This is a genomic window from Caldisericia bacterium (assembly GCA_026414995.1).
Lineage (GTDB): Bacteria > Caldisericota > Caldisericia > B22-G15 > B22-G15 > JAAYUH01.
In genome coordinates this window covers 123,049-167,094 of record JAOAHY010000002.1, presented here as the reverse complement: position 1 = coordinate 167,094, position 44,046 = coordinate 123,049, and the positions used below count along the sequence as shown (strand labels likewise).

At 26.7% G+C, this 44,046-nt stretch carries 35 protein-coding genes and 1 tRNA gene (1 of these 36 only partly in view); 29 read left to right on the top strand and 7 right to left on the bottom strand.

The window, feature by feature from the left end:
* On the bottom strand, nucleotides 1-2,734 hold a 2,734-nt coding region (locus N3D74_01730), incomplete at its 3' end, for a hypothetical protein (protein ID MCX8094900.1).
* Nucleotides 2,735-2,877: 143 nt separating this feature from the next.
* On the opposite strand from N3D74_01730, the gene recA reads away from it, so the two are divergent.
* The 14 genes from recA (at nucleotide 2,878) to N3D74_01660 (ending at nucleotide 15,944) form a co-directional block, all read left to right on the top strand.
* Complete coding sequence (gene recA / locus N3D74_01725) at nucleotides 2,878-3,897, top strand: recombinase RecA (GenBank protein MCX8094899.1); 1,020 nt, start codon at nucleotides 2,878-2,880, stop codon at nucleotides 3,895-3,897.
* Nucleotides 3,898-3,971: 74 nt separating this feature from the next.
* A complete protein-coding gene (locus N3D74_01720) occupies nucleotides 3,972-4,322 on the top strand; it encodes a RecX family transcriptional regulator (protein ID MCX8094898.1) in 351 nt (116 codons plus the stop codon).
* Between the two features lie 2 nt (nucleotides 4,323-4,324).
* The gene (gene rny, locus N3D74_01715) at nucleotides 4,325-5,872 is read left to right on the top strand and encodes a ribonuclease Y (protein MCX8094897.1); all 1,548 of its coding nucleotides are present in this window, start codon (nucleotides 4,325-4,327) and stop codon (nucleotides 5,870-5,872) included.
* On the top strand, nucleotides 5,869-6,687 hold the full coding sequence (locus N3D74_01710; GenBank protein ID MCX8094896.1) for a TIGR00282 family metallophosphoesterase: 819 nt from the start codon (nucleotides 5,869-5,871) through the stop codon (nucleotides 6,685-6,687). The genes rny and N3D74_01710 overlap by 4 nt, the downstream gene beginning before the upstream one ends.
* Nucleotides 6,662-7,978 carry a hypothetical protein gene (locus N3D74_01705; protein MCX8094895.1) on the top strand — a complete coding sequence of 439 codons (1,317 nt, stop codon included), beginning with the start codon at nucleotides 6,662-6,664 and terminating at the stop codon, nucleotides 7,976-7,978. The genes N3D74_01710 and N3D74_01705 overlap by 26 nt, the downstream gene beginning before the upstream one ends.
* Nucleotides 7,975-9,210, top strand: coding sequence for a tRNA (N6-isopentenyl adenosine(37)-C2)-methylthiotransferase MiaB (gene miaB, locus N3D74_01700; protein ID MCX8094894.1), 1,236 nt, complete (start codon nucleotides 7,975-7,977; stop codon nucleotides 9,208-9,210). Before N3D74_01705 ends, miaB begins: the two co-directional genes overlap by 4 nt.
* The gene (locus tag N3D74_01695) at nucleotides 9,211-10,059 is read left to right on the top strand and encodes an MBL fold metallo-hydrolase (protein ID MCX8094893.1); all 849 of its coding nucleotides are present in this window, start codon (nucleotides 9,211-9,213) and stop codon (nucleotides 10,057-10,059) included.
* Nucleotides 10,022-11,038 (top strand): DNA-processing protein DprA, encoded by a 1,017-nt coding sequence (gene dprA, locus N3D74_01690; protein ID MCX8094892.1) that lies wholly within the window; start codon nucleotides 10,022-10,024, stop codon nucleotides 11,036-11,038. Before N3D74_01695 ends, dprA begins: the two co-directional genes overlap by 38 nt.
* The gene (gene recG, locus N3D74_01685; protein ID MCX8094891.1) at nucleotides 11,035-13,314 is read left to right on the top strand and encodes an ATP-dependent DNA helicase RecG; all 2,280 of its coding nucleotides are present in this window, start codon (nucleotides 11,035-11,037) and stop codon (nucleotides 13,312-13,314) included. The genes dprA and recG overlap by 4 nt, the downstream gene beginning before the upstream one ends.
* Complete coding sequence (gene rsmD / locus N3D74_01680; GenBank protein MCX8094890.1) at nucleotides 13,311-13,871, top strand: 16S rRNA (guanine(966)-N(2))-methyltransferase RsmD; 561 nt, start codon at nucleotides 13,311-13,313, stop codon at nucleotides 13,869-13,871. Before recG ends, rsmD begins: the two co-directional genes overlap by 4 nt.
* On the top strand, nucleotides 13,864-14,358 hold the full coding sequence (coaD, locus tag N3D74_01675) for a pantetheine-phosphate adenylyltransferase (protein ID MCX8094889.1): 495 nt from the start codon (nucleotides 13,864-13,866) through the stop codon (nucleotides 14,356-14,358). Before rsmD ends, coaD begins: the two co-directional genes overlap by 8 nt.
* Complete coding sequence (locus N3D74_01670; GenBank protein MCX8094888.1) at nucleotides 14,355-14,801, top strand: hypothetical protein; 447 nt, start codon at nucleotides 14,355-14,357, stop codon at nucleotides 14,799-14,801. The genes coaD and N3D74_01670 overlap by 4 nt, the downstream gene beginning before the upstream one ends.
* Entirely contained in the window at nucleotides 14,801-15,367 is a 567-nt protein-coding gene (locus N3D74_01665) for a DUF177 domain-containing protein (protein ID MCX8094887.1), read from the top strand. Before N3D74_01670 ends, N3D74_01665 begins: the two co-directional genes overlap by 1 nt.
* Nucleotides 15,318-15,944: a stage II sporulation protein M gene (locus N3D74_01660; protein ID MCX8094886.1), complete on the top strand. Its 627-nt coding sequence runs from the start codon at nucleotides 15,318-15,320 to the stop codon at nucleotides 15,942-15,944. Before N3D74_01665 ends, N3D74_01660 begins: the two co-directional genes overlap by 50 nt.
* Nucleotides 15,945-15,967: 23 nt before the next feature.
* On the opposite strand, the gene N3D74_01655 is transcribed toward N3D74_01660, so the two are convergent.
* Nucleotides 15,968-18,409, bottom strand: a complete 2,442-nt coding sequence (locus tag N3D74_01655; protein MCX8094885.1) for an ATP-binding protein — start codon at nucleotides 18,407-18,409, stop codon at nucleotides 15,968-15,970.
* Between the two features lie 100 nt (nucleotides 18,410-18,509).
* Between N3D74_01655 and N3D74_01650 the strand changes: the two genes are divergently transcribed.
* From N3D74_01650 to N3D74_01640, 3 genes are read left to right on the top strand one after another with little or no spacing between them, the layout of a single operon-like run.
* On the top strand, nucleotides 18,510-19,469 hold the full coding sequence (locus N3D74_01650; GenBank protein MCX8094884.1) for an L-threonine 3-dehydrogenase: 960 nt from the start codon (nucleotides 18,510-18,512) through the stop codon (nucleotides 19,467-19,469).
* Entirely contained in the window at nucleotides 19,469-20,695 is a 1,227-nt protein-coding gene (locus tag N3D74_01645) for an aminotransferase class I/II-fold pyridoxal phosphate-dependent enzyme (protein ID MCX8094883.1), read from the top strand. Before N3D74_01650 ends, N3D74_01645 begins: the two co-directional genes overlap by 1 nt.
* A gap of 27 nt (nucleotides 20,696-20,722) precedes the next feature.
* Nucleotides 20,723-21,454, top strand: a complete 732-nt coding sequence (locus N3D74_01640) for a ZIP family metal transporter (GenBank protein ID MCX8094882.1) — start codon at nucleotides 20,723-20,725, stop codon at nucleotides 21,452-21,454.
* Here N3D74_01640 and N3D74_01635 read toward each other — a convergent pair.
* Nucleotides 21,431-24,010 carry a cation-translocating P-type ATPase gene (locus N3D74_01635; protein ID MCX8094881.1) on the bottom strand — a complete coding sequence of 860 codons (2,580 nt, stop codon included), beginning with the start codon at nucleotides 24,008-24,010 and terminating at the stop codon, nucleotides 21,431-21,433. The genes N3D74_01640 and N3D74_01635 overlap by 24 nt on opposite strands.
* A gap of 139 nt (nucleotides 24,011-24,149) precedes the next feature.
* Here N3D74_01635 and arsB point away from each other — a divergent pair, with 139 nt between their 5' ends.
* From arsB to N3D74_01580, 11 genes are all read left to right on the top strand, one after another.
* Nucleotides 24,150-25,292, top strand: a complete 1,143-nt coding sequence (arsB, locus tag N3D74_01630) for an ACR3 family arsenite efflux transporter (GenBank protein ID MCX8094880.1) — start codon at nucleotides 24,150-24,152, stop codon at nucleotides 25,290-25,292.
* Between the two features lie 41 nt (nucleotides 25,293-25,333).
* A complete protein-coding gene (locus N3D74_01625; protein ID MCX8094879.1) occupies nucleotides 25,334-26,554 on the top strand; it encodes an L-threonylcarbamoyladenylate synthase in 1,221 nt (406 codons plus the stop codon).
* A gap of 3 nt (nucleotides 26,555-26,557) precedes the next feature.
* Entirely contained in the window at nucleotides 26,558-27,016 is a 459-nt protein-coding gene (gene rpiB / locus N3D74_01620; protein ID MCX8094878.1) for a ribose 5-phosphate isomerase B, read from the top strand.
* The gene (locus tag N3D74_01615) at nucleotides 27,013-29,601 is read left to right on the top strand and encodes an AAA family ATPase (GenBank protein ID MCX8094877.1); all 2,589 of its coding nucleotides are present in this window, start codon (nucleotides 27,013-27,015) and stop codon (nucleotides 29,599-29,601) included. Before rpiB ends, N3D74_01615 begins: the two co-directional genes overlap by 4 nt.
* Nucleotides 29,602-29,603: 2 nt before the next feature.
* Nucleotides 29,604-29,825 carry a preprotein translocase subunit SecG gene (secG, locus tag N3D74_01610; protein ID MCX8094876.1) on the top strand — a complete coding sequence of 74 codons (222 nt, stop codon included), beginning with the start codon at nucleotides 29,604-29,606 and terminating at the stop codon, nucleotides 29,823-29,825.
* A gap of 13 nt (nucleotides 29,826-29,838) precedes the next feature.
* A tRNA-Leu gene (locus N3D74_01605) sits at nucleotides 29,839-29,923 on the top strand.
* A 28-nt stretch (nucleotides 29,924-29,951) separates the two neighbouring features.
* Nucleotides 29,952-31,193, top strand: coding sequence for a GGDEF domain-containing protein (locus N3D74_01600; GenBank protein MCX8094875.1), 1,242 nt, complete (start codon nucleotides 29,952-29,954; stop codon nucleotides 31,191-31,193).
* Nucleotides 31,194-31,215: 22 nt separating this feature from the next.
* Complete coding sequence (locus N3D74_01595; GenBank protein ID MCX8094874.1) at nucleotides 31,216-34,170, top strand: PAS domain S-box protein; 2,955 nt, start codon at nucleotides 31,216-31,218, stop codon at nucleotides 34,168-34,170.
* 4 nt (nucleotides 34,171-34,174) lie between these two features.
* A complete protein-coding gene (locus N3D74_01590; protein ID MCX8094873.1) occupies nucleotides 34,175-35,275 on the top strand; it encodes a threonine synthase in 1,101 nt (366 codons plus the stop codon).
* A gap of 132 nt (nucleotides 35,276-35,407) precedes the next feature.
* A complete protein-coding gene (locus N3D74_01585; protein MCX8094872.1) occupies nucleotides 35,408-35,638 on the top strand; it encodes a hypothetical protein in 231 nt (76 codons plus the stop codon).
* A gap of 40 nt (nucleotides 35,639-35,678) precedes the next feature.
* Nucleotides 35,679-37,481 (top strand): DUF2207 domain-containing protein, encoded by a 1,803-nt coding sequence (locus tag N3D74_01580; GenBank protein MCX8094871.1) that lies wholly within the window; start codon nucleotides 35,679-35,681, stop codon nucleotides 37,479-37,481.
* A gap of 1 nt (nucleotide 37,482) precedes the next feature.
* On the opposite strand, the gene N3D74_01575 is transcribed toward N3D74_01580, so the two are convergent.
* From N3D74_01575 to N3D74_01565, 3 genes are read right to left on the bottom strand one after another with little or no spacing between them, the layout of a single operon-like run.
* Entirely contained in the window at nucleotides 37,483-39,990 is a 2,508-nt protein-coding gene (locus tag N3D74_01575; GenBank protein ID MCX8094870.1) for a M14 family zinc carboxypeptidase, read from the bottom strand.
* Between the two features lie 3 nt (nucleotides 39,991-39,993).
* A complete protein-coding gene (locus tag N3D74_01570) occupies nucleotides 39,994-40,461 on the bottom strand; it encodes a redoxin domain-containing protein (GenBank protein ID MCX8094869.1) in 468 nt (155 codons plus the stop codon).
* A gap of 34 nt (nucleotides 40,462-40,495) precedes the next feature.
* Nucleotides 40,496-43,669, bottom strand: a complete 3,174-nt coding sequence (locus N3D74_01565; protein ID MCX8094868.1) for a PAS domain S-box protein — start codon at nucleotides 43,667-43,669, stop codon at nucleotides 40,496-40,498.
* Between the two features lie 48 nt (nucleotides 43,670-43,717).
* Here N3D74_01565 and N3D74_01560 point away from each other — a divergent pair, with 48 nt between their 5' ends.
* Nucleotides 43,718-43,975, top strand: a complete 258-nt coding sequence (locus tag N3D74_01560) for a phosphopantetheine-binding protein (GenBank protein MCX8094867.1) — start codon at nucleotides 43,718-43,720, stop codon at nucleotides 43,973-43,975.
* A gap of 40 nt (nucleotides 43,976-44,015) precedes the next feature.
* On the opposite strand, the gene N3D74_01555 is transcribed toward N3D74_01560, so the two are convergent.
* On the bottom strand, nucleotides 44,016-44,046 hold the 3' end of the coding sequence (locus tag N3D74_01555; protein ID MCX8094866.1) for an Hsp20/alpha crystallin family protein. The gene runs 419 nt beyond the window's last position; the window shows 31 of its 450 coding nt (coding positions 420-450); its start codon lies beyond the right edge, outside the window — the gene reads right to left on this strand; the stop codon is at nucleotides 44,016-44,018.

Here is a 44,046-nt window from a genome sequence, read left to right as displayed (position 1 = left end):
CACCACTACTGTTAAATGAAAGATCACTTCCTAGTTCTGTTATTATAGTTATTTCTCTTGCAACTCCATCTCCACCATTTGATACAAAAACTTTCCAGTCAACAATATTTGTATAAGCAAAATTAAGTTGTGGTGTAATTTTTGTATAAAGTTTTGCAGATTTAATTAAAATAGATGATGAAGAAGTTGAGGTGGTGTGAATTTTTCCACAATTGTCAAGATAATTTGAACTTACAAAAACTGATGCATTATTTGAACAATCTTTTTTAATTTGAATAGTGATTGAGCCATTTGAATAAATTTCATTAATCTGTTGCCAACTCCAAGTTAATGTATTACCATTAATTGTTGGCTCTCCTTTTGTTCCAGAACACCATGAACCTCCATTACTAAATGTTGTTGAGTTTGGAATATATGTGAAACCATTTAAAGATAAAGTTAAATCTGTATGATCAACATTTGCATTTTCTCTTGTAAAATTAATAGTTAAATTGTAAATATTACACTTTTCTACAATTGATGGTAAATTTGTTGATAAAGTTAAATTTGCTCTAAAATCTCTTACTCTAACTCCTTCATAATATTTTGGGTCAGTTGCACACCCTCTTGGGAAACCTGGAATTTCAAGAGTTGACCAATCTATATAGTCTTCAAAAACTAATGTATTATTTGAATCGTTAGTTTGAGTTGCTCTTGCGGTGAACAAAATTCTTAATTTTGCACCAGTGTTAGGAGAGCATGCATTTAGACCACTTAAATTTATTTCAAGTGGAATATATGAATTAACACTCCAACCAGAAACTAATTGATACCCAGAGCCACAATCCACATAAACTTCAATATTTGCAATTTGAGAATTTGTATATTGATTGTTATTAAGTTGATCTCTAAAAATAATACCATTCCATGTTGATGGTGCATTCGTTCCAGTATTAAAATCAAATTCAACAGTATATCTTCTATCATTATGAGAGTCAGGATTTTGAGATGGGTTTGTGTATTGTCCAGTATCAGTAGAACAATCAATTTCTATTGATGATGGATTAACATATTTCCTTGAATCAACTATAGCAAGTGCAGGATTGTTGATATATGTAGAAAAAGAAGCACTAACATTTTGTATTGTACATCCACAACAATCTTGGAGAGTTTCTCCATTGGGACCAGTTAGTTGAACTGTATTTGCATATTCGTTACCTGCAAAACATGGGTCATTTGAAACATTAAATGTTATAATTAAATTTTTAGTAACACCATTTTGCAAGGTTATATTATCCCATTTCACTTGTTGTCCATTTATTTGGCCTCCATCTGATGCACTTTGTGGAACAAATGGAGATGATAAAGTATCAATTATATCTATTACAACTGAATCGTTGGTGCAATTTCCTTTATTGTAAGTTACTGATATTGTATATGTTTTATTAATATCACCTGTATCTACTGGATCTGGACCTGTTTTATTTATAGTAAAATAAGCACCAGTTCCAGAAACTGAAATTGAACCAAGTTGAGATGGATTTATGAAAAGATTGTCACATGGATCAAGGTACTCTGAGAAAAATTTTAAAGTTGTTGATGGAAGAGAACATGCTCCATATGGCATAGACACTGTAAAAGTAAGATTAACCGTTTGGTTTGGATTAATTGTTCCAGGTGGGTTTCCTCCAGAGTAAACAAACTCTTTAGTTTGTGAGTTATAACTCCAACCAGTTCCTAAATTTGAAATTTGATAACCAGAAGGTATAGTTTCAACTTTTAATTTGAAGCTTTTTGCAACTCCATCTCCATTATTTGTTATTGGTATTGAAACATTTGTTGAACCACAATATGGTACTACAATGTTAGGTGGTGTATATTGAATATTAGGCACTGTTGGAATTATTTTAACAGATTGAAGAGCATGTTGTGTTTGACATTTATTATTTGAATTTAAACCCCACCATACATCAATTTCATTATGTGCATTAGAGCAACCAGATATAACTGTTGTAAAAGAAACAGTATATTCAGCTCCTGCTGGAATTTCATTATATACCCAATTTGGAAAAGATCCAGATGAAGGATTTGGATTGAAGTTAAAATTTCCTGGATTTGATATTCCAGAACCAATTGTATCAACTACATTAACATTTCCTATTGGGTCTTGTCCTATATTTTTAATTTTTATTGTCCATGTAATTGTGTCACCAACTTTACCCTCTTTTGGATTTGCCTCTTTAGATATTACTAAATTTCCACCATTAATTGAGGTTACAGAAAGAATTGAATCTATATAATTTGTTGAAGGATTTTCACAATTAGAAGTTGTTCCTTGAACTCTAATAGTAAAATTTTGTGTTACATTGTTACAAATTGCACTTGAAGGTTTAATTAAAACATAAAAATCTTTGATAACTCCACTGTTAACTGTTCCTGTATCTGGTATTCCATCACTGTTAGTATCAATAAGTGGGCTTGTTCCGTTTTGATCATTGTAGAAACCTACGCTCCATCCTTGTGGTAGACTGCTTTGAAGAAATACATTATAAATATTACTATTTTGACAATTGTTTGTTATTCTAAATCTAAAAATTGCATTTGTGTTAACTCTTGCAGTTAATGAGACTGAAGGTGATATTGAAATTCCAAAATCAGAAGCAAAAACTGGTTTATAATTTAAAATTATTGGGGAACCAAAAATTATGATTTGAATTAAAATTACTAAAATAAGTAATTTTATTTTTTTTCTCATTAAAAACCTCCAAAATAAATTTCTATTTTAAGTTTTTATCATTATAACAAAATTTAATTTTTTTTAAAATCCTCTATCTTTTTATTTTTTTAAAATCTGGTAAAATGAAAAGAAAATGAGAAAAGAATTATAGGAGGTTTTATATAATGGCTGATGAAAAAGAGAAGATGCTAAATATAACAATTTCTGATATAGAAAAAAGATTTGGCAAGGGCTCCATAATGAAACTCGGAGAAAAAAGGGAGCTCCTTGATACTGAAGTTATATCTTCAGGAATATTAACACTTGATATTGCACTTGGCGCTGGAGGATATCCAAGAGGAAGAATTATTGAAATTTTTGGACAAGAAGGAAGTGGTAAATCTACTGTTGCGCTTGAGGCAGTTGCTGAAGTTCAAAGGCAAGGTGGTTATGCAGTTTATATTGATGCAGAACACGCTCTTGACCCCTCTTATGCTGAGGCAATTGGTGTTGATTTAGCAAAATTATATATTTCTCAACCTGATTATGCTGAACAAGCTTTAGAGATTGCTGAAACATTAGCAAGAAGTGGCGCAATAGATATTCTTGTTATTGATTCAGTTGCAGCTCTTGTTCCAAAAACTGAACTTGAAGGAGAGATTGGTGACCAATTTATGGCACTTCAAGCAAGACTTATGTCACAAACTTTAAGAAGATTAAACACTGCAATATCAAAATCAAAAACTGTTGCAATATTTGTAAACCAAGTTAGAGAAAAACTTGGAGTTATGTTTGGTAATCCTGAAGTAACTCCAGGTGGAAGAGCACTAAAATTTTATTCAACTATAAGAATTGAAATAAGAAAAGGAGACTCTATAAAAGAAGGTGAGACTATAATCGGAACTTCAGTTAAAGCAAAAGTTGTTAAAAATAAAATTGCTCCACCTTATAAAGAGGCATTTTTTGATATAATATATGGAAAAGGAGTTTTGAAATCTGGATGTATTTTTGACGCTGCAGTTGAACTTGGAATAATTGAAAAGAGTGGAACTTGGTATTCATATAAAGGAGAAAGAATATCTCAGGGAAGAAAGAATGTTTTAGAATTTTTTGAAAAAAATCCAGACCTATTAAAAGAGATAGAAAAAGAGGTAAGAAAAAAAGTTTTTCCTGAGAAAGAAGAAGTTAAAGAAAATAAATAAAATTGAATATAGATTTATTAAACTATTCCCTTAAACTTTTAGGGAATAGAGATTATTTTAAAATAGAGTTAAAGATGAAATTAATTAAGAATGGATATAAAAAAGAAGAAATTGATGAGGTAATTGAATATCTTATTCAAAAAAATATCATAGATGATTTTTCTCTTATTGAGAGAAAAATTAATTATTTACAGAGAAGAGGTTGGGGAGAATTAAAAATATATAAATATTTAATAGAGTTGGGTTTAGATAAAAATTTTGTAAAAGATGGAATAAAAAAATATTTAGATCATAAACTCGAAAAAGAAAACATTAAAAAATTTTCAAAAAGAAAGGCCGAGTTTGAAAAAAAGGTCAGATACCTAATAAACAAAGGTTTCAAAGAATCTTTAATTTTAGAAGTTCTTAAAGAAAAGGAGGATTAGATATGAATTTATCATTGATAGCATATGAAATTTTAATAATAGTTGTTTTTCTCTTAGGAGGGTTAGTTGGTTTTTATATAAGAAGATTTGTTGCAGAAAGTAAAATTGGTGGTGCAGAAAAAGAGGCGCAAAGAATTAAAGAGATGGCTGTTCAAGAAGCAGAATCAAGATCAAAAGAGATAATATCAAAGGCAAGAGAAGAAGCAGTAAGAATAAGAAATGAGACAGAAAAGGATCTTAAATTAAGAAAACAAGAGATTCAGAAACTTGAAGCAAAACTTATACAAAGAGAGGAAATGCTTGAAAAGAAACTTGAATCAATTGATAGAAGAGAAAAAACAATTGTCCAAAAAGAGGAAGAGATAAGAAAAATGAGAGAAGCACTTGCGAGACAATATGAAAAACATAAACAAGAACTTCTTCGTATTGCAAATTTAACTGAAGAAGAAGCAAAAAAAGAGCTTATGGAAAAATTGGAAAAAGAGTTAAGTTTAGATTTAAGTAAGAAAATAAAAGAATATGAAGATAAATTAAAAGAAATTGAAAAAATGAAAGCACAAGAGATAATTTCAACAGCAATTCAGAGAACTGCAGTTGATTTTGTTGCAGAATCTACAATAACTGTTGTACCACTTCCAAATGATGAAATAAAAGGAAGGATTATAGGAAGAGAAGGAAGAAATATAAGGACATTTGAGTCATTAACTGAAACAGAACTTATTATTGATGATACACCAGAGGCGGTTGTAATATCTTCTTTTGACCCAATTAGAAGAGAAATAGCAAGGTTAACCTTAGAAAAATTAATACTTGATGGAAGAATTCACCCTTCAAGAATTGAAGAGTTGTATGAGAAAGCAAGACAAGAGATGGAAGAGAAAATTATGGAAGAGGGAGAAAAAGCACTTTTAGAATTAAACATAGTTGATATGAATAAAGATCTTGTAAAACTTATAGGAAAATTAAAATTTAGAACAAGTTTTGGTCAAAATGTTTTAAAACACTCTCTTGAAGTTGCTTATCTTGCAGGGATTATAGCTGGTGAACTTCAGATGGATATTCAAAAAGCAAAAAGAGCAGGTCTTTTACATGATATAGGTAAAGCGCTTGATAAAGAGGTTGAAGGACCTCATGCTCAAATTGGAGCAGAACTTTTAAGAAAGTATGGTGAAGATGAAGAGATAATTCATGCAATTCAAGCACATCACTATGATGTTCCACTTGAAAAGCCACTTGATTTTATAATTCAGGCAGCAGATGCAATTTCAGCATCTCGTCCAGGTGTAAGAAATGAATCAATTGAACAATACATAAAAAGAATTGAAGAATTAGAAAGAATAGCAACTTCATTTGAAGGAGTTGAAAAAGCATATGCACTTCAAGCAGGAAGAGAAGTTAGAGTTTTTGTAAAACCAGATTCTATTGATGATTCTCTTTTGCCAAAACTTGCATATGATATTGCAAAAAAAATTGAAAATGAAGTTGTTTATCCAGGACAGATTAAAGTTTTAGTTGTAAGAGAAAGTAAAGCACTCGGATATGCAAAATGAGAATACTTTTTATAGGTGATATAGTTGGTGAATCAGGAAGGAGGGTCTTAAGAGAGACCCTCCAAAAAATTATAATAGAAGAAAAAATAGATTTAACTATTGCAAATGTTGAAAATCTTTCAGGTGGTTTTGGTATAACTTTAGAAAAGTTTGAAGAGATTTTGAGTTTTGGAGTAAATGTTGCAACAAGTGGAAATCATATATGGGATAATAAAGAATATAAAAAGGTTTTTGAAAAATATCCTAATCTTATTTTAAGACCTCTTAATTATCCAGATGGCACACCAGGAAAAGGAAGTACAATTTTAGATGTTAATGGAAATAAAGTTTTAATAATAAACATTCAAGGAAGAACATTTATGGAGCCTATTGATTGTCCTTTTAGAAAAATTGATGATGAATTAAAAAAATATAGTGATATAATAATTAAAATAGTAGATTTTCATGCAGAGGCTACAAGTGAAAAAAGAGCAATGCTTCATTTTCTTTCTGGTAAAATTTCTACACTAATTGGTACACATACACATGTTCAAACCTCCGATGAAGAGATATTACCTACTGGAACCTCTTACATAACAGATGTTGGTATGACTGGAAGTTTTGATTCTGTTATTGGAATAAAGAAAGAATTAGCAATTCAACATTTTATAACTAAACTTCCAACAAGATTTGAGGTTGCAAAAGATGACCTTAGATTAAATTCTGTATTACTTGAAATTAATGAAAAAAATGGTAAAACTTTAATGATAAAAAGATATAACTTAAACCTTAGAAAAGAGGGGGTAACACATGGAGAAAAAACTTCAGGAACTTAAAAAAAGGATCAAAGAGGATGAACTTCTTAGATCCGTAAATTTATTTTTTTCTTTAAACAATACAACTGTTTATCTTGTTGGAGGCTACATTAGAGATTTACTGCTCGGTAAAGAGAGCAGTGATATAGATATAATTGTAGATGCTCCAACAAGTACAGTAAAGGCTCTTGCACATTTTTTAAATGCAAGTGTGTTTTATTTGAGAAAAAGAGAAATATATGCAAGAGTTATGATAATGAGGGAAGGGAGAAGGATAGATGTTTCTTTTATAAATGAGGAAAATTTTAAAGAGGAGTTAGAGAGAAGAGATTTTACAATAAACTCAATGGCAGTAAACCTTACAAAAATATTTAAAGATGAAGAAGATTTCTTTATAGACTACTTTAATGGTTTAAAAGATCTTGAAAGTAAAATAATAAGACAGACACATCAGGGAATTTTTGAAGAAGATCCAATAAGAGTTTTAAGAGCGTTTAGATTTAAACATACTTTAGGTTTTGAAATTGAAAAAGATACATTAAAAAACCTTCAGTTAAATAAATCTCTATTAGATAAAGTTTCTCCTGAAAGAATGAGAGAAGAGTTCTTTAGAATTTTAATGATGGATAATCAAATTCTTTATGATCTTAATGAAAGTGGTGTTCTGAAAGAGATATTTCCAAATATAAATTTTGAATTTGTTGATATGGCTTTAACAAATCTTGATGATTCAATTAAAAATCCTGATAAATATTTCAAGCAAGAAGAAGTAAGAGAAGTTTATGTAAATTTCTGGAATGAACCTGTTGGAAAAGAAGTTTTTCATATTCAAACATTTAAACTAGCTCTTCTTTGTTTTGGAGAAGAAACCCCCGCTCTTTTTGTTAGAAAAAAATTCAATGCTTCTTTAAGAACTTGCACAAAAGTTCAAAATGTAATTTTTGCTTTTAAATATCTGAAAAATAGTTTTGATGAAGGACAAGATATTTTATCAGTTGATTTTATTGGAACATTCTTCAGGACATACAAAAAAGAAACAATTGAAGCGTATATGCTTTTGACTTTTTATTATAAGGGCTCGAAGAAATTCCCAAGAAAAGAGGTTCTTGATTTTGTTGGTCTGTTTGTAAAAAATAGATTTAAATCTCTTGTAATTTCTGGTAATGAGATTGTAAAAGAGTATGGACTAACTCCATCTCCTTTTGTTGGAGATCTTTTAATGTATCTTAAGGCTCATCAAATTCTTGAAAAAATAAAAACAAAAGAGGATGCAAAAGCCCTTATAGACAAATATCTTAAAAGAGAAGAGTGATAAAATTTCACATAAAAACTTTTGGTTGTCAGATGAATGAGTATACATCACTCTATTTATCTTCCCTTTTGTCATCAAAAGGATTAGAGAGTGATGTTAAAAATGCTGATTATATTATTGTTAATACATGTGCAGTTAGGGAAAAGGTAAAACATAAAATCTATTCATATATTGGAAAAGTTAATAAAATTAAGAAAAAAGAAGCAAAACTTATTGTTATAGGTTGTCTTGGTGAAATTAATAAAGATGAAATAGAAAAGAAATTTAAACCATATATTGTAGGTCTTTATGATAAAGAAGAAGAACTTTTCACATTAGCAAAAGAAATTGAAGGAGAAGTTATTAAAAAAGGAGTGCCTCTTATTTCAAGATATCTTCCTATAATTTTTGGTTGCAATCACTTTTGTTCATACTGTATTGTTCCTTTTGCAAGAGGTTTTGAGAAAAGCAAACCCTTTGATTTAATTTTAAGAGAAGCAGAAGAAATTTATAAAGAAGGTGCAAGAGAAATAGTTTTAATTGGTCAAAATGTAAATGATTATGGAAAAGATCTTGGTTTAGAAGATGGATTTTTAAAAATTTTAAAAGAAGTTTCAAAGATTCCCTTTGAAAGAATCAGTTTTTTAACTTCTCACCCAAAAAATTTTAAATTAGAGTGGATTGATGAATTAAAAGATATTAAAAATTTACTTCAACTTTTTCACCTACCTCTACAAAGTGGTTCAAATAAAGTTTTAAAACTCATGAGAAGAGGATATACAATTGAAGAATATTTAAGAATTATAGAAAAAATAAGAGATGTCTTTAAAGATGCATCAATTACCACAGATTTGCTTGTTGGGTTTCCTGGAGAGGATGAAGAAGATTTTTTACAAACAATTGATGCTGTTAAAAAAATTGAGTTTGATAGAGCATTCATGTTTAGTTATTCAAAGAGACCAAAAACATATTCTGAAAAACTTGAATGTGAAATTCCAGAAAGTGAAAAATTGAGAAGGTTAAATTATCTTATAAAAATTCAAGACGAAATTACTCTTAAAAAATATAAAGAATTTATTGGAAAAGAGGTTGAAGTTTTAATAGAAAATATAAAAGATGGCAAGGGAATTGGAAAAGAAAAGGGGGGAAGAGTTGTTATAGTTGATGGGATAAAAGAGGAAGATTTTGGAAAAATTATAAAAACAAAAATAGATAAAGTAAACATAAGAGAGCTTTTTGGGAAGAAAATATAGATGAAAATATATCCATTAGCAGGCGAAACTCTTGGTGTAAGAAGTACATCTATTTTTGTTGAAACTCTTGATTTAAAAATTTTAATTGACCCAGGTTTTTCTATTCCAAAATTAAAAAATTCTTACCCACCAACTCCTTATGAGTTTAGAGTAGGAGATAATATTAAAAAAATTATAAAAGAAAAAATAGATATATCTGATTTAATAATAATAACTCATTATCATTTAGATCACTTTTCTTTTTATGAAGATTATTATAAAGATAAAATTGTTTTTATTAAAGATCCAGTAAATTTTATAAGTGATAATCAAAAAGAAAGAGCAAAAAAACTTTTAGATATATTAGAAAAAAATTCAAAATATTATAGAATTGCTAATGGTGAAATAATTTTTAATAAAACAAAAATTAAATTTTCAGAAATATTTCCGCATGGATTAGATGAAAATATGGGTGGTGTTATATCAATTTTAATTGATGATGGAGAGAAATTTTTATATACCTCAGATATTTCTGGATTTTCAAGTGAAAATTCAGAATATTTTGTAATAAAAGAATTTCCTGATATTTTAATTTTTGATGGCCCAGTTTTAGAAGTTCTTGATAAAGCAATTTATAATACTGAAAAGATCCTTAATGAAACAAATATTAAAATATTTATTATGGAACATCATCCATATAGAGAATTAGATTATAAAGAAAAATTAAAAGATTATTTTTTAATATTCAAAAAAAATGGAAAACCTATTTTAAATTACGCTTCTTTTTTAAATAAAGAAGAGAATCTTCTTGAAGCAGAGAGAAAAATTTTTTATGAAGAACCTTTTAGATTTAATAAACCTTTATGGTGATAAAGAGGTTATTTTAAAAATTTTAAAAATTCCTATTTCAAGAAAGAAAAAATGGGAATTAATTAAAAATGATTTAATTCATAGAGAAATTTCTCATTTAAATTTTGATGAAGAGAGAAAAGAGTTAGAAATATATAAAAACAATGGAATTAATTTTATAACATTTCTTGATGAGAATTATCCTGAAATTTTAAAAGAGATTTTTGATCCACCAATTGCTCTATTTTATAAAGGAAAATTAAAAAAAGATTTTTTAGGAGTAAGTATTGTCGGTACAAGAAGATGCAGTGAATATGGAAAGTATGTAAGCGAAGATCTCTCATCATTTCTTGTAAAATATGGAATTGTTATAATAAGTGGTCTTGCTTATGGAATAGATACTTATGCTCATATAGGAGCAATTAAAGGGGGCGGAGAAACTTATGCAATTTTAGGTGGTGGTTTAAACAATATTTATCCATCAAAAAATTTAACACTTGCTAAAAAGATAGAAGAGAATGGAGCATTAATTTCAGAATATTTTCCAGATGAAAAACCAAAAGATTTTCATTTTCCAGAAAGAAATAGAATTATTTCAGGATTATCTAAGGTTCTTGTTCTTGTTGAATCACCATTAAAAAGCGGTGCATTAATAACAGTTGATTTTGCTATTGATTTTGGAAGAGAAGTTTTTGCTGTTCCAGGTCAAATCAACAGTGAAAAATCTGAAGGATGTCATAAAATAATAAAAGAAGGTGCAAATATATTATGTAAATATTCAGACATTCTTGAATTTTTAAATATTAAACATTTTGAGAGAGAACTTCCTATTTTAGATGAGGATGAGAAGAGAATTTTAGAATTAGTTCCTTATACAATAACATATATTGATGATATAACTAACTCACCAAAAGATTTACCTATACTTGTTTCTCTTGAAAGTAAAGGGCTTATCCAAAGTTTTCCAGGTAATTTTTATATGAGGAAAAAGATAAGATGATTGAGAGATTAATTGATATTTTAATCTTAGAGAGAAAAAGAAAATTTGACAATAAATCTGTAATTGGTGGGTTAACAACTTTTTTAAATAATAATTTATCTAATTTAGAATTATATGGAATAGATATAAAAAAATTAAAAAAATTAATAAAAGAGTATGAAGAAGAAAATATTGAGAAAAGAAAAAAGATTTTTTGGGAGATATTTAATGAGATTTTGGATGGATTATTCAAAAGGAGAGAATTTGATCTTGAAAAAATTCCTGGTATTGGAGAAAAAAGAAAAGAGATTTTATTAAAAATTGGAGTTAAAAATTCATATGACCTAATTTATTATTTTCCTAGAAAATATATTGATTTTGGTAAATTAACTAAAATTATAAATGTTAAAAATGGAGAATATGCACAGATTCAGGGAGAGGTTTTATCTGTTGAAAAGAAAAACATAAGACATAACCTATCAATTTTAAAAGTTAAATTTTTTGATGGAACTTCAAGTTTATTTGGTATCTGGTTTAATCAACCATATCTTGAAAAGTTCTTTAGAAAAGGTAAAAGATTTTTAATTATGGGTGAAGTATCATATAATTTTGGCGAATGGCAAATGGAAAATCCAGATTTTGAAGAGATAGAAAGTTTTAAAGATGAATTAAAAGAAAAAATTGTTCCTATCTACTCACAAACAAAAGGTATAACTTCAAAAATAATATCAAATCATATAAATGAAGCATTAAAATTAACTGAGAAATTTATCTTTGATCCACTACCAAGAGAGATAATAAAAAAAAGAGATCTTGTGCCACTTAATTTTGCATTAAAAAATATACATTTTCCTGAGTCAAAAGAAAATTTAAAAAAAAGTGAATTTAGATTAAAATATGAAGAGCTCTTTCTATTTCAACTATTTCTTCAAATAAGAAAAATGAAAATTAAAGAGAAAATGGGGTTAAAATATGATATTAAAGATGAATATAGAGAAAGATTTATTAAAACTCTTCCATTTACACTAACAAATGGTCAACTTAAAGTTATGAATGAGATTGAGGAAGATTTAAAAAGTGGAAAAATTATGAATCGCTTATTACATGGAGAAGTTGGTAGTGGAAAAACAGTTGTTGCAGCATATGCTCTTTATCTATCAACTTTAAATAAAACTCAAGGAACAATGATGTCTCCAACAGAAATTCTTGCAATTCAAACTTATAACAATGTTAAAAAATTTCTTTCACCTTTTGGTATAAAAGTTGAAATTTTGACAGGTAGTACAAAAAATAAAAATGAAATAAAGAGCCGCCTCAAAGAGGGAGAAATTGATATAATAATTGGAACACATGCTTTAATTGAAGAAGACACAGAATTTAAAAATTTATCTCTTGTTATAGTTGATGAACAGCATAGATTTGGAGTATTACAAAGAGGAGCTCTTGTTAAAAAGGGAAATTATCCACACACTCTTGTTTTATCTGCAACCCCTATTCCAAGAACACTTGCATTATCAATTTATGGTGATCTTGATATTTCAACAATAGATGAACTTCCACCAGGTAGAAGACCTGTTAAAACAATTGTTTTTCCAAGAGAAGAAAAAGAAAAAGCATATGAATTTGTAAGAGAGAGATTAAGGGATGGTGAAAAAATTTATGTTGTTTGCCCTCTAATTGAAGAGAGTGAAAAGATGGAAATTGCATCAGTTAAGGAAAAATATGAAGATTTTAAAGAAATTTTTAAAGGAGTTAAAATAGATATTTTACATGGAAGAATGAAAGGTGATGAAAAAGAAGAAAAAATTAAAAATTTCAGAGAAGGAGACACACAAATTTTAATATCAACAAGTGTTATAGAAGTTGGGATAGATGTGCCTGAAGCAAATGTTATTCTTGTTGAAGATGCACAAAGATTTGGTCTTTTAACTTTGCATCAATTAAGAGGGAGGGTTGGAAGAGGAGATAAAGAATCTTATTGTCTTTTAATACTTTCAAATTATGATAAGGATTCTTTAAGAAGGGTAAGAGTTCTTGAAAAAACAAATTCAGGACTTGAAATTTCAGAGTGGGATTTAAAATTTAGAGGGACAGGAGAGTTGGGTGGTGAAAGACAACACGGAGTTTCAGATTTTAAAATTGTTAATCTTTTAAGTGAAGATGATTTTGAAATATTAAAAGTTGCAAGAGAAGATGCTGAATATTTTATTAAAAATAACTCTATTCTTGACTATCCATATCTTATAAAAGAACTTTCTTTAAGATTCAAAGATTTTAAACTTCTTGATATATCATGAGAATAACATCAGGATTTCTAAAAGGAAGAAAAATTCAAGAAGTCAATGATGAAAGAGTTAGGGAGACACTTGATATTGTAAGAGAATCTCTTTTTAATTCTTTGAGAGGTTCAATTGAAGGTAAAAATTTTTATGACCTATTTGCTGGTTCTGGCTCAGTAGGAATTGAGGCTATATCCTCTGGTGCAAGTTTTGTTGTTTTTGTTGATATTAGTTTTAAGTCAATTAAGACAATAATTGAAAACCTTAAAAATTTAGGAGTTTTTGATAAAGCAAAGGTAATTAAAAAAGATGTATTAAGATTTTTAAAAAGCAGAGATTTTGATTTACCAAAAGCTGATTTTATTTTTCTTGACCCCCCTTATCAATTTAAACTCGGAGAAAAAGCACTTGAAATAATTTCAAGTAGTAATATTATTAAAGATGAAACAATAATAATTTATGAACACTCTAAAAGGGAGATTTATAAAACAAATTTTGAAATAGTGAAAAGTTTAAAAATTGGTGAAACAATTTTAGATTTTTTAGTTTTTAAGAGAGGAAAAGAGAATGAATAAAGAAAAATTAAAAATTGCAGTTTATCCTGGAAGTTTTGATCCACCAACACTAGGGCACTTTGATTTAATAAAAAGAGCATCAAAAATTTTTGATAAATTAATTGTTTTAGTATCAGATAGTAAAAATAAAAATTATATGTTTTCAAAAGAGGAAAGATTTTTAATGGTTAAAGAAATGGTAAATGATTTTAATAATGTTGAAGTTCAAATGCTTAATGGTCTTCTGATAGATTATTTAAAAGAAAATAAATTAAATATTGTAATTAGAGGTTTGAGAATAACCTCTGATTTTGATTATGAGTTTCAAATGTCATCATTTAATAAAGTTCTTTATCCTGAAATTGAGACAATTTATATAATGAGCGATATAAAATACACTCTTTTATCATCAAGTTTGGTTAGAGAATTAATTTCAAATAAAGGTGATATAAGTAAATTTGTTCCAGAATCTGTTGAAAAATTTATAAAAAGTAGAGGGGTGAAATGAACATATTAGGTTTATTAAGTAATTTAAAGTCATTGATTGAAAAAGGTAAGCCAGTTCCTTTTTCAAATATGGTTATGGTTGATGAGAAAAAACTTATTTCAATAATAGAGGAGATTGAGAAAAATTTTCCTCAAGAGTTTGAAAAAGCAAAAGAGATATTAAGAAATAAAGAAAACATTATAACTGAAGCAAGAGAAAGAGCTAAAAAAATAATAGAAAATGCTGAGGATGATAAGAAAAAATTGATATATAATTCAGAGATTGTTATTGAAGCAAAAGAAGAAGCAGAAAAAATTCTTAAAGAAGCGAGAGAAGAGGCAGAGAGAATTAAAAATGAGGGAAAAGAGTTTGTAAAAGAACTTCTTTCTAAAGTTGATAACTATTTACTTAAAGCAAGAAATATAATTTCAGATGGAATAAATGCATTATCGGAGGAAGAATAGTGATTAGTGTAAGGGATTTAAAGAGAGAGACAGGTCTTAAAAAGAAAGTTTCTCTTGAACTAGATTTTAATGAGATAGAAGGTAATAAAATTTTGTCACCTGTTATTGTTGATATTGAGATAGAAAATATTGGAATGGGTTTTACTGTTAAAGGAAGTTTTGAAGTTACAGTAGAAATTCAATGTAGAAGATGTTTAAAATTTTTTCCATATAAACTTGTAGCAGAAATTGATGAAATTTATACTACAAAAAGAGGTGAAATTAGCCCTAAAAAGCTTTTAAATCGTGATGAACTATCTACATTTTTATTTAATGGTGAAGAGATAAATATAAAAGAATCAATAAGACAAAATATAATTGTTTCAATTCCACCATACCCACTTTGTAATGAAAATTGCAAAGGTCTTTGTCCAATTTGTGGAAAAAACCTAAATGAAGAGATTTGTGAACATATTGAAATGCTTGAGAAAGAGGATATTGAAGAAAATCCATTTTATAAACTTTATTTGAAACTTTATGAAGATAATAAAAAGCGTTCTAGAAGAAATAAAAAAGAGAAGAAATGAACTTTTAAAATTTTTTATAAGATTTTTTATTTCATTTTTTATTGGAGCAATTTTAGTATATCTATTTATATTTTTTATTGAAAATAGTATTTCATTAAACAAAGATTTAGAAGTTTTTAAAAATTTATTAAATGAGGTAAAAAAGCATCTTGAAAATTATTTTTTACCTTACACTGAAAAAGGAACTTTGGGAAGAATTTTGTTTATATTTCTAAACAATTTTAGAGTTGTTGTTATTGCTGGAATATTGAGTTTTATAACATTTGGGATATTTTCGGAAATCGTCGCATACATCAATGGATTTGTTGTTGGTTTAGTTATTTTTGCTCTACCAAAAATTTTTGAGAAATTAAACCCATTTTCTTTATTTTTATTTGGCATAGTTCCTCATGGAATTTTTGAAATTTTTGCATTTCTTTTATCATTAACTTTTGCACATTCTCTCTCTCCAACAAAAGAAGGAATTAAATATATTGATACATATTTAAAATCTTATATATTAGTTATTCCTCTTTTATTTATCGCTTCAATAATTGAAGTTACATTAACTCCTATTATTATGTCAATATTATTATAAATTTTAAATTTAAATTTTTATTTTCAAAATGCAGGGGTTAGCGTATCTCCACTTTTAAAAAATGGAAGCCAAACAAGAGAGAAAAACCTAATATTTATTTCTGTTTTAGAAGGCTTTAAAATTATTCTTTCTATAATCTCTTTTGTTGGATCAGACTTTTCTTCAAATTTTTTAATTTCTTCTTGAAACTCTCTTTCTAGTTCTTTAAGTTCACTTTCATATTTTTGAACTGTCTCTTCTGCTCTTTTTATATCTTCTTGTTCTTTCATTATTCTACCAGCGTCTCTTGCTGCAGTAGTTGCTCTTCCAACATTTCCAACACCTGTTACTTTTCTTCCAAGAATTGCTCCTAAAATTGTTGCTCCAACAGAAATAGTTGTTTGAAGTTTTCTTTGTTGAAGTTGATCTTTTTCTCTATCTAACATTTGTAAAGCTTTTCTATATTTTTCTTCCATAGCACTCAATTTTGTCTCATATTTTTTAATTATCTTTTCTTTTTCTTCATCTCTTTTTTCTCTTGATAACTCAATCAATTTAATTTTAAATTCTTCCTCACTTTCATTAGGTTTTGAGAAAACTTTATAGGTTGGACTTCTAAAAATTTCAAGAGTTATATTATTTTTAATGTGATTTATTAATTCTCTTTTCCATGAATCATAATTTTTAGGAATTAAGGCTTGTTGAGGAAGTTTATCAAAAATAGAATCAATTTCAGGTTTTTGAGATAGATTATTTAGATCTATTTTTATTTCAAATGATTCGCTCCAATCAACAGGAATTGGTTTATCTTTTATTTCAGCTGCGATTATTTTTTCAACAGTATAATCAATTCCTTTTTTAGAATCGCTGAAATTTACCATTGAACTTCCAATAACAAATGGTTTATAAAAAATAACTGAATCTTGTGGCTTCGCTTCTCTAACTTTTGCAAAAAATTGTGATATTGATGGTGGAATAATTGGAGTCTCTTTTTTGGTTTCTTCTGTTGGATAAACTAATTTTTCTTGAAATATTGGCGCTTTCTCTTCAACCTGTTTTTTGATTATAAAATCTTTTTTATTCTCCATTAAAATTTTAATATGGTCTTTTGTTAATGGACCTCTTAAATATGAAAGCACATGTCTTGTTTCAAAAATAACAGGCTCATTTTCATGAATATTATTCATAATAAAAACTCTTTTTCCCAATGAAGATATTGCTTTATCAAAAAATTTTCTATCAAATTTTAAATTAATATTTTGTGAAACTGTATCTAAACCCTCAAGAACTTTTTCTTTATCTCTTTCTGTTTGAAGTCTTCCAATAAACCATGTTCCAGTATTTGACAGACCTTTATAATCAAGATCAACAGGATTTTGTGTTGAAAGAAGAATTCCAACTCCAAATGCTCTTGCTTGTTTTAAAAGAGTAAGAAGCGGTTTTTTAGAAGGAGGATTTGCAATTGGTGGAAAATATCCAAATATTTCATCCATATAAACAATTGCTCTTAAAGATTGAGTTCCAGATAAGGTTCTAACCCAAGACAAAATTTCATTAAATAGTAGAGAAACAAAAAACATTCTCTCTTTTTCGTTAAGATGGGCAATATAAAAGATAGAAACTCTTGGTTTTCCCTCTTTCGAATATAGTAATTTTCCTACATCAAGAGGCACTCCTTCAAACCAGAGATTGAATTGAGGTGAAGCAATTAAATTATTAATAGCAATAGATAATGCGTGTCTTTCATTAGATGGATAAAATGTTTCTATGCTCATTACACCTATTTTTTCAATTGAAGGCTTTTGAATTTCTTGAATTAATGTCTCAAGATTAATATTTTTACCTTGCCTCCAGTATAATTCAATTATTTTTGATACCAAAATGTGTTCTTTTGATCTTAATGGGTCTCCTTCAATTCCAATTAATCCAAGTAAACTAGTTGTTGTTGAAATAATTTTATCACTTAAAAGTTCCTCATCTTCTAATATTTCTTTTGGAGGAGAAGAAAATGATTTTAATATTGAAATTGGGACTCCAGCATTACTTCCAGGTGTGTATATTATGAAATCAACATTTTCTTTTAACTTTTTGATTCTCTCTTTTGTTTGACCCCATTCATTTATTCCTTCTTCCCATTTTTTTGAAATCTCTTTTGCATATTCTTCCTTAGTTAAACCTTTTTTTGTTGCCTCTTCCTCATTTATCCATGGTAAAAATTCCTCAGGTGTAAGATTTTCGAAAAGGAGAGCAATATTAGTAAGGTCACCTTTAGGATCAATCGCAATTGATGGAATATTATCTATTGCAGCCTCTTCTAAAATTCCAATGCAAAGCCCTGTTTTCCCACTTCCAGTCATTCCAATACATACTCCATGAGTTAAAAGATCTTTTGAATCATATAGAATAAGTTCATCAATAGGTTTATTATTTTCTAAATCATACTTTCTTCCTAAATAAAAGAAACCCAATTTTTCATATTCAATCATAGTTATTTACCTCCTAAGAAAATTATACAAAATATTGAAAAATAATTTTAATTTAATATAATTTTTATGGTCAAATTTTAAACAAGAAAAGGAGGGATTTATGAGTAAAATCCTTGTAACAGGAGCAACAGGTCAGATAGGTTCAGAACTCACATTATATTTAAGAGAAATCTTCGGAAGTGAAAATGTAATTGCAGCAGGTCATAAAAGAGAGCCAAGTAAAGAGTTAAAAGAGTCTGGTCCTTTTATTTTTTTAGATACACAAAATTATGAAGAAATTGAGAAAGTTGTAAAAAATCATAATATTGATATAATTTACCATCTTTCTGCAATACTATCTGCAAAAGGTGAAGAATCGCCATTATCATGCTGGAATATAAATATGAATTCACTTTTAAATATTCTTGAAATTTCAAGAATTTATAATTGTAAAGTTTTTTATCCATCATCTATTGCAGTTTTTGGTCCAACATCTCCAAAAGATAATACACCACAAGAAACAATTATAAGACCAACAACAATGTATGGAATTACAAAATTAACTGGAGAACTTTTATGTGAATATTATTACAATAAATATGGTGTTGATACAAGAGGAGTAAGATATCCAGGACTAATTTCGTATGTAACACCACCAGGTGGAGGTACAACAGATTATGCAGTTGAAATTTTTTATGAAGCAATAAAAAATAAAAAATATAAATGCTTTTTAAGAGAAGATACCTATCTTCCTATGATGTATATGCCAGATGCTATTAAAGCAGCAGTTGATTTAATGGAAGCAGATTCAAAAAAATTGATTCATAGGGCATCATACAATATTCAAAGTATGAGTTTTTGTCCAAGAGATCTTTATTTTGAAATAAAGAAATATATCCCTGAATTTGAGATTGAATATGAAATTAATCCTGTTAAACAATGTATTGCTGATTCATGGCCAAAAAGTATTGATTCTAATTGTGCAAAAGAGGAGTGGGGTTTTAACCCAGAGTACTCTTTCCAAGATATGGTTAAAGACATGATTGAAAAATTAACTAAAAAACTTTTAGGAGGTGAATAATGCCTTTAGAAAAATTGAAAAAATCTCTTCAGGAAAAAATAAATGAGATTGATGAGAAAGGAATAGTCAAAAGAAAAGAAAGCATAATTGTTAATATTAAAAAATGTGATGGAATAAAAGGAAATAGATATATATTAAAGGGTGAAGAAGATAAAGAATATATTAGAATGAATTCAAATTCATATCTTGCACTTCATTTAAATGAGAGGGTAAAAGAGAAAGAAGAGGAAGCAATAAAAAAATTTGGAGTAGGACCTGGTGCAGTAAGATTTATAAGTGGAACATATGAAACTCACAAAGAACTTGAAAAGAGGATCTCTAAATTTCACTCAAGAGAAGATGCAATAATTTTCAGTTCAGCATATGGTTGTGTTCTTGGAACTCTTTTTTCATTGATTGATGAAGAAACATTTGTAATAAGTGATGAATTAAATCATAATTGTATAATAAATGGAATTAGATTATCAAGACCAAAAGAAAAAGATATATATAAGCATCTAAATGTTGATGAATGTGATGAGAAAATAAAAAATTACATAGGAAAGGCAAAAAAAGTTTTGATAATTACAGATGGAGTTTTTAGTATGAGAGGAGATTATGCACCTCTTGATAGATTACAGGAAATTGCTGATAAATATGATAAAGATTTTGAAGAAGGAGTTATTTTGATTGTTGATGATTCTCATGGAGTTGGAATTTTTGGAGAAAGCGGAAGAGGAACAGAAGAAGTTTTAAAAACAAAGGTTGATATTTTGATAGGAACATTTGGTAAAGCATTTGGAGTAAATGGGGGGTATCTTGTTTCTGATAAGATAATAGTTGACTATTTAAGAGAAAAAGCGCCCCTTTATATTTATACAAATCCAATAACACCAGGAGAAGCAAATGCAATAATTGAATCAATAAATATAATTGATAGTGATGAAGGAAAAGGAATGATAGACTATGTTAGAGAACTTGCAAAGAAATTTAGAGAGGGAATTATTTCTCTTGGGCTTGAAACAACAAAGAGTGAACACCCAATTGTACCTCTTATAATTAGAGATACAGAAAAAACAAAACAACTTGTAAAATTTTTAAGAGATAATGGAATTTTATCAACTGGTTTAAACTATCCAATTGTTCCAAAAGGAGAGGAACTTATTAGATTTCAGATAACTTATGAACATACTGATTATGATATTAATTATGTTTTAGGGGTTATTAAAATTTTTTTTAAATCATAAATTTAAAAATTTATTATAATTTTAATTGTGATATTTATTTATGTAATAATTTCAACTTTTATAATTAGTTTAATATCTTTGATTGGAATATTTTTTATAAATAAAAATTTTAAAAATTTAGAAAAAATTAGTTTTTATCTTGTAAGTTTTTCAACAGGTGCTTTAATTACAGGAGGAGTTCTTCATCTCATACCTGAAGCTCTTGAAGAGAATTTTAATTCTATCTATTCAATTATTTTTGGAATTTTTCTTTTTTTTATTCTTGAAACTTTTTTAAAATGGAGACATTGCCACGAGTTTGGATGTGAAGAGCATACTTTTGTTCCAATAAACCTTCTTGGTGATTCTCTTCATAATTTTATTGATGGAGTTTTAATTGCATCGAGTTTTTTAGTGAATCTTAATATCGGTTTAATAACTACTCTTAATGTAATTTTTCATGAAGTTCCTCAAGAGTTAGGAGATTATGGAGTATTAATTTATGGTGGTCTTACTCCGAAAAATGCACTTAAATTAAATTTTTTTATATCTTTAACTTCAATTTTTGGTGGTGTTTTTGGGTTCTTCTTACTTGAAAAATTTAAATTTTTAATTCCATATATTATTGGTATAACTGCAGGTAACTTTTTATACCTCTCATTAACAGACTTAATTCCTGAACTTCACAAAAAGGTCTCAATCAAAAATAATATCGAAAAATCAATATTTATTTTAATTGGGATATCATTGATGATTTTATTTAAAATTTTCTTTGAATAGTTTTTTTGATTGAAAATATTTAACAATTTCATATGTTATTCCAGGAAGAAAAGCAAGGGGAAAATATTCAAAGAAAATTGGTTTTAAAGGAGAAAGAGAGAAAATTTTATCAAAGAATGGTATATATATTATTATTAATGATAAAGCAATTGAGATAAAAATTGAATAATTTAAAAATTTGTTATTTAAAAGATTTTTCAATTTAACAGGTTTAAATTCTGTTTTATTTGCATATGCTCTTATTAATTCAGCAATTATTAATGTAATCAGTGCTGTAGTTTGAGCCTCAGATAAAGTTCCACCGCTTCTTAAAATGTTTAAGAATGCAAAAATAGTTATAACTGCTTCAACAAAAGCACTAACTAAAATGCCAATCATATTATTTTTATTTAGAATTTTCTCATTGGGTTTTCTTGGTGGCAAATCCATTATTCCTTCTTCTTCTGGTTCAACACCAAGAGCAAGTGCAGGAAATGCATCTGAAATTAAATTTAGATAAAGAAGGTGAATAGGTTTAAAAGGAATTGGAAGATTAAAAAGAGTCGCAAATAATATTATTAAAACTTCTCCTATATTACAACTCAATAAAAATATCACAACTTTTTTAATGTTTGAATATATTCTTCTTCCTTCTCTTATAGCTTCAACTATTGTTGCAAAATTATCATCTGTTAAAACAATATCAGATGCTTCTTTCGAAACATCGGTTCCAGTTATGCCCATTGCTATACCTACATCTGCTTTTTTAAGAGCAAGTGCATCATTTATTCCATCACCTGTAACAGCAACCTTCTCTCCTAAGTTTTTTAATTCCTCAACAATTTTTAATTTTGTGTGTGGAGAAACCCTTGCAAAAACATTTTTCTTATTTATAATTTCTATTAAATTTTCATTTTCATTAAGTTCTTTTTCATCAATTGCTTCTAACTCATCATCTATTATTTTTAATCTTTTTCCAATGCTAAGCGCAGTAATTTTATGGTCTCCAGTAACCATTTTAACTTTAATTCCTGCTCTTTTTGATTCTTCAATTGCTTTATAAACTTCTTCTCTTGGAGAATCCTCCATAGCAATAAGTCCTAAAAAGATAAGGTTCTTTTCATAATTTTCCTTTTTTTCATCTTGAATTCTTTTGTAAGCAACTCCTAAAACTCTTAAACCCTCTTTTCCCATTTTTTCATTTTCAATCAAAATTTCATCTAAAATTTCTTCAATTGGTTTTATTTCAATTCCATCATGGTAATAAGAGCATCTTGATAATAAAATTTCAGGAGCTCCTTTTGTAAAAACAAACTTATTTTCTCCATCTGTGTTAATTGTTGTCATAAGTTTTCTATTAGAATCAAAAGGAATTTCATCAATTCTAAGAAATTTCTTTTCTAACTCCTCTTTTTTATATCCTTTTTTTAATGAATGCTTAAGAAGTGCAACTTCTGTTGGATCTCCGAAATCTCTTTCGCCTTCTTGAATTTTTGCATCATTACATAAAGTTATTGCAAGATAAAAGAAGTCTTTAGGTCCAAAGATCACTTCTTTAACAACATTTAACTCATTTTTTGTAAGAGTTCCTGTTTTATCTGAAAGAATTGTTGTAACAGAGCCAAGTGTTTCTACAGATGATAAATTTCTAACAATTGCTCTTTTTGTTGCCATCGTTTTAACTCCAAGTGCAAGAACAATTGTTACAACAGCTGGAAGCCCTTCTGGTACTGCTGCAACAGCCAATGCGACAGAGGTCATAAATGAAAGCATAAAAGGAAGACCTCTTAAAGTTGATAAAACAAAAACTCCAAGACATGCTAAAAGAAATATTTGACCTAAAGTTTTTCCGAGTTGATCTAATTTAATTTCAAGTGGAGTTTTTTCTTCTTCCATCTCTTCAAGAGTTTTCCCTATTTTTCCAATTTCTGTATTTACTCCTGTTGCAAAAACAACACCTTTTCCTCTTCCATAAACAACAGTAGAACCTGAAAAGACTATATTTTTTCTATCGTGAACTGGTAAATTATCTATATCTATTTCAAATTCATGCTTTTCAACAGGAAATGATTCTCCAGTTAAAAATGCCTCTTCTACTTTTAAATTTTTCTGCTCAATTATTCTTAAATCTGCTCCAACCTTGTCTCCTGTTTCTAAAATAACTATATCACCTGGAACAAGCTCTCTTGTTTTAATTTGAATTATTTTTCCTTCTCTTATAACTTTTGTTGTTGGTGACGATAATTTTTTTAACGCTTTTAAACTTTTTTCAGCATTAATTTCTTGATAAATACCAATAAAAGCATTTATTATCACTATTGCAATTATTGCTATTCCATCTATTAATTCTCCTAAGAAAACAGATATTATTGATGAAAAAATTAAAATTAATACAAGAAAATTTTTAATCTGATCATATATTCTTACAAATATTGATTTTGGTCTTTTTTCAGGGAGTTCGTTATATCCATAAATTTTTAATCTTTCTTTTGCCTCTTCTTGAGATAAACCAAATTCAAAATTTGTCTTTAATAAAGTTTCAATATCTTCTTTTTTAATCTTCCAAATTCTTTCCAAAAATAACCTCCAACTTTTATTATTTTATCAAAATTTTTTTATGGTATGTTATAATTTAAAAGGTTTGTTTTTTAAAAGAGAGCATAAGTGATTTTTAAATAAAACAACAAGTTTATCAAATTTTAATTAGGAGGTACCTATGGAGAGCAAGTCTCAACCTTTATCTTTTTTTGAAAAGTATCTTACTATATGGGTAATTTTATGTATAATCCTTGGTATTTTAATTGGTAGATTTTTCCCATCATTTGCTTATAAACTTGATTCTCTATCTATATACCAAGTTTCAATTCCTATTGCTATATGTCTTTTCTTTATGATGTATCCAATTATGGTTAAAATTGATTTTGGAGAGGTAGTTAAAGCAGGAAAATCTCTTAAACCTGTTCTTTTAACACTTTTTATAAATTGGGCAATAAAACCATTTACTATGTATCTAATTGCCTCTTTTTTTATAGGAGTTTTATTTAAAAACTTTTTACCTGGAGTTGAAATTGTAAAAACAGGTGATCAAGTTTATTTGTATAGGAGTTATATTTCTGGTACTATACTTCTTGGAATTGCTCCATGTACAGCGATGGTTCTTGTTTGGAGTTATCTTGCCAATGGAAATGATGGTCTAACACTTGTAATGGTTGCAATAAACTCTCTTACAATGCTTTTTTTATATGCTCCTCTTGGAAGTTTTTTACTTAAAGTTAATAAAATGCCAATCCCTTGGGAAACAATTTTACTTTCTGTTTTAATTTATGTTGCTTTACCTCTTGTTGCTGGTTATTTTTCAAGAAAATATATAATTAAGAAAAAGGGAATAGATTGGTTTAAAAAAAATTTTATAAAATATTTAACACCAATTAGCATTGTCGCACTTTTATTAACTTTAATACTTTTATTTTCACTTAAAGGTGAAATTATTATTAAAAACCCCTTAACTATTCTTTGGATTGCAATTCCACTTTTCATTCAAACATTATTAATTTTTTCATTAGGTTATTTCTTTTTATCAAGAGTTTTTAATTTATCTTATAGAGATGCTGCACCAGTTAGTCTAATTGGTGCATCAAACCACTTTGAAGTTGCAATTGCAACTTCAACAACATTATATGGACTTTCATCTGGTTCATCTTTAGCAACAGTTGTTGGTGTGTTAATTGAAGTACCAACTATGCTTTTTCTTGTTTCAATTTGTAAAAAAACAGTTTATTTATTTAGAGAAAAAGAAGTGTTTGTTCCAAAAATTTTACTAAAGAAAAATTTAATTAAAGGTAAAGATGATTTAAGTTAAATTTCTTCTAAAAATAAAAATTTCTGATATTATTAAATTTGATGAATATCATATTTAAGATTTTAATTTTAATATTATTTTATATTTATGGCTCGATTCCTTTTGGTCTTATTTTTGTAAAAAAGACAAAAGGAGTTGATATTAGAAAAATTGGAAGTGGAAATATTGGAGCAACAAATGTTTTAAGAGTTGCAGGAGTTTCTGTGGCTCTTATTTCAGGACTTTTTGATCTTTCAAAAGGTCTTTTGCCAGTTTTATTAGGAAAATATCTTTTCAAATTTGACCCTATTTTTCTCTTTTTATCTGGTTTTGCTGGAGTTTTAGGTCATGATTTTTCAATATTTTTAAAATTTAAGGGAGGAAAGGGAATCGCATCTACCTTGGGATTAATTGTTGGTTTAAATCCAATTGTTGCTGTTATTGAAATTTTAATTTTTATCATAACTTTAATAATTAAAAGAATTGTTTCAATTTCATCAATAATTTCTCTTATTTTTCTTCCATTTATATTTGTTATCTTTAAAAATTTTGAATATTCTTATTTATCAATTATTCTCTCAATTTTAGGAATTTATAAACATAGAGATAATATTGAGAGAATTTTTTATGGAATAGAATCAAAATTTGGTGAAAAAGAAAAAATTAGAGAAACAAAAATTTTTGAGAAAAGTATTAAAAATATAAATGAAATCAAAAAAATTCTTGAAAATGGAGGAGTTGGAATTATTCCAACTGATACAGTTTATGGTTTATGTGTAAATGCTCTAAATAAAGAAGCAATTAAAAGAATTTATAAAATAAAAAAAAGAGACTTAAATAAACCTTTAGTCCTTTTTGTAAAAAATAGAGATGAGATTAAAAATTATGGAATTGTTAATGATAAATGCATAAAAATAATTGAAAAATATATCCCAGGTATGATAACAATTGTTCTTAAAAAGAAGAATCCATCTTTTTCAATATCACTAAAAAAATTTGAAACAATTGGAATAAGAATTCCAGATGATCAATTTATAATAAGTCTTCTTAATTCTTTAGATTTTCCACTTGCAACTACAAGTGCAAATATTTCTGGAGAGAAAACTCCAAAAGACATAGATGGCTTGAAAAGAATTTTTATGGGTGTTGTTGATTTTATAGTGGATGGAGGAGAATTAGGCGAGATTCCATCAACTGTTATAGAAATTATTGATTATGAAATAAAAATATTAAGAGAAGGAAAAATAAAAAAGGATGAAATTTTATCATTATTTAAGGAGTGAATTATGAGAATTGCAATTGGTTCAGATCATGCAGGATTTGAACTTAAGGAGGAATTAAAGAAGTTTCTTTGTGTTGAGTATGACACAATTGATGTTGGAACAAACTCAACTGAATCTGTTGATTACCCTGATTTTGCTAAAAAAGTTTGTGAATTAATATTAAAAAAAGAAGTTGATTTTGGAATTCTTATATGTGGCACTGGAATAGGGATGAGTATCACTGCAAATAAATTTAAAGGAGTCTATGCATCATTGTGTTATGACAAAATAACAGCAAGTTTAGCAAGAAGACATAATAATGCAAATGTTTTATGTATTGGTGGAAGAACAACAAAATTAGATGATGCGATAGAGATAGTTAAAACTTTTTTAGAGGAAAATTTTGAGGGCGAAAGACATGAAAGGAGATTAAATAAAATAAAAGATATTGAGAATAAAAATTTTTGTGGAGGTAAAACATGATTTGTGATATATGCCATAGAAGAGAAGCAGATTTTACAATAACTAGGATAGTTGATGGTGAAAAAAGAGTTATTCATATATGTGAAGAGTGTGCAAGAGAACATGGATATGTTAAAGACGAAATTTCTTTTTTCTCTCCTTTTGATTCTTTTTTCGAAGATGAATTTTCAAAGTTCTTCTCAGTTCCAAAAGAGAGTGCAGTAACTTATGAATTTACTGGTGAAGCAGAAGAAGTAATACTTGAATCACAAAATATAGCAACTGAACTTGGGGAAGAAGAGATTAAAACTGAACATCTTCTACTTGCTCTTTTAAGAAAAAGTGATTATATAAAAAACCTTCTTTTTGATTTAAACATTGACCTCAAAGAACTTGAAACAGAAGTTCTTTCTACTATGAAAAAGAAAGATAAAAAAACTAAAGAGATATCATTGTCACCAAGAGTTAAAAGAGTAATCGATCTTGCACAAAAAGAGGCGAGTGGTTTAGGAAGTGATTATATTGGACCAGAACACCTTCTTCTTGGTCTAATTGAAGAAGGCGAAGGAATTGCTGGAAGAATTTTAAAAGATAAAGGTTTATCTCGTGATAGAATTTTATCTTATCTTGAAAAAAGAGATAGAAAATTTAAAGAGAGAAGATATTCTAAAACTACTACTTTAGATCAATTTTCAAGAGATCTTACAAAACTTGCAAAAGAGGGGAAATTAGATCCTGTTATTGGAAGAGAAAAAGAAATAACAAGAACTTTAAGAATTCTTTCTAGAAGAACTAAAAATAATCCTGTACTAATTGGTGAACCAGGTGTAGGAAAAACAGCAATAGTTGAGGGAATCGCTCAAAGAATTGTTCAAGGAAAGGTCCCAGATATTTTAAAAGATAAAAGAGTTGTCGCGCTTGATATTCCAGCAATAATTGCTGGAACAAAATATAGAGGAGAATTTGAAGAGAGATTAAAGAAAATACTTGATGAAATAAGAGAATCACAAGGAGAAATTATAGTTTTTATTGATGAACTTCATACAGTTGTTGGTGCTGGAGGTGCAGAAGGTGCAGTTGATGCTTCAAATATATTAAAACCAGCACTTGCAAGAGGGGAGATGCAATGTATAGGTGCTACAACAATAAATGAATATAGAAAGTATATTGAAAAGGATCCTGCGCTTGAAAGAAGATTTCAACCAGTATTAGTATCTGAACCTACAGTTGAAGAAACAATCGAAATATTAAAAGGTTTAAGAGATAAATATGAAGCATATCATGGAGTCAAAATTACAGATGAAGCAATTGTTCAAGCAGCAACTTTATCAGACAAATATATAACAGATAGATTTTTACCAGATAAAGCGATTGACTTAATTGATGAAGCAGCATCTAAAGTGAAGTTTGATGAAAAAAAAGAGCCAGATGATTTGAAAAAAATAGAAGATGAACTTAAAAAAGTGGTAAGGGAAAAAGAAGCAAAAATAAAGGCTGAAGATTATGAGAAGGCAGCTAAATTAAAGAAATTAGAAGATGAACTTAAAAAGAAACTAGAAGAGTTAAAGAAAAATTGGAATAAAGAAAAAGGTTCTAAAGTACCAGTTGTAACTGGAGAAGATATTGCACAGGTTGTTTCTGAATGGACAAATATTCCTGTAACAAAATTAGTTGAGGAAGAGATTAGTAAGTTAAAAAGAATGGAAGAACATCTTCATAAAAGAATTATAGGTCAAGAAGAAGCCATAAGAGCGGTATCAGAAGCGATAAGAAGGGCAAGAGCAGGTCTTAAGGATCCGAATAAACCGATTGGCTCATTTTTATTTTTAGGACCAACTGGTGTAGGAAAAACTGAACTTGCAAAAACTCTTGCAGAGTTTCTTTTTGGTGATGAAAATGCAATGATAAGATTAGATATGAGTGAATTTATGGAAAAACATACTGTTTCAAAACTTATAGGAGCACCACCAGGTTATGTAGGTTATGAAGAAGGAGGTCAACTTACAGAATTAGTTAGAAGAAGACCATATTCAGTTATACTTTTGGATGAAATTGAAAAGGCACATCCTGATGTTTTCAATATTCTACTTCAAATTCTAGATGATGGAAGATTAACAGATTCAAAAGGAAGAACTGTTGATTTTAAAAATACAATAATAATAATGACATCTAACCTTGGAAGTGATATTCTTTTAAAAGTTGATCCAAATGATAAAGAAAATTTTGAAAAAGCAAAGAATGAAGTTTTAAATTTACTAAAATATAAATTTAGACCTGAATTTTTAAATAGAATTGATGAAATAATAGTTTTTCATAAGTTAACAAAAGAACAGATTAAGGAAATTGTTAATCTTTTAATTGAAAGAGTAAGAAGAACAATTAAGGCACAAGGATTAGACCTTAAAATTACAGATAGAGCAATTGAAAAAATTGCTGAAATTGGATTTGATCCAATTTTTGGTGCAAGACCTTTAAGAAGAACAATTCAAAGAGAAATTGAGAATGAGATAGCCAAAAAATTACTTGAAAAAGAATTTGAAAAAGGTGATACAATAATAGTTGATTTTGAGAATGATAAGTTTGTATTTAAAAAGGAGGTAAACTAAGAGTGAGAGAACTTTTGCTATTTATTCAACTTGTTGTTTGTGTTGTTACAATTCTTTCGATAGTTTTCCAAACCCCTAAAGGAGCAGGTTTAGGAGCAATTTCAGGTGGAGCACACCTTTTTCACCTTCAAAAAAAGAAAGATGCAATTTTAAGTAAAATTGCATTAATTGGTGCAATAGCCTTTGGAATTCTCTCCTTGACTTTAACCATTTTAGGGGTATAATTTTTATTCTGATGCCGGGATGGCGGAATTGGCAGACGCGTACGTTTGAGGTGCGTATGGGGAGACCCGTCCGGGTTCAAGTCCCGGTCCCGGCACCAAAAATTTAAAATTTTAAAAATAAAAGTGATGAATAAAAATAATAAAATATATTATCAATATTTAATACCAATAATCTTTTTAATTATCTTTTGGTTTATTGCAAGAATAAATTATTTATTGTTTCACTCTATAATAGAACTTTTTGCAATTTTAACAGCATTTTGTATCGCTTTTCTTTCTTATTCAACCTATAGATATTTAAAGAATGATTTTATTTTAAATTTAGGAATTCTTTATGGATTTGTAATAATAGTTGATATATTACACACTTTAGCGTATAAAGGTATGGGTGTTTTTAAAACCTACAATGCCAATCTTCCAACACAATTATGGATTTTGGGAAGAACAATTGAGGCTCTTGGTTTGTCTTCCATAGTTATATTTAATAAAAAGTTAAAAGCTTTTTATAATTTTATATTTTTATCTATTTTTACAGCAACCTCTTTAATATTAATATTTTTAAGAAAATTTCCAGTATGTTTTATAGAAGGTTCAGGTTTAACACCTTTTAAAATTTCAATGGAATATATAATTGTTATCCTTTTAACTGTTGTATTGATTTATATAGTTTTAAAAAGAAATATACCTGAAAATTTTATTAAAGCATATATTTATACAATAATTTTTACAATACTTGGGGAGTTGAGTTTTACATTATACACAGATGTTTATGGTTTTTTTAATATGCTTGGACATCTATTTAGATTTATTTCTTATCTTATTATTCTTGTTGGAATTAATTCAAAATTTTTAATTTTTACAATAGAAAATTTAACTAAAGAGTTAAATTTAGAAAAAGAAAAATATAGAAACCTTGCTCATTATGATCAATTAACGGGTGTTTTGTCAAGAAATTACTTTAATGAACTTATTGAACAGAAAATAAAAAATAAAATAATAAATAACAAAAAGGACTTAGTTATAATGATTGATATAGATAATTTTAAAAATATAAATGATCAATATGGACATTTACATGGTGATGAGGTTTTAAGGTTTTTTGGTAAAAAATTAAAAGAGACATTTAGAGCCAATGATATTATTGTGAGATATGGGGGAGATGAATTTTTAATAATTTTAAATAATTGTTCCTTTGAAAATGGTGAATTAGCAGTTGAAAGATTAAAACAAAACATTTCAATTAATAATTTTAATCATCCATTATCCTTTTCTTATAGTATTAATTATTTAGATTATGAAAATTTAATAGAATCTTTAAAATATGTTGATAAGAAATTAATAGACATAAAATTAAAAAAATTAAAATAAAGAATTTGTTATAATTAAATAGATGAACAAAATCAACGAATCTATAATAACTATTTTTAATAATTTAAAAGACCATATCTCCATATTATTAGATAATGGAAAGATATTGTTAATAAGTAAAAATATAAAAGAATTACTTGGATATACTGAAGATGAAATCATTGGAAAAGAAATAAAAGAGTTATTTTATGATGATAAAGAGTATCCTAATTTTGTAGAATTTTTAAAAAATAAAGATAGAGAATCCTTATCAATTAAATTAAAAACAAAAAAAGGTAATTATAAATTTTTTAAAATTATTATAGTTGAATTAGAAGAACAAAAAAATTTATTAATTTTAAAGGATATAACTGATGAAAAAAGAAAAGATATTTTAACAAAAATTCTTTATAAAATTTCATTTTTTGGTTTTAGAACAACTAATCTTAAAGAATTTTTTGAGGAGATTCATAAATTAATAAAAGAGTACTTATATGCAGAAAACTTTTACATCTCTTTAATAGATGAAAGTGGTGAATACATTTATTTCCCATATTTTGTTGATTTAAAAGATGAAAAACCTGAACCAAGAAAAAGAAGAGGTGGAATTACTGAATATATTTTAAAAAATGAAAAACCATTTCTTTTAAAAAGAGAAGAGATAGAAAAACTAAGAGATAAAGGAGAAATAATTTTTTATGGAACTTGTCCAGAGTTTTACATTGGTGCTCCTTTAAAAGTATTTGATAAATTTATTGGAGTAATAGCTTTACAAATTTATGAAAAAGAAGTTTATTATACAGATGAAGATTTAAATTTGATCTCTTTTATTGCTGATAATATATCTGTTGTAATTCAAAGACTAAAAGAGAACGAGAATAGAAGGGCATTGTTAAACAACATTAAAGGGTTTATTTTTACTGCAACTCTTGAATCAAACAATTTAAAAGTTATTGAAATTGAAGGAAATTTTGAAAACATAACTGGATTTAATAAAAATGAGTTTATTAATAAAAATATAAATTTAGAAAACTATATTTATAAAGATGATTTTGAAAAAATTCAAAATTTAATTTCAAATGTTAATAAAAATGAAAATCAAGCATACACAGAGATATTTAGATTTATAAATAAAAATGGTGAAATAAAATGGGCTAGCATTAATATATCTATTTTAAGAGCTGAGATACCACGAGTTAAAATAATTCAAGGTATTGTTACAGATATAACAGAAAGTGTTAAAACAAAAGAAGAATTATTTGAAACTGAGAAAAAATTTAAAGTTCTTTTTGAGAATTCACCAGTTGGAATTACTTTAACAGATAAAAATGGTGAAATTATTTACTGCAACCCAAAGTGGGAAGAGATAATGGGTTATAAACTTCATGAATTAAAAAATATTAAATGGATGGATTTAACTTATCCAGAAGACCTTCAAGAAGATTTAGAAAAATTTAATAAATTAGTTAAAGGAGAACTTTATTCTTATTCTCTTGAGAAAAGAGGAATTAGGAAAAATGGTGAAATATTTTGGATGAATTTAAAAGTTGTTAGAGTTGATGATGAAAAAGGAAACTTTCTTTATGAAATAGCAATGACTGAGGATATAACCATAAGAAAAGAGATGGAAATTAAATTAAAAGAAAGCGAGAAAAGATTTAGAACACTATTTGAAAAATCTCCTATCGGAATTACTATGTCTGATAGAGATGGTAAACTTTTGGCCTCAAATGATGCATTTTTAAAGATGGTAGGTTATAGTTTAGATGAATTATCAAAGATTTCTTGGAAAGAATATACTTATCCTGATGATATTGATAAAGATTGGGAAAACTTCCAAAAATTGATAAATAAAGAGATAGATTTTTATACAATTGAAAAGAGATTTGTAAGAAAAGATGGTGAAATAATCTTTGCAAGATTAAACTGCGCAGCACTTTTTGATGAAAAAGGAGAATTTCAATTTGAATTTGCGATGATTGAAGATATAACGGAAAGTAAAATTTTAGAAAATGCTCTTTATGAAAGTGAGAAAAAATTTAGACTATTTTTTGAAAAAAATCCTCTTGGTGTTGCAATAGTTGATGAAAACGACAATTATATAGCATATAATAATGTTTATTTAAATTTATTAGGTTATTCTGAAGAAGAATTAAAGAAACTAACATGGAAAGATATTACTTTTCCTGAAGATTATAAAAGACAATATGAGTTATTTAAAAAACTTATTAATAAAGAAATAGATTATTTTAATATTGAAAAAAGATATATAAGAAAAGATGGTAATATATTTTGGGGACAACTATTTGCATCAGCAGTTTATGATGAAAATGGAAAATTTTTGTATTCTTTTGGTATTTTAAGAGATATAACTGAAGAAAAAAGATTAAAAGAAGAATTAGAAGAAAGTAGAAAGAAACTTGCAAAATCACTTGATAATGTTTTAAATTTAGTAACTAAAATAACAGAGATGAAAGACCCTTACACATTGGGTCATCAAGGAAGAGTCGCATATCTTGCAGAAAAAATTGCAAAGAAATTAAATTTACCAGAAGATGTTGTTGAAAAAATAAGATTAGCATCATTTATGCATGATATAGGCAAATTAACAATACCAACTGAGGTTTTAAATAAGGGTGGCAAACTATCTGAAAATGAATTTTCTCTTGTAAAAGAGCATTCACACAATGGTTATGAAATTATAAAAAGAGTTGAATATTTAAGTCCAATTGCAGATATTGTTTTGCAGCACCATGAGAGATTCGATGGTTCAGGATATCCATTAGGCTTAAAAGATGATGATATTCTTCTTGAAGCAAGAATTATTGCTGTTTGCGATGTTTATGAAGCAATGACATCACATAGACCTTATAGACCAGCTTTTAGTTGTGAAGAAGCATTAAAAGAATTAAAAGAAAAAAAGGGAATTTTGTATGATCCAATTATAGTTGATATATTTGAGGAATTAATTATTAACAAAGAAATAAATTCAGAATAAATAAATGGTGAAACCAAATCTTAAATGTTCAGAATGTGGAAGAGTTTATAGAGAAGAGGATAAAAAGGTTATATGTGATTGTGGTGGTTCTTTAGATTTAGAATTTAATCCTAAGTTCAAAATAGAAACCATTGATAAAAATAAATATGGTCTTTGGAGATATAGAAAATTTTTACCAATCAGGGATGAGAAAAATTTAGTTTCTTTTAATGAAGGTTTTACACCAATAATTAAATTAAATATTGAAGATAATGAAATTTATTTTAAACTTGATTTTTTATTTCCAACTGGATCTTTTAAAGATAGAGGGTCTACTGTTTTAATAAGTAAGGTTAAAGAACTTGGAGTAAAAAGAGTTGTGGAAGATTCATCTGGAAATGCTGGTGCATCTATTGCTTCATATTGTGCTTTAGGAGGTATTGAATGTGATATATTTGTTCCTAATAGTGCATCTAAAAATAAGATTAAACAAATAGAAATATTTGGTGCTAATTTACATATTTTACCTTTTTCAAGAGAAGAGGTTCATATTAAAGCAAAAGAGTATGCCAAAAATTTTTATTATGCAAGTCATTTTTTAAACCCATATTTTATTCAGGGAACAAAAACAATTATTTATGAAATTTTTGAACAATTAGAATTTTCTTTGCCCGATTCTTTAATAATACCAGTTGGAAATGGTTCGCTTCTTTTAGGTATTTATAGAGGTTTTAAAGATTTAAAAGAAAGCGGTTTAATAAATAAATATCCAAAAATAATTTGTGTTCAATCTGAAAATTGCGCACCTATTTATGAAGCTTATAAAAAGAAAAGTATTAAAATAGATAAATTTAATAAAAAGTATACAATTGCAGAAGGAATTGCTATAGCAGAACCTTTAAGAGGGAAAGAGATTTTAAAAGTAATCTATGAAACACAAGGAGAAGTGTTGATTGCAAAAGAAGAAGAGATTATATTAGCTCAAACTGAACTTTCAAAAAGGGGAATTTTCGTTGAACCAACATCAGCAGTTCAATATTTAGGATTAAAAAAATATATAAAAAGATTAAAGAAAAAAGAGAATATAGTGTGTATTTTAACAGGGAGTGGTTTAAAATCTTTATAAATTATTTTAAAATTATCATATGGAAAATGGATATTGTTTAATTAGTTGTTTATTTAGAATAATTGTTTTCATTGTTTTATTAATAATTTTGATATTTTTAATTAAAAGTTGTATTAAAATCGCATTTTAATTATGCTTACCCTTAGATGTTCTAAATGTAAAAAGAAATTATGTAAATATGAAAAAATTGGAGAAGGTAGACTCCTTCATCTATGGAAAAATAGAATAAAAGAAGTTTATCATATTGTTAAAATTAATGATAAATATTTTTGTGAATGTGGTAATTTAATTGGAGTTGATACTAAAATTTATATAAGATTAAAAAAGGGGAGTTTCACATTTAGTGGAGAAATAGTTAAATAAATGATAAAATTGAATAAATTTATTTAAAGGAGAATTTTATATGAAAAAAAAGATTCTTATTATATTTTTTTTATTTTCTTTAATATTTATATTAAAATTTAATATCTCTTATGCAAAAGATTATTCAATACCTCAAGTAAAAATTGATGTAACAATTAATAAAGATGGTAGTGCAAATTTCGTTGAAGAAAGAACTTATTCATTTCAGGGTAGTTTTTCTTATGGGTTTTATGATTTGCCAAAAGCTGGCTATGAAAATCTTGAATTATTTGAAATTTATGAAGGAAATAAAATTTATAAAAAGGACACATCAAATACACCTTATTCCTATTATATAGAGGATAGAGGAAGTTATTATAGAATTAATTTTTATTATACTGCTATAGATGAAACAAAAACATTTAGATTTATTTATAAGTTAAGTGGATTAATAAAAGTTTATGAAGATTTTGGAGAATTTTATTGGAAACTACAAGGAGAAGGATGGGATAAGAAAATTGGAAAATTTGAATCAACAATAAATTTAGTAACTCCTGTTCCTGTTAGTGAATATCTTATTTGGGCTCATGGACCACTTTGGGGTGAAATTAAAAAGATAGATGATAAAAAAATATTTCTTTATGTTGAAGATGTTCCTCCAAATACTTTTGTTGAAGCAAGAATTCTTATCCCTTCTAACTATTTTATAACTCAGAACAAAATAAAAGGGTTTATAAAAGAAAAAGTAATAGCCGAAGAGAAAAAATGGGCAAATGAAGCTAATAGAAAAAGAGTTTTAGCAAAAGTGAATGTCTGGCTCCCCTTTTTAGGTTTAATTCTTTTTGTTATTCTTCTTTTAAGACAATATTTAAAATATGGAAAAGAATATAATATAACAAAAAATTTTGAATATTTTAGGGAACCACCAAGTGATATAAAACCTGCTATTTTAGGACATCTTATGACTTTTGGAAATTTCCAAGACTCTTTTTTAAAAGCAACAGTTATGGATTTAATTCATAAAGGAATTATTGATTTAGAAGAAATTCCTACTTCAAGAAAAGATATTACTTTTATACTTGATAGAGAAAATTATCAAAAAAAAGAACAAGAACTTTCAGAATTTGAAAAAGTCTTAATAGATAAAATTTTATTTGATAAAGGTGATTCATTTACAATAAAAGATTTGAATAAAAAAATCAAGAAAAATAGAGAAAAATATTATTATAGTTTTGAAAAATTTAAAGAGGAGATTAAAAATGAATCTTCAAAATATGACTTTTTTGATAAAGTTAGCGAGAAGAAAAGTTCAATTATTGTTGGATTAGGATGTTTAATTCCAATAGTTGCATTTATCTTAACAATATTATTTAAAAATTTTCTTTATCTTATATGGTTAATTTTAACTCCAATTTATATTATAATTGGTGCTGCTGCAATGAGAAGAAGGTCATTTAAAGGAAAAGAAGATTTTGATAAATGGAATGCATTTAAGAGATTTTTAAGTGATTTTTCAAATCTTAAAGATTATGGTCCAAAGTCAATAGTTTTATGGGAAAAATATTTAATTTATGGAACAGTTTTAGGTGTTGCAAAAACTGTTCTAAAGGCATTAAAAATTATTTTCCCTCAAATTGAAGATATTGAAAATGGAAAATTAATAGCATTTGCAACAGCATCTCATTTTTCAAATATAAATTACGGTCTTAACTCTTTAAATTCTGCAATATCTCAAATTGCAACTGCAACTGCATCTGCATATAAAACATCAAGTAGTTCTTGGAGTTCAGGAGGTGGTGGCGGTGGTGGATTTTCAGGTGGAGGGGGAGGAGGCGGAGGTGGTTCTGGTGGAGGTATGGGTTAAATTAAATCTCAGGATAAGAAATTATTACTTTTCTTTCTTTATCATTCCAAATTATGTTTGCACCAATTGCTTCAGCAATAAATCTTAAGGGAACCATAACTCTTCCAGGTTTAACAATTATTGGAGGAGAGTCCATAATGAATTCCTTAAAATTAACAAAATAATTTTTCTTATCAACAAACATTAAAACAGATTTATCATGAAGTATGAATAATATGCTCTTATCTTTATCATTATAATTTATATTTCCACCAAATGCTTCAACAATAAATCTTATTGGAACATAGGTTCTTCCGTTTAAAATAAATGGAGATATATCTATTTCTTTTTCAACTCCATTTAAAATAAACTTTTTATTTGAAATAAAAAGCTCAACTATCTTTTTTTCTAATTTAAAAATTGTTTTAATGAATTTTGTTTTATTTTTTGCTAAATCTTCTATTTCAATATTTAAAATATTTAACTCTTTATCTAAAATGTATTCAATTTTAAAACCACCTTTTTCAAAAATTCCAAAGTGAATATTATTTATGTAAATATTTGATTTTTCATTAATGATACCATTTAATAAAATTTTATCTGAGGTCGTTTTAAAAACATCTGGGACAAAAAAGGTGACCTCAGGAGGAGTTTTGTCATAAATTATGTTTAAATAATAATCTTTTGAATTTCCATATATATCAAAAGCAGTAAATTTTAATTCATTTATTCCTTCAACAAGATTTATCTCTAAATTAAATCCCCCTTTTTCATTAAGAGGAATTTCTCTATCAAAATAAAAAACTTTTGCATCATTTTCTGTAATACCTGATATTGTTATTGTACCTTTATTTGTTATATATCCATTTTCTATATTTAAAATTATTTCAGGTGGAGTTATATCTTTAATAAAGCGGAACTTTATTTTTATCTCTTTTGTTTCTGATTTTCCGATTAGTTTAACAAAAAATTCATAGTCTTTGTCTAATTCAAGATCCTTTGTATCAATAAATCCCTCTATTTTTTCTTTTCCTGAAAATTCATACTTATTTAAAAAAACCTTTTCATTAGTTTCAATTTTGCCTTCACCTTCTACTTCAAAATTAAACTCTAACTTTTCTTTGTATTCAATTGTTCCAAAATCAATTAAATTGTTATTAATTTTTATTTCACCCAAATTTATAAAGTATTCTGATACTTCTCCATTTTTAATATAAACTATATATTTTTTACCTTTTATAGAAATTGTATATTCACCATTTTGCAAAACATAATTAAAAATACCTTTCTTTTGAGTTTTTTTCTTTAGCCCCTTTTCTAAAATTGTGATCTCTCCTTCATAAGGATTTCCTTGTTCATCAACTATTTTTAACTTTAAAAGTCCAATCTTGTCAACATAATACATTGCTACAAAAAATATCCCTTTTGTCTGTTCCCATGTTGGTTCAATAAGTTCTGATGGGGGGTCAAAAAATTCTTGAACTGAATTTAATTCTATCGTATATGCAAATGTACCTAAATCTCCATATAAAAAATCTGTTAAATCACCACTTGTGGGATAAAGAAAACTTGATTGCATAGGATAATAATCATAAGGTCCTGGATAATCATTATCATTAGGAGATCCAGTTGTTTTTGCCATTTCAACTGCTATTTTTTCAAGAAATTCTTTATCTTGAGGCGGTTCAGATGTATAACCCCATGGATATAAAATTAGTTCAGAAAAAGAGTGATATGATAAAGTAATTGATGGAGGATTTTCATAAACAAATTCTCTTATGGCTATGTTTTCAAGTTCAGAAAATGGAGCTTTTCCTCTATATGTTTCAGATGAAGGAATTCCAGATGAGCCATCAGAAAGTCCCCACATATAACCATAATTTCTATTATTATCAACTCCTCTTGAATTATCCAAATTAATTACTCTATTTTTTCTCCACATTCTATTGCTATTAATAGAGTAATCAAAACCATCTGGGTTTAAAACTGGAATGATCCAAATTTCATAATTTTTAATCCAATTTTTTACCTCTTCATTATTTTCAAAATTTAAAAGTAAATACTCGATTATTTTTATTGGAATTTCAACACTCATCCACTCTCTTGCATGATGGCATCCTACAATTAGAATTTTTGGTTTATCTTTAATATCTTTAGTTGAAATTTTTAATGCATAAATTTCTCTATTTTCAAAAGTTTTTCCAATTAATTTTAATTCAGTAATTTCTTTATACCTTTCAGAGTAAAAATTTAATTTCTCAATTACATCACTTAATTTATGATAGCCAGTTGAATCTTCTCTTATTTCTCTTACTATTTTGTATGGAACATTTATCTTTTGAGTTCCGTTATATAAATATAAAAAACCATTTTTAGTTTCTTTTATAAATTCAAGAGAAATTGGCTCTTTTGTAAGTTTTTGATCTAAAAGAATAAGAAAATAAGGAGTTTTTGCTCTAACAAGAGAAGTTAATGGAACAAATGAGAAAATTAATAAAAAGAGAATTAGCCCTTTAATTAATTTTTTCATAAATTAAAGTGATCTTAAAGTATCAAAAATCTCATTAAGGTCTGGTAATTTACTTAATTCATAAATTTTTATAAAAATTATTTTTCCATTTTCATCAATTAATATATTTGCTCTTTCAGAAAATCCCTCTTTATCTCTAAAAATTCCATAAAGTTTTGATACATCTCCATGTGGCCAAAAATCTGATAGAATTTTTAAATTTTTAAGACCAAGATAATCTGCCCATGCTTTTTTTGTTGGAACTGGATCAACACTAATTCCAATTGGAATAGTATTATATTTTAAAAATTCTTCATAATTTTTTTCAAGATCCTTCATTTGCTCAGCACATATAGAGGTCCATGCAAGTGGATGAAATGATAAAAGAATTTTTTTACCAGAAAAAGATGAAATAGTTATTTTATTTCCCTCTTGGTCTTTTAATGTAAAATCTATAAATTTATCACCTAATTTTATAGTTTTTGTCTCCATAGTTATTCCTCCTTATATTATAATTAATTCAATTTTATAATAATTTATTTTCATTGTAAAGTTCTAAAATAGCATCAACAACTTTTGGTTCATATAAAATTCCTTTATTTAAAGTTAATTCTTTTATGATCTCATCAATTGAGTGTTTAGGTCTATAAGGTCTATGAGAGTTCATTGCATCAAAAACATCTGCAACTGCAATTATTTTTGCTTCAAAAAGAATTTCATCTCCTTTTAAACCTTTCGGATAACCTGAACCATTTATTCTTTCATGATGCTCTAGAATAATTTCTCCAATTGGATATGGAATTTCAACTTCTTTTAATAATTCATATCCAAATTTTGGGTGTTCTTTTATAAGTTCATATTCTTTTGGTGTTAATTTAAATGGTTTTGTTAAAATTTCAAGAGGTAAAATAATTTTTCCTAAATCGTGAACTAAAGATGCTGTTCTTATTATTTCTATTTTTTCTAAATCAAGACCGAGTTTTTCTGCTATTTTAACTGAAATTTCACTAACATTTTTCTGATGCCCTGCTGTATATGGATCTTTTAATTCTGTAATTTTAGTTACTAAGTTAAAAATCTGATTTAAAAAATTTTTAAGTTTTTCTAAATTTTTAATATTTTCTATTGCGAGTCCAAGAGAACCAGCAAGGATAGTTAACCTATCAGCATCTCTTGTTGAAAAAGTGTTTTCTTTATCTGAGTCTAATCTTATGACCCCTATTAATTTATCTTTTACAAGAATAGGAACTATTAAGTGAGATTTTATAAATCTTGTCTTTTCTAAAATTTTCCATTGACCATCTTTTTCTGTGTCATATATTATGTATGGCTTCTTGTTTTCTACAACAAATCTTTCAATTGTAAATTCATTTATATTTAATTTGAAATTTTTAACATAATCTTCAATTCCATATTTTTCATAACCTCTTATCGCTACATTAATAAGAAAATCTCCTTCTAAGAAAGCAATATTTGAAGATGTTGATGGTTTTATCTTTTCTATTTCTATGAGAATTTGATTAAGAAGAGATTTTAAATTTTCTTGTGAATGTAATATAAAAGAGATATTTCTTAAATTTTCTTGAAATTTTAATTCTTCTCTTAGAGATTCAATTAAGTTATCTCTATCTCTTTCGTACTCTTTTAAATCAGTAATATCTTCAGAATATCCAACAATTCCAATTACATTTCCGCTTTCATCAAAAAGAGGTGATTTAGTTATCTTTACTTCAAATTTCTTGTTTCCATATGTAAGAGTATCTTCAGTAACAATTTTTCTCTTTTCTTGTATTACTAAATTATCTATTTTTTTAATTTTTTTGATATCATCTTCTGAAAACAAATCAATATCTCTTTTTCCAATTATTTCATTTAACGATAGATTAAATTTTTTAGAAAACTCTTCATTTGCATAAATGTATCTACCTTCTAAATCTTTTACAAAAATCATTTCTGATGAAGAATCTAAAATTTTATTTAAAAGTTCTTCCTTTTCTTTTAATTCTTTTTGAAGTTTTAATTCATTTGTTATATCAATACCAGATGAAATGATTAATTTTTCATTTTTAAGGGAATCATATATTAAACTATTTTTCCACAACACTACTTTAATTTCACCAGATCTAGTTTTTATTGGATTAATTTTAATTTTATAATCTGTTGGTTTTTCTTGTATAATATTTTCAAAAAAACTATAAACACTATTTTTTATATTATCTGGTAAGAAATAATCAAACCAATTTTTATTTATAATTTCATCTATTTTATAACCTAAAACTTCTTCGCCTTTTTTATTAATATATTTTATATCACCTTTTTCATTTAAAATTAAAACAATTGCATCTACATTTTCAAGAATTGTTGCAAGAAACTCCCTCTCTTTTTTTAAATCATGATTTAATAGTTTTTCTTTTGTTATATCTTGTATTGTTAAGAGATTATACTTAACATTAAATTCTTTGTCAATAAAATTATAAAAATTAATTTTTAAAAATTTAGTTTCAAAATCATCTATTTTGTATTTTAATTCAGTTTGGAACTCATTAATTTTATTTTCAAAAAACTCATTTAATCTTAAACCTTCTTCTAAATGTAAAATTTCCTTAATATTTTTACCAATAATAGTCTCATTTGATAAATTTAATAATTCATCTATCTTTTTATTTGCAAAATTAATCAAACCATTGTTATCAAAAAGAATTATTCCAATAGGTATATTATTAAATATCGATTCAAACTTTCTTTCTAATTTTCTAGGTTCTATTGTTATTTTTTTAACATTTAACTCTTTTGAATAAAAAGAAAAAGTATTTTTTCCCATTGACTTTGAATGATACATTGCTAAATCAGCCTTTTTAATTAACTCATCCAATTCTTCTCCATCATCTGGATATATAGAGATTCCTATATTTAAGCCAATATTTAATTTTGTGTCATCTATTATAAAACTCTCAAATGTATCAATTAATCTTTTTATAATAAACATTAGACTGTCAAGATTTTTTACATTTGTTATTAATATTAGAAATTCATCTCCTCCAGCCCTTGCTATCAAATCTGTCTTTCTAATATTTTGTAAAAATTTTTTTGAAATCTCTTTTAAAACTCTATCACCGAAACTATGGCCATATTTATCATTTATATATTTAAAATCAAATAAATCAACAAAAAGAACCGCAAATTTTTCATTATATCTTTTAGCCCTTTCCTTTTCTATTTTAAATCTTTCTTCAAAAAATGATTTATTGTATAAACCCGTTAAATTATCATGGGTTGAAAGATATTTAAACTCCTCCTCTCTCTTTTTCTTTTCACTTAAATCAATATATAAACCTATAATACCTTTTATATCACCATTAATTGATATTGGAGAACCAGAAATTGAAACAGGTATAATTGACCCATCCTTTTTCTTTCTTTTTGTCTCAAAATTAATATATCCTGTTTTTATAGCTATTTCGTCAAGTTCTTTACCCTCTTCATATAAATTTTCTGGTAAAAAAAATGAATCATTTATATTTTTTCCTTTGAGTTCTTCTAAAGAAAAACCAAAAACCTCTGTAAATTTTGGATTTATATCAATAATGAATCCATTTTTGTCTATAAAAACAAGAGGTTCAGGATGGCTATAAAAAAACCTTTTAAATTTTTCAAAACTATCTTTTAAATTATCTTTAAAATTTTTATTATTAATATCCATATATTAAAAATTATATTATAATATAAATTAAGTTTAAAGGAGGATATTATGGATAAGGAAAAGATTAAAGAAAAAATTCTTGATATTTTAATTAATGGAGTTCATATAAAGAAATCTAAAGTTTTAAGTAAAGATAATCCAAAATTTATTGAAGATCTTGAAATGGATTCTCTAAGCATTCTTGATCTTGTTGAAAGAGTTGAAAAAGAGTTTAATATTGAAGTTTTGGATGAAGAGTTAGAAAAACTTAGTGATTTAAATAGTGTTGTGGAATTTTTATATAATAAAAAAATAGGGAACCCCTAAAGATTAATAAATTTCATTAGGAGTTCCCTATTATTATAATTTATTTCAATTCAATCTTCTTAATTTTTCTT

Bases quoted from the DNA above. Each gene is read 5' to 3' on its own strand.
- rny (MCX8094897.1), top strand. From the start codon at position 4,325: ATGAATTTATCATTGATAGCATATGAAATTTTAATAATAGTTGTTTTT.
- N3D74_01565 (MCX8094868.1), bottom strand. From the start codon at position 43,669: ATGGATATTAATAATAAAAATTTTAAAGATAATTTAAAAGATAGTTTT.
- arsB (MCX8094880.1), top strand. From the start codon at position 24,150: ATGGAGAGCAAGTCTCAACCTTTATCTTTTTTTGAAAAGTATCTTACT.
- dprA (MCX8094892.1), top strand. From the start codon at position 10,022: ATGAAGAACCTTTTAGATTTAATAAACCTTTATGGTGATAAAGAGGTT.
- N3D74_01645 (MCX8094883.1), top strand. From the start codon at position 19,469: ATGCCTTTAGAAAAATTGAAAAAATCTCTTCAGGAAAAAATAAATGAG.
- N3D74_01560 (MCX8094867.1), top strand. From the start codon at position 43,718: ATGGATAAGGAAAAGATTAAAGAAAAAATTCTTGATATTTTAATTAAT.
- N3D74_01695 (MCX8094893.1), top strand. From the start codon at position 9,211: ATGAAAATATATCCATTAGCAGGCGAAACTCTTGGTGTAAGAAGTACA.
- coaD (MCX8094889.1), top strand. From the start codon at position 13,864: ATGAATAAAGAAAAATTAAAAATTGCAGTTTATCCTGGAAGTTTTGAT.
- N3D74_01600 (MCX8094875.1), top strand. From the start codon at position 29,952: ATGAATAAAAATAATAAAATATATTATCAATATTTAATACCAATAATC.
- N3D74_01720 (MCX8094898.1), top strand. From the start codon at position 3,972: ATGAAATTAATTAAGAATGGATATAAAAAAGAAGAAATTGATGAGGTA.
- N3D74_01580 (MCX8094871.1), top strand. From the start codon at position 35,679: ATGAAAAAAAAGATTCTTATTATATTTTTTTTATTTTCTTTAATATTT.
- N3D74_01710 (MCX8094896.1), top strand. From the start codon at position 5,869: ATGAGAATACTTTTTATAGGTGATATAGTTGGTGAATCAGGAAGGAGG.
- recG (MCX8094891.1), top strand. From the start codon at position 11,035: ATGATTGAGAGATTAATTGATATTTTAATCTTAGAGAGAAAAAGAAAA.
- N3D74_01585 (MCX8094872.1), top strand. From the start codon at position 35,408: ATGCTTACCCTTAGATGTTCTAAATGTAAAAAGAAATTATGTAAATAT.
- N3D74_01655 (MCX8094885.1), bottom strand. From the start codon at position 18,409: ATGATTGAATATGAAAAATTGGGTTTCTTTTATTTAGGAAGAAAGTAT.
- N3D74_01705 (MCX8094895.1), top strand. From the start codon at position 6,662: ATGGAGAAAAAACTTCAGGAACTTAAAAAAAGGATCAAAGAGGATGAA.
- N3D74_01660 (MCX8094886.1), top strand. From the start codon at position 15,318: ATGAAGATAATAAAAAGCGTTCTAGAAGAAATAAAAAAGAGAAGAAAT.
- N3D74_01670 (MCX8094888.1), top strand. From the start codon at position 14,355: ATGAACATATTAGGTTTATTAAGTAATTTAAAGTCATTGATTGAAAAA.
- N3D74_01650 (MCX8094884.1), top strand. From the start codon at position 18,510: ATGAGTAAAATCCTTGTAACAGGAGCAACAGGTCAGATAGGTTCAGAA.
- N3D74_01570 (MCX8094869.1), bottom strand. From the start codon at position 40,461: ATGGAGACAAAAACTATAAAATTAGGTGATAAATTTATAGATTTTACA.
- N3D74_01575 (MCX8094870.1), bottom strand. From the start codon at position 39,990: ATGAAAAAATTAATTAAAGGGCTAATTCTCTTTTTATTAATTTTCTCA.
- N3D74_01590 (MCX8094873.1), top strand. From the start codon at position 34,175: ATGGTGAAACCAAATCTTAAATGTTCAGAATGTGGAAGAGTTTATAGA.
- rsmD (MCX8094890.1), top strand. From the start codon at position 13,311: ATGAGAATAACATCAGGATTTCTAAAAGGAAGAAAAATTCAAGAAGTC.
- N3D74_01615 (MCX8094877.1), top strand. From the start codon at position 27,013: ATGATTTGTGATATATGCCATAGAAGAGAAGCAGATTTTACAATAACT.
- rpiB (MCX8094878.1), top strand. From the start codon at position 26,558: ATGAGAATTGCAATTGGTTCAGATCATGCAGGATTTGAACTTAAGGAG.
- N3D74_01595 (MCX8094874.1), top strand. From the start codon at position 31,216: ATGAACAAAATCAACGAATCTATAATAACTATTTTTAATAATTTAAAA.
- N3D74_01625 (MCX8094879.1), top strand. From the start codon at position 25,334: ATGAATATCATATTTAAGATTTTAATTTTAATATTATTTTATATTTAT.